Raw genomic sequence first — 57,137 nt, forward strand, 5'->3', positions numbered from 1 at the left:
GGGAAGTTGTACCGAACCAACCGGCGTCGAACAAGCGCTGCGGGAGCCGATCACCGGCAGGCTCATCGGGGAGCCGTTCGGGCAACGCATGCGCCCTCATGCGCTCTTCAGCGGTGGCGGTCAGACGGCGACGGAATGCGCTTTCTTCGTCGTGCGCCGGTAGGCGTCGAAGCGGGCGGCGACCGAGCGGGCGAACATCCTGCTGTCCGGCGGAATGACGAAGCGGTCGCCGTTGCGGACGAGCATGTCCGGCGCGGCGCGGGCCAGGCTGTCGGCTTCGCGACAGACATCTTCGGCATCCTTGCCGAAACCCTGCGTGATCGATTGCGTCGAAAAGGCGAAGTCGCACATCAGGCGCTCGATCACCCAACTGCGCACGCGATCCTCCGGCGTGAACGCGATGCCCTTGGCGATCGGCAACTGGCCGGCAACCACATCGCGCTGGTAGGCGGGCATCGGCACATGGTTCTGCGCGTAGCCTTCGCGGAAACGGCTGACGGAGGAGGGGCCCAGTCCGATCAGCGTCTCCAGGCTGTCGTCGGTGTAGCCCTGGAAATTGCGGTGCAGGCGGCCGGTCCGCGCCGCCTGCGCGAGAGAGTCGCCGGGCTTGGCGAAGTGGTCGATGCCCACCGCCTCATAGCCGCCCTCGACGAGTATGCGGGCGGCGAGCTGCGACTGTGCGAGGCGTTGCCTGCCGTCCGGAAGCCAGGCGTCGTCGATCATGGTCTGGTGCTTCTTGAACCACGGCACATGCGCGTAGCCGAACAGCGCGATCCGATCGGGCGCCAGCGTCAGCGCCTGGCGGACGGTCGCGCCCACGCTGTCCTCTGTCTGGTGGGGCAGGCCGTAGAGAAGATCGAAGTTGATGGCGTCGATGCCGCGCCCGCGGAGACCTTGCACGACGTCCCGCGTCAGCTCGAAGCTCTGCTCGCGGTTGATCGCCTTCTGCACTTTCGGATTGAAGTCCTGGATGCCGAGGCTGGCGCGCGTGACGCCGATGGCTGCCCAGGCGTCCAGCTTTTCCGCGGTCATGTCGTTGGGGTCGATCTCGACGCTGATCGCCGCGTCGCCCGCCATGTCGAGATGCGCCCGCAGCGTATCGGCCAGCATGTGCAGATCGTCCGGGCGCAACATCGTCGGCGAGCCGCCGCCGAAATGCAGCGCCTTGATCCTCCCTCGGCCGGCCAGCTTTGCGCCAAGCGCGACGATCTCGGTGCGGAGCAGCGTTAGGAACGCGGTGACGGGTTCGTAGCGATGCGTCTGCTTGGTGTGGCAGGCGCAGAACCAGCACAACTTGTCGCAGAAGGGGACGTGCATGTAGAGCGACAGGGCGTCGTCGGCGGGTATCGCGTCGAGCCAACCGTCGACCGTCCGGGAGGTCACGGCGGCGTGAAAATGAGGCGCAGTGGGGTAGCTGGTATAGCGGGGAACGGTTTCGCCGAGCCGGGCATCCAGGTCATCGGGGTCGCGCTGCATCTGAGGGCTCCTTGTCCGCCCTCACGTGCGCCACGGGTCCGCGCTTCGCCTTGATGTGGATCAAGGAATGCATGGCAGGGACAAACTGGCGCGGGGCAATCGCTGCACTTAACTGCTAGAGGGAAAGTTGAAATCCGGTGCGGCAGTCGAGAATCTTGCGTAAAGACATCCATTCGGACGGTATCCCCGTGCTCTGCGAGTCGTGTGAGGTCCGCCATCGCGGCCTTTGCGGTGTTCTGGAGCCGGATCAACTCGTCGCACTCGCCAAAACGTCCACCAAGCACAAGATCAGCGAAGGCGCCGAATTGATCGGCGACGCCGAGCGGATCGAGAATTACTCGAACGTGCTCTCGGGCGTGGTCAAGCTGAGCAAGGTCATGGCGGACGGCCGCCAGCAGATCGTTGGCCTCCAGTTCGCTCCCGACTTCCTGGGTCGCCCGTTCAGGGCGGAAAGCGACATCAACGTCGAGGCGGCGACGGAGGTGTCGCTGTGTTCCTTCCCCCGTTCGGCCGTCGAGCGGCTGATGAAGGAACAGCCGGAGCTGGAGCATCGACTGCTCCAGCAGACGCTGAAGGAACTCGACGAGGCGCGAGACTGGATGCTGACGCTCGGCCGCAAGACCGCGGTGGAGAAAGTCGCAAGCTTCCTCCTGATGATTGCGCGCAATTCCCATCCGAACGGCCAAGCCGGTCGGCAGAGCCTGAGCTTCGACCTGCCGCTCAAGCGCGCCGATATCGCCGATTTCCTGGGGTTGACGATCGAGACGGTCAGCCGGCAGCTCACCAAGCTGCGCGCGGAGGGAGTCATCTCCATCGAGAACAACCGCCACGTGACGATCGGCAACCTGGCCCGGCTGGAGGCTTGCGCCGGCGCTTGATGCGCGCGCCGGCTCACACGGCCGCGGACGGCGGGCGATACAGGCTCGGCAACACATGCTCCCGCTCGAAGGCGATGTGGCGACGCAGCGTCTCGAAGAATGCCCTCAGCATGAAGCCCAATGCTTCAGGATTGTCGACCGGACCCCCGCGGCCGATCGTCATCAGCACCTCGGTGATGTCCTGGGCGGCGCACTCGTCCTCGACATGCTCGGTTGTCAGCCGACGGATCGAAGACGCGCTTGCCGCAGCATCAGTGAAGCTCTTGCGGAAGGCGGGGAAGACGACGTCTTCTTCGTATCGATGACTGACGCGCAGCAGCGGTACGAGGATGCCTGCGAGCTGCAGGCACCTCAGCCGATCGACGGCCGGTAGAGAATCGGCAAGTTCCTCAAGCGCCTCGCAGAGCCTGAGCTTCTCGTCATGAGCGCTCCATACGTCCTCGCAAGGCGCAGGGCCGTGATTGCCGCAGGCCGCGGCGATCGGGCACCCCTCCCGGATGCTGCACCGGCCTGCGGTCGTCTGCTCAAGCTGAATATTCACACGCATCTCCACCGACCTCTCACGCAGAAGGCTGACGCAATGTCGCACCGTGGGCTTTGATTTGGATCAAGGCGCGAGCTTGAAGCGTGCGGAATGGCTGGCGGCGCGGGCCGTCTCTGAGTCCCGTGCATCGGAATTCCGCGTCGGGGACCTTTTTCATGAGATTCGGACCAGAGATTATCGGCGTCGGCCTGTTCGCGTTCGCCGCCCTCATGGGCGTCGCCTTCGCGGCCGACGACCTCTTCCGCCAGCACATGTGGGTGCTGTTTTTCGTGCTCGGCACGACCACCGTGGTCCTCCTGCGCAGGGCGAGCTTCGCGCCTGAGCAGCGGGTCGATCCCGACGCCTTCATGGATGACCCGATCCGCTACGGCGCGATCGCCACCATGTTCTGGGGCGTCGTCGGCATGCTGGTCGGCGTCATCGTCGCGCTGCAGCTCGCCTATCCGGACCTCAATCTCGAGCCCTGGTTCAATTTCGGCCGCATGCGGCCGCTGCATACGTCCGGCGTGATCTTCGCCTTCGGCGGCAACGCGCTCATCGCCACTTCGTTCTACGTCGTGCAGCGCACGTGCCGCGCACGGCTGTTCGGCGGCAATCTCCCCTGGTTCGTGTTCTGGGGCTATCAGCTTTTCATCGTGATGGCGGCGACGGGCTATCTGCTCGGCTCCACCCAGAGCCGCGAGTATGCCGAACCCGAATGGTACGTCGACCTCTGGCTGACGATCGTCTGGGTCGCCTACCTCGTCGTGTTCCTGGGCACGATCCTGAAGCGCAAGGAACCGCATATCTACGTCGCCAACTGGTTCTACCTGTCGTTCATCGTCACGATCGCGATGCTGCACGTGGTCAACAACCTGGCGATCCCGGTCTCGCTGACCGGTTCGAAGAGCTACTCGGCTTTCGCCGGCGTGCAGGACGCGCTGACGCAGTGGTGGTACGGCCATAACGCGGTGGGCTTCTTCCTCACCGCCGGCTTCCTGGGCATGATGTACTACTTCGTGCCGAAGCAGGTGAACCGCCCGGTCTATTCCTACCGGCTCTCGATCATCCACTTCTGGTCGCTGATCTTCCTCTACATCTGGGCCGGCCCGCACCACCTGCACTACACGGCGCTGCCCGACTGGGCGCAGACGCTGGGCATGGTGTTCTCGATCATGCTGTGGATGCCGTCGTGGGGCGGCATGATCAACGGCCTGATGACGCTCTCGGGCGCCTGGGACAAGATCCGCACGGATCCGGTCGTGCGCATGATGGTCGCCGCGATCGCCTTCTACGGCATGGCCACCTTCGAGGGGCCGATGATGTCCATCAAGGCGGTCAACTCGCTGTCGCACTACACCGACTGGACCATCGGCCACGTGCACTCGGGTGCGCTCGGCTGGAACGGCCTGATCACCTTCAGCGCGCTCTACTACATGGTGCCGAAGCTGTGGAACCGCGAGCGGCTGTACTCGATCCGCATGGTCACCTGGCATTTCTGGCTCGCCACGCTCGGCATCGTCGTCTACGCGGCCGTCATGTGGGTGTCGGGCATCATGCAGGGCCTGATGTGGCGCGAGTACGACGAGCAGGGCTTCCTGGTCTACTCGTTCGCCGAGACGGTCCAGGCCATGCATCCCTACTACGTCATGCGGGCGCTGGGCGGACTGCTCTACCTCTCGGGCATCGTCCTGATGGCCTACAACATCGCCATGACCATCCTTGGCCATCAGCGCGAAGAGGCGCCGATCGGCGGCCGTACGCCTGCGCTGCAGCCCGCGGAATAAGGAGCCTCACAATGGGCATTTTGAACAAGCACGGCACCATTGAACGCAACGCGACGCTGCTGCTGGTCGGTTCGTTCCTCGTCGTGACGGTGGGCGGCATCGTCGAGATCACGCCGCTCTTCTACCTCGAGAACACCATCGAGAAGGTGGAGGGCATGCGGCCCTATTCGCCGCTGGAGCTGGCGGGCCGCAACGTCTACGTCCGCGAAGGCTGCTACACCTGCCACAGCCAGATGATCCGCCCGTTCCGCGACGAGGTGGAGCGCTACGGCCACTACAGCCTGGCGGCGGAATCCATGTACGACCACGGGTTCCAGTGGGGGTCGAAGCGCACCGGGCCGGATCTCGCGCGCGTCGGCGACCGCTATTCGAACGAGTGGCACGTCCAGCACCTCATCGAGCCGCGCTCGGTGGTGCCGGAGTCGATCATGCCGCGCTACGGCTTCCTGAAGGACAAGCCGCTCGACACCAAGAACTTCTCCACGAACCTGGTGGCCAACGTCAGGGTCGGCGTGCCCTACACCGACGAGATGATCGCCAACGCCGAAGCCGACCTGAAGGCGCAGGCAGACCCCAACGCCGACACTTCCGGCGTCGAGGCGCGCTACCCCAAGGCAAAGCTGGGCGACTTCGACGGCAATCCGCAGGCCCTGACCGAGATGGATGCACTCGTCGCCTACCTGCAGATGCTGGGCACGCTGGTCGACTTCACGACCTACGACGAAGCAACCGGATATCGCTGAGGCCAGCCATGGAAACCTATACCGCGCTGCGCCAGTTCGCCGACAGTTGGGCGCTGCTCGCCATGACGCTCTTCTTCATCGGCGTCGTCGTCTTCGCCTTTCGGCCAGGCAGCCGCGCAAATGCAGAAGAAGCGGCGCGCATTCCCCTCAAGGACGACTGACATGAGCGACAAGCATATCGACGAAGTCTCCGGCGTTTCGACGACCGGCCACGAGTGGGACGGCATCAAGGAACTCGACAATCCCATGCCGCGCTGGTGGCTGTGGACGTTCTACGCCACCATCGTCTGGGCCCTGGCCTATACCGTCGCCTATCCGGCCTGGCCGCTGATCAATGGCGCGACGAGCGGTCTGCTCGGCCAGTCGAGCCGTGGCGACGTCAAGAACGAACTGGCTGCGGCGGAGGCTGCGAAGTCCGACTATGTCGCCGCCGTTGCCGACAAGAGCGTCGACGAGATCCTCGGCGACGAGAACCTGCGCACCTTCGCCACCGCGGCGGGCTCCGCGGCGTTCAAGGTCAACTGCGTGCAGTGCCACGGCTCGGGCGCCGAGGGTTCGGCCGGCTATCCGAACCTCAACGACGACGAGTGGCTGTGGGGCGGCTCGCCCGAGCAAATCCGGCAGACGATCGCCCATGGCGTCCGCTTTGCCGGCGACGACGAGACGCGCGTCTCCGAAATGCCTGCGTTCGGCGACATGCTGGAGCCCAAGCAGATCTCGCAGGTGGCGACCTTCGTGACGTCGCTCTCGGGAGCCGAAGGCGATGCCGTCGACATCGATGCCGGCCGCCAGCTCTTCGCCGACAACTGCGCCGCCTGCCACGGCGACGACGGCAAGGGCAATCGCGAGCTTGGCGCACCCGACCTGACCGACGCGATCTGGTTCTACGGGTCATCCCACGCCGCGATCGCAGCGCAGATCAGGGCGCCGAAGCATGGCGTCATGCCAGCATGGTCGGCGCGCCTCGGCGACACCACCGTCAAGGAGCTGACGGTCTACGTCCATTCGCTGGGCGGCGGAGAATAGGGTCCTGCGGCAAAGCGTCGGCGGGGGCCGCCGCGCTGCTGGACAAGGGCGGAAATCCGGCCTTTGCCGTGGTTTCCGCCCACTATGTCGCAGGCGTCACTTGACCTGAATCAAAGTCTCGGCGCGGTCCCTCGGCGACGTTCGCGGGCATCAAGTACCGTCGCCCGACAGCCGAGACGAGGCTGCCGGGCGTCGCAGCCGGATGTGACCATGCTGGATACCAAAGAAGTCGAGAGGCTCGACGCCGAGGCCGTGAACTCGGCGCACACGCGTCAGCCGCTCTACACCGCACGCAAAAAGATCTTTCCGAAGCGCGCGACCGGCCGCTTCCGCAACTTCAAGTGGCTGGTCATGCTGGTCACGCTCGGCATCTACTACCTGACGCCGTGGCTTCGCTGGGACCGAGGCCCCTACGCGCCCGACCAGGCGGTTCTGGTCGATCTCGCCAACCGGCGCTTCTATTTCTTCTTCATCGAGATCTGGCCGCAGGAGTTCTACTTCGTGGCCGGCCTGCTGGTGATGGCCGGGTTCGGCCTTTTCCTCGTCACATCCGCCGCCGGCCGCGCGTGGTGCGGCTATACCTGTCCGCAGACCGTGTGGGTCGACCTGTTCCTCGTCGTCGAACGTGCGCTGGAGGGCGACCGCAACGCACGCATCAAGCTCGACAGCGGACCCTGGACGGCGCGCAAACTCGGCATACGGGTGGCCAAGCACGCGATCTGGATCGCCATCGCGGTGGCGACGGGCGGCGCCTGGGTATTCTACTTCGCCGACGCGCCGACGCTGCTCGTGGATGTGGTGACCGGCAACGCCGCCGTGGTGGCCTACGGGACCATCGCGGTGCTCACCGCCACGACCTACGTCTTCGGCGGGCTGATGCGGGAGCAGGTCTGCACCTACATGTGCCCCTGGCCGCGCATCCAGGCGGCGATGCTCGACGAGAACTCGCTGACCGTTACCTATAACGACTGGCGCGGCGAACCGCGTTCGCGCCATACCAAGAAAGTGGCGGCCGCGGCGCCGGCGGGGGACTGCGTCGACTGCAACGCGTGCGTGGCCGTCTGCCCGATGGGCATCGACATCCGCGACGGCCAGCAGCTCGAATGCATCACATGCGCGCTCTGCATCGACGCGTGCGACAGCGTCATGGACAAGATCGGCAAGGAACGCGGCCTGATCTCCTATGCGACGCTGTCCGACTACAACGCGAACATGGCGCTGGCGACCGCAGGCGGGACAGAGGCGATCGACCCGACGCGCGTGCGCGGATCGGACGGCCGGCTTTCGGACAAGATTGCAAGCCTCGGCCTTGCCAAGGTCCTGAGGCCGCGGACGTATGTCTATTTCGCGGCCTGGTCGCTGGTAGGACTGCTCCTGGTCTACGGCCTGCTCGTGCGCGACAGGCTGCAGGTCAACGTGCTGCACGACCGCAACCCGCAGTTCGTCGTTCTGTCGGATGGTTCGATCCGCAACGGCTATACGGTGAAGCTGCTCAACATGATCCCCGAGCCGCGCACCATCATCGTGACCCTGCAGGGGCTGCCCGACGCCCGGATGAACGTCGTCGGCAGCAGCCAGCCGGACGACCGTTCCTTCGCCGTGCAGGTGGAGCCCGACAGGCTTAAGACACTGAAGGTCTACGTGACGCAGCCGGCCAACCTGGTGCAGCGTGGCGCGCAGGCCTTCAACTTCGTCATCGAGGACAAGTCGAGCTTCGAGACGGACAGCTACACCGCGAGCTTCGAGGCGCCGGAGGCAACCAGATGAGCACAAGGCAATCCAAGCAGGGCGGGTTCACCGGAACCCACATGCTTTTCATCATGCTCACCTTCTTCGGGGTCATCATCGGCGTGAACCTGACGATGGCGGTCTTCGCAAATACGAGCTGGACGGGCCTCGTGGTGAAGAATTCCTATGTGGCGAGCCAGTTCTTCAACGAGAAGCTGGCGGAGGGACGCGAGCAGGCGGCCCTCGGCTTGACGCCCACGCTGACGATCAGCGACGGCGGGATCGGCTTCCGGATCGCCGATGCGGAGGGCCGGACGGTGCCGGCTTCGGGCGGCCAGATCGTGCTGCGTCGTCCGGCCTACGAGGCAGAGGACGCAACGGTGCCTCTGGCGGCGCTGCCGGACGGAACGCTTCACGCAGCTCACCGCGTCCGCGACGGGCTGTGGATCGTCGACGTCAGCGCCGAGATCGGGCGTGAGCGTCCCTATCGCGAGGGCCGCCGTATCGTCGTCAAGGACGGGAGGCTGCAATGAGCTGCTGCGCGCCCGGCGCGGAACTTGCCCTGGACGTCCAGTCGCTGCCCTCCGATGACGAGGTCGGGCTCGCCAGCCGCGCGCTCGGCGACGGTCGGCGTCAGGTGGAACTTGCCGTGCCGGCCGTGCATTGCGGCGCCTGCATCTCCGCCGTCGAGCAGACGCTTGCGCGCCTCGAGGGCGTCGAGGCGGCGCGCGTCAACCTTTCCACCAAGCGGGTCACGGTGCGCTGGCTGGGCGATGCCGTGCCGCCGCTGGTGTCGACGCTCGCGGGCATCGGCTATCCGCCCAACCTCTTCGATTCCGAAGCCGACACAAAGGATGGCACGCTGGGCGAGCTGATTCGCGCCGTTGCGGTCTCAGGCTTCGCCGCCGCCAACATCATGCTCTTGTCCGTCTCGGTGTGGTCGGGAGCGGAGGGAGCGACGCGCGACCTCTTCCACTGGGTATCGGCGATGATCGCGCTGCCGGCGCTCGCCTTCGCCGGCCGGATCTACTACCGGTCGGCCTGGTCCGCGCTCCGGCATGGCCGCATGAACATGGACGTGCCGATCGCCATCGGCGTGACGCTCGCCTATGCGCTGAGCCTCTACGAGACCGTCAACCACGGCGCGCATGCCTATTTCGACGCGTCTGTCACGCTGCTCTTCTTCCTGCTAATCGGCCGCACGCTCGACCATGTGATGCGCGACAGGGCGCGCGCGGCGGTGATCGGGCTGGTCCGGATGGCGCCGCGCGGCGCCATGGTGATCGAAGCCGACGGCGGCCGCAGCTACCGACCGGTGGACGAGATCGTTCCGGGGACACGGCTGCTGGTCGCCGCCGGCGACCGCGTGCCGGTCGATGCGCGCGTCGAGGAGGGCGTCTCGGACGTCGATTGCTCGATCATCACAGGCGAAAGCCGCCCCGTCGCCGTCGCCGCCGGCAGCGTGGTGCGCGCCGGCACGATGAACATGACGGGCGCACTGACGGTCGAGGCCGTCGCCAGCGCTTCGGACTCCTTCCTTGCCGACATGGTGCGCATGATGGAGGCGGCCGAAGGCGGCCGCGCTCGCTATCGCCGCATCGCGGAGCGCGTCTCCGCGGCCTATGCGCCGGTGGTTCACCTGACGGCGCTTGCCGCCTTCGTGGGCTGGATGTTCGTCAACGGCGACTGGCACAACGCCATGACCATCGCGATCGCCGTGCTGATCATCACCTGTCCGTGCGCGCTTGGGCTTGCGGTTCCGATCGTCCAGGTCATGGCGGCGCGCCGGCTGTTCGAGAACGGGGTAATGGTCAAGGACGGCGCCGCGATGGAGCGGCTGGCCGAGGCCGACGCCGTGGTCGTCGACAAGACCGGAACGCTGACCCTCGGCCGCCCACGGCTTGCCAACGCGCCTGAGATCGACCCCGACATGCTGCAGGTCGCAGCCGAGCTGGGGGCACATTCGCGCCATCCCTATTCGCGCGCCGTCGCGATCCACCGCGCGCCAGCCGAGGCCGCGGTCAGGTTCGAAGGCATTCGCGAGCATCCCGGTCTGGGCATCGAAGGTCATTTCGACGGAAGCCTCTGGCGTCTGGGCCGGGCGGAGTGGGCCGCGGGCGAGGGGGGGGGCAACGCAACGACCCTGGCGCGCGACGGCAAGGCCGTCGCCGCTTTCACCTTCGAGGACATTCTGCGGCCCGGTTCGCGCCAGGCGCTCGAAGAACTGGCCGCGAAGGTCGGCCCGGTCGAGATGCTGTCCGGCGACAATGAGGCCGCTTGCCGCGCGACGGCCATGGCGCTCGGTATCGACACCTATTCGCCGGGCCTGCTGCCCGCCGACAAGGTTGCGCGCATCGAGGCGCTTTCGGCGGAAGGCCGCAAGGTCGCGATGATCGGCGACGGACTGAACGATGCGCCTGCGCTCGGCGCGGCGCATATCTCGTTCGCGCCGTCGAGTGCGGCCGATGTCGGCCGCAATGCGTCGGACTTCGTGTTCCTGCGCGACAGCCTGATGGCCGTTCCGCTGGCCGTCGACGTGGCGCGCCGTGCCGGCCGGCTGATCAGGCAGAATCTCGTCATGGCCATCGGCTACAACGTCATCGCCGTACCGCTGGCGATCTTCGGCTATGTCACGCCGCTGGTCGCGGCAATCGCCATGTCGGGCTCCTCGCTGCTGGTCATCGCCAATGCGCTCCGCCTAGCGGCGCCCAGCCTTGGCGCCGGCGAAGCGAAGCAGCCGGACGCACACGAAGGGAGAGCCCAATGGCAACATTGATCTACCTCATGCCGGTCGCGCTGTTTCTTGGCGGCGCAAGCCTGGCCGCGTTCCTCTGGTCGCTGCGCAGCGGCCAGTACGAGGATCTCGATGGCGCAGCCGTCAGGGTGCTGGCTGACGATCCCCCGGCCACACCCAAGGACCGCGACTGACCGCGCAGACGAGCGAGGTCAGGCTCCGTCGCGCCGGCTGGCGCGACGCGGCCGATCACGCAAGTTTAAGATACAAACCGTCCCTGGAGGCGCATTGGCGATTGTCACCGCGATATTCGGTGGCTAGTGAAGGTTCATCGCCCAATTTCTGAGACGGAGACCCGCCCGGGATGACAGATCACGCCCTGCTGACGGTCATGGTTCTGCTGCCATTTGCAGGAAGCCTGGTGACCGCCACGCTGGCGTCTTCCAGCCGTGACGTCGCCGGGGCGTTGGCTGGCGTCGTCGCCCTCCTGTGCCATGTCATCACCTGGGTGCTCTATCCGACCGTTGCAGCGGAAGGCGCGGTGCGGGCGACATTCGCGTGGGTGCCCAGTCTCGGGCTGGAAATTGCGCTGCGGCTCGACGGTTTCGCCTGGCTGTTCGCCTTCCTGATCTCCGGCATCGGACTGCTCGTCGTCATCTACGCGCGCTACTACATGTCCGCGGAAGATCCGGTGCCGCGGTTCTTCTCGTATTTCCAGGCCTTCATGGGCGCCATGCTCGGCGTCGTCGTGTCGGGAAACCTCATCCTGCTGGTCGTCTTCTGGGAGTTGACCAGCATCGTCTCCTTCCTGCTCATCGGCTATTGGCATCACAACCAGGCCGCGCGCGACGGCGCCCGCATGTCGCTGACCGTGACGGGAATCGGCGGGCTCGGTCTGCTGGCGGGCGTGCTGATCCTCGGCCATATCGTCGGCAGCTATGATCTCGACCGCGTACTGCAGTCCGGCGACCTGATCCGGGCGCACGACCTCTACGTGCCGGCGCTCCTGCTCATCCTGCTTGGCGCGCTGACGAAAAGCGCGCAGTTCCCGTTCCACTTCTGGCTGCCCAACGCCATGGCCGCGCCCACGCCGGTTTCAGCCTATCTGCACTCCGCGACCATGGTGAAGGCCGGCGTCTTCCTCATGGCGCGGCTCTGGCCGGTGCTTTCAGGTACGCCCGAATGGTTCACCATCGTGGGGCTTGCCGGCATGGCGTCGCTGGTGCTCGGGGCCTACCTGGCGATGTTCCAGCAGGACCTGAAGGGCCTGCTTGCCTATTCGACGATCAGTCATCTCGGGCTGATCACGCTGCTGCTGAGCTTCGGCAGCCCGCTCGGCGCCGTGGCCGCCATCTTCCACATGATGAATCACGCGACCTTCAAGGCGTCGCTGTTCATGGCCGCGGGCATCATCGACCACGAGACCGGCACACGCGACCTGAGACGTCTCAGCGGTCTGTTCCGGTACATGCCGATCACCGGCACGTTGGCCATGGTGGCGAGCGCCGCCATGGCGGGCGTACCGTTGCTCAATGGCTTCCTCTCCAAGGAGATGTTCTTCGCCCAGGCGGTCGAAACGCATGCGTATTCCTGGCTGGATACCGTCGCTCCCTACGCGGCGGTGCTCGCAAGCATGCTGGCCGTCACCTATTCGATGCGCCTGATCCATTCCATCTTCCTGGGCGCTCCTCCTGAAAGCTTTCCGCGCGAGCCGCACGAGCCGCCGTTCTGGATGCGGTTTCCTGTCACATTCCTGGTGTTCGCCTGCCTCGTGGTCGGTATCGTCCCCGGCCTGACCATTGGGCCTTACCTGCACGTCGCCGTTGAATCTGTGCTCGGCGCGGAGACGCCGGAATACAGCCTCGCGGTCTGGCACGGCGTGACACTGCCGCTCGCCATGAGCGGCCTGGCGCTCGCCGGCGGCGGGCTGCTCTATCTCGCGATCGGCAACTATCTCGAGGCCTCGGAGCGGCCGCTGCTCCTGGGCCGCATCGAAGGACAGCGAATCTTCGAGCGGGTGATGGTCACCATTTCCTGGCGATGGGCGCGTTTCATCGAAAGCCATCTCGGCACCCGCCGCCTGCAGCCGCAGTTGCGGCTGCTGGTGCTGGTCGCCTTCGCGGCCGCCTTCGTTCCGCTGTATCGCGGCGGCTTCGTCCTCGCCGCCCCGGACGCGGCCGGGACCGATCTGGTCTTCGTCGGGCTGTGGACGATCGGCGTGGCCTGCGCCGTGGCCGCCGCCTACCAGGCAAAATTCCACCGGCTCGCGGCGCTGGTGCTGCTGGGCGGCACCGGACTCGTCACCTGCGTGACCTTCATCTGGCTGTCCGCGCCCGACCTTGCCGCGACCCAGCTCGTCGTGGAGATCGTGACGACGGTGTTGATCCTGCTCGGTCTACGCTGGTTGCCGAAACGATCAAGGGATCTGATCGAGCCGAGCGGCGCGATGGTGCGGCTTCGCCGCTTCCGCGACCTTGCCCTGGCGGTGGCGGCAGGCGTCGGCATGTCGGCGATAGCCTACACCGTGATGATGCGCCCCTCACCGGACACGATCGCCGACTTCTTCCTGGAGAAGGCGTACAGCGAGGGCGGCGGGCGCAACGTCGTCAACGTCATCCTCGTCGACTTCCGTGGCTTCGACACGCTGGGCGAGATCACGGTGCTCGGCATCGTGGCGTTGACGGTCTTCGCGCTGTTGCGCCGCTTCCGTCCTGCTCCCGACAGCATCGAGCGCCCCGAGCAGCAGCGCATCCAGCATGCCTATGACGAAGCGCATCCCAACCGCGCCCCGGACGCAACCGCGGTCGACTATCTGTTCGTGCCTGCGGTGATCATGCAGTGGATGTTCCCGGTGATCATCGTGCTGGCGGCCTATCTGCTGCTGCGCGGCCACGATGCCCCGGGAGGCGGCTTCGTCGCAGGGGTCGCCATGGCCGCTGGCTTCATCCTGCAGTACATGGCGGCGGGAACCACATGGGTGGAAGACAGGCTGCGTATCCTGCCGGTGATGTGGATCGGCGGCGGCCTGCTGATCGCGCTGCTGACCGGCGCGGCTGCCTGGCTGTTCGGAGAGCCCTTCCTGACGTCGTATTTCCGGTACGCCGACCTGCCGTTCATCGGCAAGATTCCGCTGGCGTCGGCAGCTCTCTTCGACTTCGGCGTGTTCTCGCTCGTGGTCGGCGCCACGGTGCTGATGCTTATCGCACTTGCCCACCAGTCGATCCGCCGGCTCCGCGCGGCGCGAATCGAGGAGTCGACCTGATGGAACTGACGCTTGCCATCGCCATCGGTGCACTCACCGGATCGGGCGTCTGGCTGATCCAGCGACCGCGCACCTATCAGGTCATCATCGGCCTTTCCTTGCTGTCCTACGCCGTCAACCTGTTCATCTTTAGCATGGGCAGGCTGCGCATCGGCGCGGCACCGGTGCTCGGGCAGGGCGGGACGGTCAATCCGGCTGACTATGCGGATCCGGTTCCGCAGGCACTGGTGCTCACGGCGATCGTCATCGGTTTCGCGACCACGGCGCTGTTCCTCGTCGTGCTTCTCGCGTCACGCGGGCTGACGGGCAGCGACCACGTTGACGGGCGGGAGCCTCGCTGATGGGCTGGTCGCAGCACCTGCTGATCGCTCCGATCCTCCTTCCGCTGGCAACCGGGGCGACCCTGCTTCTGTTCGACGAGCGGCGGCACGTCCTGAAGGCAGGCCTCAACTTCGTGTCGACGCTGATGTTTCTGGCGCTGTCGATCGCGCTGCTGCGGCTCGCCGACGCGCCGCCGGCGGAAGCCGAGGCGCTGACGCGTTCCTATGCGCTGGGGAACTGGCCGGCTCCGTTCGGCATCGTGCTGGTGCTCGATCGACTGTCGGCTCTGATGCTTCTGCTCTCGGCCGTGCTTGCGATCGCATCGCTGGTGTTCTCGCTGGCGCGCTGGCACAAGGCCGGACCACACTTCCACACGCTGTTCCAGTTCCTGCTGATGGGGCTGGGCGGAGCCTTCCTCACGGGCGACCTGTTCAACCTGTTCGTCTTCTTCGAAGTGCTGCTGGCCGCCTCCTACGGGCTCATGCTGCATGGCTCGGGGGTGTTCCGTGTGCGCGCCGGGCTGCACTACATTGCCGTCAACCTTGCCGCTTCGCTGCTGTTCCTGATCGGGGTCAGTCTTGTCTACGGAGTCACCGGCACGCTGAACATGGCCGACCTTGCGGTGCGGCTGCCCGGCGTCGCGGACGAGGACCGGATGCTGCTGGAGGCGGGTGTCGCCATCCTGGGCGTCGCTTTCCTGGTGAAGGCCGGCATGTGGCCCCTCTGCTTCTGGCTGCCGGCGGCCTACATGGCGGCAGCCGCGCCGGTGGCGGCGCTGTTTGCGGTGCTGAGCAAGGTCGGCGTCTATGTGCTCCTGCGCCTCACACTGCTCCTCTTCGGCAGCGAAGCCGGCGCGCTGACCGGTTTCGGCGGTCCCGTTCTGCTGTTCGGAGGCATGGCGACGGTCGCCTTCGGCGCCTTCGGCGTGCTGGCCTCCCAGGCGATGGGGCGGCTCGCCGGGTACAGCCTGCTGGTCTCGTCGGGCACGTTGCTTGCAGCCGTCGGCATGGGAGACACGGCGGTCGTTTCGGGCGCACTCTTCTATATGGTGAGCTCCACGCTGACGATCAGCGCGCTGTTCCTGCTGATCGAACTGGTCGAGCGTGCGCAGGAGCCGGGGGCGGACCTGCTGACCGTCACCATGGAAGCATATGGCGACGAGGTCGAAGCCGAGGAGGACGAGGAAGAGGAGGTCGGCGTCGTGATGCCGGGCGCGCTTGCCATCCTCGGCGTCTGCTTCGGTTGCATCGCCCTCCTGCTTGCCGGTCTGCCGCCTTTGTCGGGCTTCATCGCCAAGTTCGCGTTGCTCACCGCCATGTTGAACCTGGACGGACTCGGCGCGCCCGCGGATATCCCTGCTCGGACCTGGGTGCTGGCGGCACTGCTCATCCTGTCGGGCCTGGCCGCGCTGCTCTCGATGATGCGTACCGGCATCCGCACCTTCTGGGCGCCGCTGGAGGTCATCGTCCCCCGCGTCCTGGTCGTCGAAGTGGCGCCCATCATCATGCTGATCGGGCTCTGTTTCGCGCTGACCGTGCAGGGCGGGGCCCTGATGGGCTATACCGATGCGACGGCGCGGTCCCTGCATTCACCGGGCGGCTATATCAGCAGCGTACTGCCGAAGGCCGGCGTGGATGACGGGGCAGGGGAGGCCGCACAATGAGCCGCGTGCTGCCCTATCCGCTGCTGACGGCATCCCTGATCCTGATGTGGATGCTGCTCAACGCCTTCTCGCTGGGCCACTTCCTGCTCGGAACGGTCGTCGCGCTGATCGCGTCCCGCGCGATGGCGGCGCTGCATCCCTCCAAGCCCAGGCTGCGACGGTGGCGGCGGATTCCGCAGCTTCTGGGGATCGTGCTGCTCGACATCCTGCGCTCCAACATCGCCGTCGCCAGCGTGATCCTCCACGGCCTGCGGCGCCAGCGGGTTGCAGGCTTCGTCGCCATCCCGCTCGCATTGCGCGACCCGACGGGATTGGCGGTACTCGCCTGCATCGTGACCAGCACCCCCGGCACGGCGTGGGTGGAGTACGATTCCGATACCGGCATCCTGCTGATCCATGTGCTCGACCTGCTCGACGAGGAGGAATGGATCGCCCTGATCAGAAATCGCTACGAGGCCCTGCTGCTGGAGATATTCGAATGAGCGCCGTCGTTCTCGTGTGGGCGGTGACGATTGCACAGTGCATGCTCGTCGTCGCCATGGGCTGCAATGTCTATCGGCTCGTGCGCGGCCCCCGCGCGCAGGACCGCGTGCTCTGCCTCGACGCGATGTACGCGAACGCCATGCTGCTGATACTAACGTTCGGTATCCGCACCGGCAGCACGTTCTATTTCGAAGCGGCGCTGGTGATCGGCGTCATCGGCTTCGTGTCGACGGTGGCGCTCGCCAAGTTCCTGATGCGGGGCGAGGTGATCGAATGACCCATGCGGAAGCCTTGCCGGCCTGGGCGGCGCTGCTGACGGCCTTCTTCGTGCTCCTGGGCGCGAGCCTTACGCTGATCGGCGCGATCGGCACGTTGCAGCTGCGTACCTTCTTCGAGCGGATCCATGCGCCGACGCTTGGCACGAGCTGGGGAACCGGCGCGATCGTCATCGGCTCGATGATCTGCTTTTCCGTGCTCCAGACCCGCTTCGTCTTGCACGAAATCCTCATCGGCATCTTCGTCACGGTGACGACGCCGGTGACGCTGATGTTGCTCGCCCGCGCCGCGCTCTATCGCGACCGCACCGAGGGAAACGTCGAGGTTCCGCCCCACGAAGTGGTGGCGCAGAAGGATGGATCGGGCGAGCCGACCGGATCCTGAACCGGAAAGGGCGCGCCCCTGCATGGACGCGCCCTCGACCGAAAAAAATGCGGCGGCAAATGGCGACTATCGCCGCTTTGCAGGCGATCCCGCGCTTGCGCTGAGCTGCGAGATGGAGCCGGCCTCCACCTTCTTCTCCTTGTTCTGCTTGGGCTTGCGCGCTTCGCGATTGCCGCTTCTCTTTGCCATCTCGGGCACCTTTCCAAAGTTCCATGACCGCCGGGCCGCGCGCAAAACTGCGTGCGGGTGCGGCAGATCCAAAAAATGTACGTTGTTCAGGAAGGTTTTCCCTGGTCCGGCATCGCGTCGGCGAAGTGCCAAACCAGGGCTAGCGGCCGATTTGGGGACGCTTCCGGAAAGGAAGCCCGATGGAAGAAATCTTGCTCACGGCGCGTGATCATGGCCAGATCCCCGGGAAAGTCAAACCACTGAAGAAAAAAGAAAATCTTTAACCGGTGACATCGCGTCGCCCTTGAAAGCGCCGTGCCGACAGCCTAGGTTGAAGCTATGTGCATGGAGACTTTCATCAGGATTACGAGGCTTGCCGGAAAAGCACGGGGCTTTTCCCGGAGCGGGCTTCCTAATCCTGAATTCCGCACGTAATTCTGCTCCGGGACAATTCAGACATGCGGTTCATTTCTTGCGGTGCTTTGCAGCGCCGCATTGATGGAGCGTATCATGAGAATACTTCATCCGAAGCGCCTTTGTACTTCCTGTAACCGTTATCTCCCCCGGGCGGCCGCCCGATGCCCCTGGTGCATTGCGTCGATCGTCGTTTCGCCGACGCGGCCAACTTTCGCCGCGACCGTCTCGACGGCCGATCTGGGCATGCGCGGAATCCAGCCTTGAGCGTGATGGAGATGCCCGTGCCGCAAGCCGCCAAGGCGAACGACAAGGCCGATCTCGCCCAGCAGTATGCCGCGCTGCCCTGGCGGGTCAGTCGCAAGGGCGTGCTTCAGGTGCTGCTCGTCACGTCGCGGCGTCGTGGGCGCTGGATCGTGCCGAAGGGGTGGCTGGCGAGGGAGCGATCGCCGGCGCAGTCGGCGGCGCGCGAGGCATTCGAGGAGGCGGGCGTGATCGGCCGGACGGGTGACGAGCCGATCGGCAGCTACCTGTACTCGAAAGTCCATGACGACGGCAGCATCGAGCCGCGGAACGTGACGCTGTTCGATCTGCACGTGAAGGGAACGCTGCTCAACTGGCCGGAAAAGGGCGAGCGCAAGCGTGGCTGGTGGCCGATCGACGAAGCGGCCGCGATGGTGGGCGAACCGGAACTGGGCGAGTTGCTCCGTTCGCTGGAGCTCACCTCGAAAAGGACCGCATGACGCCTTGCAGCCGGACGCCGGGAACACGGGACGTCCGGCCGCAGAGCGCGATTTCGGCGGGCGCTTGACTTCGCTTCGGCCATACCTACGTTCGGCGCATGTTGGCTGTCCCTGTCATTCATTCCCGAGGAGCCCGGCTCCTCAAAGCGGGATTTTAGCCCGGACGCGATCTGAAGCCCTGGCTTCGCGTCCGGGACCGCCAGGTTTCCACCCTTTCCAATGTTGGCGTCGCCGCTGAGCGATGCCGCCGGCGCGCGCCCGCAGAGGCGGACCACGCTTGCCGATGACGCGGAGGCGATCATGGACATCGGTAAGGTCCTGCGGGAGCAGGACATCATGCTCGGGATGCCGGCCAGGGGAAAGAGGTCGGCGTTAGCCAAAATCGCCGCCTCGCTCGCAAAACGGGCTGGTGCGAGCGACGGCGAAGTCCTGGCAGCGTTGCTTCGCCGTGAACGCCTCGGATCGACGGGCATCGGTCATGGCGTGGCCGTACCCCACGCGCGGCTGGACGGGATCGAAGCGCCTGCAGCGATGCTGGTGAGGCTGGAGAAGCCTGTCTGCTTCGACGCGCCCGACAGCGACCCGGTGGACCTGGTGCTGGCCCTGCTGTGGCCGAAGGCGGACATCGCACGCTTTCTGCCTGCGCTGTCGCGCATGTCCAGGCTGCTGCGGTCGGCGGATCTTCGAGAGCGCCTGCGTTCGGCGCAGACGGCAGCGGAAGCCTTCGCGTGGCTGAGACTGCATGAGCCGCCCTCGGCCGCGCGGCCGGCTGTCGGTCCGCGGCGGGCGGGTGGGCTCCGGCCCCTCGGTGTCGGCCTGGAGGCCAGGGCATGAGCGAAATTATGAATCATACGCGCGTTGCGGCTTGGCATACAGGCTGGCTGGACGATGCGGCGCTTGCAGCGGCCTTGCAATGCGAAGTGGACATCGTCCGCGCATTGCTCGGCGCTCCCGGATTCCGTGACGAATGCGGTTCCGGTCGAGATGCAGGCGTCCGCAGGCTGTCGCCACGCCTGAGGGTCGGCCTGGCGGTTGCACATGCGTTGCATCGCCAGGCCGGCCTGACTTCAGAGATCGCGGCAGAGATCGTCGCGCGCTCCTGGCGGGTCTGTGCCTCGGTCGTCGCCACGCTCGATTTCGTTCCGCCCCTGGACGAGGCGTCAGAGATCGACCTCGCCGCGCAGCCGGCCGGAAGGACGGAATGTGATCCGTTGATGCTGTTCGCCGCGCATGCCAGCGAGGAGATCCCGATCCCGGCGATCGATGAGTACCTCGACCTGATCGACGGCAGGCGCCTGATCTGGAGGAAACCCAAACACGACGCCTACCGTCTGGCCTGCGACCTGCACCGCCTCTCGGACCCGAAGGGGGCCGCCCCCACGCCGAACCGCCAGGAGGAGTTCCTCACCCTCCTGTCGCGGATGCGGGAGCGACCGGGGCATGTGGGGGAATGGATCGGCATCGTCGACCGGCGTGGATTTCGGCCGCGGCCGGACCGGTTTGCCGACAAGACGCCGTTCCTGCGCCACGGGGTCGACTTCAGCCGCGATCCACACGGTCTTGCCGAACCATACGGCAGCAAGGTGTCGGTCAACATCTCGCTTGCGGCGCGCTCGATGAAGCGCAGAGCGCTCGGTCTCGAGGTCGTCGGGGTGCTGGACCGGCCACCGCGGACCGCATATCCGGCGCGCCGGGTCACTTTTGACGGTTCCCTCATCGGGAGTTTGCCGTTAGGACCGGCCCCGGCACGACAGTCAGAGACCTGAAGACTACCGGACGACCATGATCCAGACACCATACTACCTGATCGACAAGAGCAAGCTTCTTCGCAACATGGAGAAGATCGCCCTCGTGCGCGAGCGCTCCGGCGCGAAGGCGCTGCTGGCGCTGAAGTGCTTTGCGACCTGGTCCGTGTTCGACTTCATGCGCGAATACATGGACGGAACCACGTCCTCATCTCTCTACGAGGTCAGACTGGGGCGCGAGAAGTTCGGCGGCGAAACGCACGCGTACAGCGTGGCTTATGCCGATCATGAGATCGAGGAGGTGGTGTCGCACGCCGACAAGATCATTTTCAATTCGATCGGGCAGCTGGAGCGTTTCGCCGATAAGGCGGAAGGAATCCAGCGCGGCCTTCGTCTCAATCCGCAGGTGTCATCGTCCACCTTCGACCTTGCCGATCCCGCACGCCCCTTCAGCCGTCTCGGCGAATGGGACGCGGCAAAGATCGAGAATGTCATGGACCGCATCAGCGGGTTCATGATCCACAACAACTGCGAGAACGCCGATTTCGACCTGTTTGACCGTATGCTCGGCCAGATCGAGGAGCGGTTCGGATCGCTCTTGTCGCGCGTCGAGTGGGTGAGCCTCGGCGGCGGCATCCATTTCACGGGCGAGGGCTATCCGATCGAGGCGTTCTGTGCGCGGCTGAAGGCATTCTCGGAGCGGTTCGGCGTGCAGGTCTATCTCGAGCCCGGCGAGGCCGCGATCACCAAAAGCACGACGCTCGAGGTCACCGTGCTCGATACGCTGTTCAACGGCAAGAACCTCGCGATCGTTGACAGCTCGATCGAGGCGCACATGCTCGACCTGCTGATCTATCGCGAGAAGGCCAAGATCGAGCCCAACGCCGGTCCGCACAGCTACATGGTCTGCGGAAAGTCGTGCCTGGCCGGCGACATTTTCGGCGAGTTCGACTTCCCGGCCGAGCTGAAGGTCGGCGACCGCATCTCGGTCGAGGACGCGGCCGGTTATACAATGGTCAAAAAGAACTGGTTTAACGGCGTGAAGATGCCCGCGATCGCGATCCGCGAGCTCGACGGATCGGTCAGGACCGTCCGCGATTTCACCTTTACCGACTACGAACAAAGCCTCTCCTGAGGCCGATACATTTCACAAGCAGAAGGAAATCCTCCCCCGAAATGAAGAAGAACGTCCTCATCATCGGCGCTGGCGGCGTGGCCCAGGTCGTGGCGCACAAGTGCGCCCAGAACAATGACGTGCTCGGCGATATCCATATCGCTTCACGCACTGTGGAGAAGTGCCGCCAGATCGTGGCTTCCGTCCGGGAGAAGAAGTCTCTCAAGACGGACGGCGTGATCGAGGCTCATGCGCTCGACGCGATGGATGTGGAAGCGACCAAGGCGCTGATCGAACGCACCGGAAGCCGCATCGTCATCAATGTCGGCTCGGCTTTCCTCAACATGTCGGTGATGTCTGCCTGCATCGCCACCGGCGCGGCCTACATCGACACGGCGATCCACGAAGACCCCAAGAAGGTCTGCGAGACGCCGCCGTGGTACGCCAACTACGAGTGGAAGCGCCGCGAGGAGTGCGAGAAGGCGGGCGTGACCGCCATTCTCGGCGCCGGCTTCGATCCGGGTATGGTCAACGCCTACGCGAAGCTCGCCCATGACGAGTTGTTCGACCGCATCGATTCGATCGACATAATCGACATCAATGCCGGCAGCCACGGCCGCTACTTCGCCACCAACTTCGATCCGGAGATCAACTTCCGCGAGTTCACCGGTCAGGTGTGGTCGTGGCAGGACAGCAAGTGGACGTCGAACAAGATGTTCGAGGTCGGCAAGGACTGGGACCTTCCTGTCGTCGGCACCCAGCGTGCCTATCTGACCGGTCATGACGAGGTGCATTCGCTCTCGCACATCCTCGGCGTGCCGAACGTGCGGTTCTGGATGGGTTTTGGCGACCACTACATCAACGTCTTCACGGTCCTGAACAATCTCGGCCTCCTGTCGGAAAAGCCGGTCAAGACCGCGGAAGGGCTGGAGGTCGTGCCGCTCAAGGTGGTGAAGGCGGTGCTGCCCGATCCGGGCTCGCTGGCGCCTGACTACACCGGCAAGACCTGCATCGGCGACCTGGTGAAGGGCGTGAAGGACGGCAAGCCGCGCGAGGTCTTCATCTACAACGTGGCCGACCACAAGGAAGCCTTCGAGGAAGTCGGCTCGCAGGGCATTTCCTACACGGCCGGCGTGCCCGCCGTCGCCGCAGCGATGCTGATTGCCTCGGGCGACTGGGACGTGAAGAAGATGGCCAACGTCGAGGAACTGCCGGCGCGGCCCTTCCTCGCGCTGCTCGACCGGATCGGCCTGCCGACGCGCATCCGCGAAGGCGCGGACGACCGCCCGGTCGCCGACGTCTGACGGGACAAGAGAAGAGGGCTGTCCCGGGAAAGTGAAGCCCGGAACGGCTCCCAAGAAAAAGGCCCTGCCGCAGCGATGCGGCAGGGCCTTTTTCACATCAGCCGGATGGCCGTTTCGATCAGCTCGTGAAGAAGCTCTGCGTGCCGTGCGCCTCAATGGCTTCGGCAAGCCGGCTCAGCGCGTGGACATAAGCCGCCGTGCGGACGGTCGTGCCCTTCTCGCGGGAGACGTCCCAGATGGCGCGTCCCTCGCGCTCCATGATGGTGCGCAGGCGGCTGTGGATGTCCTCGACGGTCCAGTAATAGCCCTGCTTGTTCTGCACCCACTCGAAGTAGGAGACGGTGACGCCGCCAGCATTGGCCAGGATGTCGGGCAGGATGACGGTTCCGTTGGCGGCGAGGATCTTGTCGGCTTCCGGGGTCACCGGGCCGTTGGCAAGCTCCAGCACCAGCTTGGCCTTGACCGAGGCTGCGTTGCGCTCATGGATCATGTTCTCCAGCGCAGCCGGCACCAGCAGGTCGCAGTCGACGCCGACGAGACGTTCGGACGAGATCACGTCATGGCCGCCCTGACCTGCGGTCGCAGTGACCGACTGGCCCTTGGCCTTGGCGTCAAGCAGCAGATCGACATGCAGGCCGGCCGGCGAATAGACGGCGCCTTCCGAGTCGGAGACGGCGACAATCTTGTGGCCGTCGGCTGCCAGCAGGCTGGCGATGTGCTGGCCAGCGTTGCCGAACCCCTGGATGGCGACGCGCATGGTCTTGCTCAGGCCAAGGTCTTCCGCGAGGTGGCAGACGAGATAGTAGCCGCCACGTGCGGTGGCGTCGCCGCGTCCGAGCGAGCCGCCCAGCGCGATCGGCTTGCCGGTGATGACCGCAGGCTCGGCCCGGCCGACGATTTGCGCATACTCGTCGGACATCCAGCCCATGATCATGGAGTTGGTGTAGACGTCGGGGGCCGGGATGTCGCGATCCGGGCCGATGATGCGTGCGAAAGCCTGGATGTAGGCGCGCGAGAGGCGCTCCAGCTCAGCCTTCGAGAGCTTGCGCGGATCGACCTGCACGGCGCCCTTGCCGCCGCCGTAGGGCAGGTTCATCACGGCGCACTTGAAGGTCATCCAGAAAGCCAGCGTCTCGACCTCGTCGGCGGTCGATTCCGGATGGAAGCGGATGCCGCCCTTGGTCGGGCCGCGCGTGTCGTCATAGCGGCAGCGCCAGGCGAGGAACGACTTTCGCGAGCCGTCGTCCATGCGGATCATGAGACGGGCTTTGGTAGTCTCGCGCGCGAATTTCAGTTTCTCGATCACGTCCGGGTCAATGCTCAGATGGGCGGCTGCTTCGTCCAGGCGGACAAGCGCGTGATCAAGAAGGCTGTCTTCGGACATCGTGACTCCTGAAGGGGTGGGTGGAAAAACTGCACTTGCATAAAAGGCGGGCACGCACTCCGCAATAAAGAAGTCAGCATTGCTGACCTATTTTTTCATTTGTTGCGCTCTAATGTGGCAAATTGCCGCGAAATTAGGCGGCGTTTCCGCCGCCGACAAAAAAGGTTTGGGTCGAAGGCCGTCCTGCAGCATTCGAAAGCGGTGACTGATCCGCCCCTTGACCGATAAGCGCGCACTCCCTGACGCCCACAGGCAGTCACCAGGGCTTTCAGTGGGCAAGGAACGGCCGCGTCGAAGCGCTTCCAAAGCGCCGCCCGCCTTGTCTATCGCAGGCCGGCTTTCCTCAGGCCCTCGACAAAGATCTCGAGATCCTCGGGGTACTTGTTCGGTGGCACCTTGCGCCATTGCTCGATCGTGAAGTTCGGGTGCACCTCCATGACGCCGCGGGCGTGCCTCTCCGCCTCGCGCTGGTTTCCGATGAGCGCATGGCTGGCGGCGAGCAGCCTGTGGCCTTCCGAGAGGTCGCGCATGCGCTGGAGAGTGTGGATGGTCTTTTCGTACTCGCCGAGCTGGAAATAGGCATCGCCAAGATACCAAAGATATGAATCGGGATGATACGGGTTCAGCCGTATCGCCTGCTCCAGGAGTGTTACCGAGCGCTCGGCCTGTCGCACATAGACGAGGCAGTCGCCCATCTCCGCCAGAAGATCGGCGTCATTCGGGTTGAGCTGTAGCGCGCGTTCATAGGCCGCGATCGCCTCCTCATGCTCCTTCCTGTAGAGGTGCGCCAGCCCCATTTCGCCGAAGCCACGGGCGTCGAGATCGTCATACTGGACGGCGAGCTGGGCCAGGTTCAGGGCCTCGTTCAGCGCCGCTTCCGGATCACTCGTCCAATTGTAGCGCCACTCGACGTTGAAGGTCCGCGACATGGCCGAATAGCTGCGGCCATAATGCGGTTCGAGGGTTCGCGCCTGCGCATAGAGGCGCCGCGCATGCGCGTTGCTGTCCGGGCGGAAGCGGAAGCTGAGGTCCTGTCCTCGCAGAATGAGGCCGTAGGCATGAAGGTTTGGCCGGATATGCGTGGAAAGCCGGCGTCGCTCCGCCATGTCGATGTGAACGGCCAGGCGCGCCGCCGTCGTGGCCGTGACGTCGTCCTGGAAGGCGAAGATGTCGCTGAGGGAGCCGTCATAGCGTTCCGACCAAAGGGTGTTCTCGGTCTGCGCTTCGATCAGGTCGACGGCGATGCGCAGCCGGTTGCCGGCGCGGCGAAAGCTCCCGGACAACAGGTATCGCACGCCGAGATGATTGCTGATCTCGCGCAGCGACTTCGAATGCGCCGAAACCAGGAAGCTGGAATGCCGCGCAATGACGAGCAGGTTGCGGAAACGGCACAGGTTCGAGATGAGATCGGCGACGATGCCTTGGCACAGGTGGATGTCGGCCGGGTCGCCCGACACGTTCTCGAGCGGCAGGACGGCGAGGGAGCCCTCGGGCGCCGTCGAACGCGCCACCGGGGTGGGAAGCGGAGCGGCGGGAACTCCATCGGTTTCCCTTTCCGCGAAGTCGACGGCGAACACCTCGACCGCCTCGTCGAAATTCTTCAGCGTCTGGCGGCCCATCGAACGGAAGTGGAATTCGGGATCGCCGTTGACCAGCTTGTAGACGGTTTCGGCGACACAGACGCCGCCTGGAACGGCTAGTGTCTGGATCCGCGCCGCCATGTTGATGGTCTGACCATAGATTCCGGTCTCGCCGGCGATGGTGTCGCCCACCGTGATGCCGATGCGGTAGAGGATCGGTTCCTGGTCGCCGCACCACACTGCTTCGTTGGACAACTCGCGCTGCATCTCGCCGGCGAAGTGCAACGCCTGGCGGGCGCTGGGGAAAAGCGCCACCAGGCCATCGCCCGCCACGCTCACGACGGCGCCGCCGTAGTCTTCCACCAGGTTGCGGATCAGCGTCAGGGAGCGCGTCAGCCGAACGACAGTTCCCTCCTCGTCCCGGCCCATCAAACGGCTGTAGCCGTGGATGTCGGCAAAGAGGATGGCCGAAAGCTTACGAATGAGCACGTCCGGTCGCGTGACCGCCATTCTGCGCCAAGCCTCGGTTGGGACTCGCGAACTGACCGCGAGGCAAGAAAGTGTAACACGCGCGCAAACGTTTCGGCATCCCGAGAAATCGTGCTAAAACAAATGCGTTCGGAAGTTGCCTATCCGCAAAGTCGTCAATCTTGAATTGTGGCGCGCGACGCCGTGCCGAGGGCGCCAGCGCCGTACGACGCTCAATCTCCGTTGCCGCCGCGGGCATTCATGCCTCTCGCGTTCATGCCGCGAGCGTTCATGCCGCGAGCGTTCATGCCGCGGGCATTCATGCCGCGCGCGTTCATGCCACGCGCATTCATGCCGCTCGAATCCCCCGGTCCGCCCAGCATGGCGGCAAGGAGGACGTCCTCGAACATGCCGGTCTCGACATCCATGCGGATAGTGTAGTCGGCCTTGTCGTAGGACCAGACCATGATGTCGTCGGCGAACTGGAAGTCGGCCTGACCCAGCCCGGTCTGCGACGGATCGCCGGGGGCGCGGGCGGCCCTCACCGTACCGAACATGCCGGTCCTTGCCTCGCTCACCGGATATCCTTCGCCATGAACAAGGAAGACGACCGGCCACGGCAGATCGTAGTAGAACCCCTCGAAACTGAACCCGTATATTCGCGCGAAGGTTGGATCTTCATCGAGCAGCAGTTGCTGCTCGAGTTCGCTCGCCAACCCGGTTCGTGGTCTGGCGAATGGCCCGTGCCGATCGTCGGGAATCTTGCCCGACTTCGTGATCACACCGGCTGCGTCGATATGAAAGACCTCACCCTTGTTTCCACCACCTTTCGATCCACGCCTGACATACACGTCGAGAGGGAGACCGCCCGGTGGAGTATAAGGAACAGGCTTCTTGTTTACGATCTCGTATATTCCATTCTGTGCTGCAGTGGCCTGATCCTTCAGCAGTACATACTTGCCCGATTTCAGGTTTACAGTGTCCAGACTAGGCAGGGGGTTCGCCACGTTGACGTTGGCGGTGGACGCGGCAATGACCTTGAACGCCCCCGGCGGAATGACAAGAGGTTCGGTGATCGTGAGGTCATCCATGACGCGCCCGAACAACAGCACGTTAGACGGACTTAAGAGTGTTTCGGCCATCGACTTTCTCCATCTTGAAAACCTGTTTTCGCGTCAGGACGCCGGAAGTCTGCACCTGGCCTCCAAACCCGGAGCGTGAGCTTCTCCTTCAGGGGAGCGCCAACACGCTCTGATACTTCTCTCGAAATGACGGCCGCCGCCGTCCGCAGCACTGCGCATGGTTCCCCGGCACGAACACCCGGGCCAGATCGAAATGGCTGTCGCCGGCAGGCGGTGCGATGCGCGGACCGGGCCTTGCGAAGCCGATGGCGCGGCGGCGCAGGTTCACGTCGATGATCCTGCGCCAGCGTCCGCCCGACATCATGCGGTCGACGGCGCGCAACGTGTCGCCCACTTGCGAATAGCGAAGGTCGCGAGGCGATAGACGACGCCAGGTTTCGGCGAGCATCATCCCCATCTCGTCCCGCGTCGCGACGAGCGCCTCGCGAAAGGCGTGCGGAGCGGCCGCGTAGGCTTCATCAAAAATCGGCTGGATCACACGAAAATACTCGGGATCGTCCTCGAGCTGGTCGGACAGATCCTCCTGGCTCGCGCTGATGAGTTCGCGCGCCACGAGCTCCTCGTGGAACAGGTCGACGAACATGTCGAAGACCGCGCCGGTCAGCGGCTGCGCCAGATCGTGCTCGTCGGTCCAGCCGCGGACGAAATCGAGCAGCGTGAGCGGATTAGCGGCGAGCCGGATCTGCTCGTTGTCGGTGAGCTCGGCGAAGCGGTTGGCGAGGTTGCGCGTGTAGAGGTTGCCCCGGCTGCTGGCGAGCAGCTCGTCGATGACCCTGTCGAAATGCAACGCGGCGATCAGGGCGGTCAGATCCGCCGCCGATTCATGGAAGCCGTAGTATTCGGGCGAGTCGGTTCCGGGATCGGGAGTTCCGATCATGGCGTAGACGATGCAATGGCCGATCTCGTGGGCGATCACGTCGAAGTTGAGGCTGAAGGGCTCGATGCGCCGATCCGCGGTCTGGTGTACGCCCACCTCCAAAAAGCCGTATCCCATGAAGGCGTTCTCGAGCAAATTGCGCTCGATCACCAGTTCCAGGCGGTCGAGATCGGGGGCGAAATGCCACTCGATCGGATGACCGAAGTACTTTTCCCAGACGTCCAGCGTGAAGCGCGCGACTCCGAACAGGTGCGCCGCTTCGAATTCTGGACTGCCGGGAGCGATATGGTCGAAATGGCCGTCGGCATCGGGCAGGGCGGGCGGGAAGACGGCGCCGGTCCACGGAGGCATCAGATACGCAAAGCTGCCGCGCAGGTCTTCGGCCGCGCCGTAGGCGAAGGGTTTGCCGATCGGGTCGACCACATACATGCGATCGTCAGCCGGGCCCGGACCGACCGAACCGGCGGGTGACGAGACGATCACCGTCTCAGGCTCGTGAAACGGCTCCAGGAAGGGCGCCTGGGCATACAGCCTGAAGCGCGTCCCCGCTGTCGATGTCGGAACGTTCCCTCCAACTGCCACGCTCGTTCCCCGAGATACGGAGCGGAAGCATGCAATTCACATCGGCGGCCGCTGCGAAAACTGCCGCTGCGTCAGACTATCGGCGTTTTTGCCTTTGCACCAGTGACATTCCACACAGTTTCTGCCGCGACGAAAGCATATTCGGCCGCCAGCAAGTCATAAAAGTGGTCCACGTCGTCAATGCCCAGGGCAGAGACGTAGTCAGCCAAGTTATCCGGAACCGGAATGCCCATCCGCTTGTCGAAATACCACGACAGGAGGACAGGATGAGGAACTCTAGTGAGGGATGTGCTGGCCGTTTCCTGTTTGGCCCAGGCGCGATTGCGCAGTTTTGCGAAGGCATCGATTTCCCGCGCACGGTCGAGGATCTCCCTGCGCAGTTCGATGTCGCGCATACTGGCAAGCCGTTCGACAGCAGCCCTGTCGGCCATCATGCGCTCGAACCCAGCCGCACTCATGCCATTTCCCTCGCACCAGCCGATGAGATCGTTCTGGCGGAACAGACCGCGCTGCATACGGAACGAATTGGTCTCCCGAGCGATCGCGCGCCGTTCCGGTTCGGTGTCTTGCGCGGCAAGCGCTTCGCGGGCCAGCAGCCGCAGCAGCGCGTCGCGCCGCAGCCGCCCGTAGCTGCCCTCCAGGCGGATCTCGTCGAGAATGGCCTCGTCGGCCTTGGACGATTCCTCGCCACCGCTCTGCGCCGCAGTCCGCCAGGGCGCGTTGTTCCAGCTTTCCGTCCATTCGAACGCAAAGCCCGGCGGTTCGTAAAGCGACGGGTGTCGGCAGAATGCCTGAATGGCTTCGAGCATCGACAGGGCGTCGGCGCGCTTCTGGTCAACCTTGCCGGTCGTCAGCCAGGTTTCGAAGGGTTCGCGCGCCGGGTCGCCCGGATCGAACTGTTCGAGCACGTCGGCCCAGCTGCGATCCTGATAGAAGCGCGCTTTGGCACCCGCCATGAGGCGATCGGCGGTCGGTTGGTCGACCGAACCTTCGCGAACCGCGCGCTGCAGGGTTGCGCGGATGTTGACCATCGGCTCGCTGAGCTTCAGGTAGCTCGTCTCCGCCGGGCCATGAATCAGCGCCACCTCGTCGTCATCCGTCAGGACACCGTCGCGATACGCCTCGAAGATCCAGCCGACGCCGCGCATTCCGAACGTGTGCAGCTCCGCCGCACGCAGCGCGCCCATGCTGGATGCGCCGAAAACCGCAATGCCCTTGCTGAGCGCCCACAGGATTTCCTTGTGCCAAACGGCGGGATGCCCGTCGAAATAGCCGTCGACGATGCCGATGACGCTCGGGTTCTCGCGGGTCGCTGCAAACACGTCGCCCTGCTGCACGGGCGGGCGGAATTCGAATTCGGGGAACCGCTGGCAGTCGGCCGGCGCCAGGGTGGGGCCGTTGAAGACGATGACGCTCATCCCTGCGCCCCCAGCAGGTTTCGCGCCCTTGCGCCGGGCACGTAGGCGTCATGGTCGTCCGGCGCCTCGAGCCCAGGAATGACGACGCGCATCACCGGGATACGGAAGTTCTCCTTGCTCAGATCGACGGCGACGACCTCATCGATGCCGACGGCGCGCAGACGTTCGATCAGCCGCGCGAGATCCGAGGAAAAGTCGGCCAGGGACCGGTCGGCGACAGCGGCAAAATCCCTGATTGGCGAATGCTCGGACATCAGCCGGGCGGCGCCCTGCCGCCGCGCGGCGCGCTGCCGTTCGCCGAATTCCACTGGCAGAAGGTCGTCGCGCGTGCCGGAGATGTAGGTCGTGCGCACCTGGACCGCTTCGGTGAGAGCCCGCAGCAAAGCGATGTTCGGGGCCAGATGCGAGCCGGCGCCGATGCCATGATGACTGGCCGGATCGCGGCGATCCGTGATCATGCAAAAGAAGGCGGGCACCCCGACGTCGGACGTCGTCTCCCAGGCGGCGATCTCGAACTCCGCGCAACGCAGGCGAGCCAGCACCTCGCGGCAATTCCCGTCGCCGACGCTCCCGAGGTCGAGCCCGGTGGCGGCGCGCGTCCTCGCCGGCATGCGGTTCCAGAGCGTCGTGGCGTCGCGCTCGATCACCTCGCAGATTGCGTGGCAAAGCGCTTCCTCGTGCGTGTTGCCGGAGGCCAGGCCGTTGCTGCTGAAGTCGAAGCAGCCGCTGCCCGTCGGAAAGGGCAGGGTGAAGTTCGTATGGACGCACTCGTAGGGCAGCCAGCGCGGCTCGTCTGAAACCAGATCGCGCCCCTCGATCCACAGCATCTCGAGATTGGGGGCAAAACGGTTGCCGGCGACGCGGGCCAGTCGGGAGACATCCGCAAGATCCAGCGATCGTTCCAGCTGCGCCAAGCTTCCCAGTCGCAGCGGCAGTTCGATGTGCTCGGCATGATGGAGCTCGATCGCCTCCATGAGGCCGGAGGCGCGCGCCGCGTCGAGATCGACGCCTTTGCCCTGCGAAACCGCGAGCGAGCGGGCATTGGGCCGGCACACCATCACCACCGGCACGCCGATGCGGTCCAGCCCGGTCACGTCGGCCACGCGGGTGATGCCCATCTCCGCGCAGAGCGGCAGAAGGCGCATCACAGTTTCGGAGGGATGCGCTGCCCGGTGGGTGCCGGACAGATGCCGCTTCAGATCCGGCCGGTCGACCAGCCGGTCAGGCGGAGACTGCTCAGGGCGATGCCGCCAATCCAAGGATGTCCCTCATATCTCAACGACAGCGCCAGCCTAGCCGGTTTCGAGAGCCTCCGAAACTGGGCCCTGCGCGCATCTGGCCCGCGCTCGTGCGTCGCCGCCGCGCCACCAACGCTATCGCCAATGGCTGTCGTCGTCCTCCGGCCAGCCTTGCTCGCCCAGCAGCGGAACGAAGAGCACGCCCCCTAGGTCCACCATGTCGAAGGTGGCATCGCCGGTGCGCGTTATCTTGACCAGGCGCTGAACGCGCGGTGCGTCGCCGACAGGGATCACCAGCCTGCCGCCGATGGCAAGCTGGTCCTTCAGGGCCTGCGGGGCGAAGGGCGCGCCTGCGGCCACGAGGATGGCGTCGAAGGGGGCGGCCTCCCGCCAGCCTTTGGTGCCGTCGCCGATCCTCAGCTCGATGTTGGCGTAGCCGAGTTCATCGAGGCGCTTGCTGGCAGTCTCGCCCAGCTCAGCGATCCTCTCAATCGTGTAGACCTGCTCAGCGATGCGGCTCGCCACCGCTGCGGCATAGCCGGAGCCGGCCCCGATCTCGAGCACGCGGTCGCCCGGCTCGATCACGGCGGCCTCGATCATCAGGGCGACGATGTAGGGCTGCGAGATGGTCTGGCCGGCGCCGATGGGCAGCGGCCCGTCCTCATAGGCGAACTCTTCGAACGCAGGCTCTACGAACTTTTCGCGCGGCACGTCGCGCATTGCATCGAGCACCCGCGGATCGCGTATTCCGCGCCCGGCGAGCTGGGTTTCGACCATCCGGTTCCTTGCCTGCGGCAAGTCGAGCATGACTGCCCTCGGCCGGCGTTGCCGGCAAGTCTGAGCGCGCCTTTCACACCGGCGAATGGGCAGGCGGGGCCGCGCTACGCTCCCGACCCGCCCCATATGGGCGCGCCGCATCATACACGCCTGCCGACATTCGTCCGCAAATTTCGAGGCCTGAGAGCGGGGCGTCAGGCTCGCTCGATCTTATCCATGAAGGCAGCAAGCTCGGTCGGTTCCATGCGGACGATGTGCTTTTCTTCGGGATAGGCCTTGCTGTTGACGTCGGCCACGAACTCCGAGAACGCCGCCACGCGCTCCTGTTGAAGCCGATCGTATTCGGCGGCGAAGTTGCGGTAGACCTTGGAATGGCGCGGCATGTGGCCCCGGTTGGTTCCCAGCACATCCTCCGCGAACAGGTATTGCGCGTCGCAGCCCGTGCCTGCGCCCATCGACAGCAGGATCAGCGAGGTTCGCTGCGAGATCGCCTCGGCGACCTCGACGGGCACCACCTCGATCTCCGCCCCGAAGGCGCCCAGCTTCTCATAGGTCTTCACGGCTTCGAAGATCTGCATGGCAGTGTCGGCCGTCTTGCCGACGGCCTTGAAGCCGCCGGTCCAGGTGGCCCGAGACGGGATCAGGCCGACATGGCCGATGATCGGGATGTTGTCCTCGCAGAGGCGTTTCACGGTCGGGAAGCCCGCTGCGCAGTAGATCGCATCGGCGCCTGCCTTGTAGAGCTTGAAGGCGAAGCGCACGAAGTCGTCGGTCGAGCCGAACTCGAAGAAGTTGTCGCCGGGCATGGAGAAGAGGCTGGGCGCGGCGTCGCGGTACTGCGGGTTGAGCAGCAGTTCCGGCGGGATCGAGACGATGTCGACCCCCGCCTTTTCCGCGGCCTCCGCTTCCTCCAGCGTCATCACGCGCAGCATGGTGAGCTGCCGCTTTCCCTTCATGGCGCGAATGTCTGCAACTGTCGGACGCTTGCGGCTCATGAGACTTCTCCCTGCGTTCCAAATGTCCGGTTCGGCGAAACGGCCATGCGCTTCAAGGCGCTGCCGGCGCGTTCAGCCGATGTCGATGAGGACGGTGCCTCCCTCGACCTTGACCGGATAGGTCTTGAGGTTGACGCAGACGGGCGCGCGCAGCGCCTGGCCAGTCTTGTAGTTGAAGCGGCCGTTGTGCTTCGGGCACTCGATCACGTCATCCATCACCAGCCCACCGGACAAATGCACTTTCTCATGCGTGCACAGGCCCTCGGTGGCGAAGAATTCGTCGTCCGGCGAGCGATAGATCGCAAACGTTCGCCCGCCATGGTCGAAGCGGATCACGTCCTCCTCGTCCACGTCGTCCACGGCACAGGCTTCAACCCATTCTGACATTTCCGTATTCCATAGTTGTTGGTTCAGGTGTTCGGGGCCGGGGCAGGCGGCCCAGACCTGCGGGACGTGCCCGCATCGTTCCTACTCGGCCGCTGACGGCATCGCGAGGTTGTGGAACTCCTCGCGGTAGGGCCGCGCGGTCGGGGGCAGCTCCCGCCGCAGATAGTAGTCCTCGTAGCGGAGCTGCCTCAACACGACGGGCCAGACCTCCTTGTAGGCGTGCCACATCGATGGGTTGGCGTCAGGCAGGTCGTGCTTGATCAACTCATGCAGCCTGGGCAGCGCGTGATACGGAATCATCGGGAACATGTGGTGTTCGACATGGTAGTTCATGTTCCAGTAGATCCAGCGACTGATCGGGTTCATGTGCACCGTGCGCGAGTTGAGCCGGTGGTCGATGACGTTGTCAGCCAGGCCGATGTGCTGAAGCAGCCCCGTGAGCACCATGTGCCACATGCCGTAGACGCGCGGTCCGCCGATCAGCATGAGCGGGAGGAACGACCAGGTGTAGATCGCGACCGCCACCGTCGCGACATAGATCGCCACATGCCAGCGCGCCGCCACGATGGCCTTGGGCCGTTCGCTCTCCGGGATGTAGCTCTTCTCATCCTCGCTCAGCCGGCCAAACGCTTGTCGGAACAGGGCGGGCAGCGCGTAGCGGAAATCCATGACGCCGACGAAGGTCAGCGCCGCCTTGAGGAGATCCGGCGGGCGCATCACTGCGATCTCGGCATCGCGGCCGACGATGATGGTGTCGGTGTGGTGGCGGGCATGGCTCCAGCGCCAGACGACCGGGTTGCGCATCAGCATGAAGCTCGCGATCTGGTACACGACGTCGTTCATCCAGTCGGTCTTGAACGCCGTGCCGTGGCCGCATTCGTGCCAGCGTGAATCGCTGGAGGAACCGTAAAGGACGCCGTAGACGAGGAAGAAGGGCACGCACCACCAGGTGCCCCAGAAATAGATCCCGCCGGCCGCGGAGCCGAGGATCAAGGCGATCCAGATGACGGTGTCGCGGATGGCGGGGCCATCGGAGCGCTTCATCAGCTCCTTCATCGTCTTGCGGGGCACATCGGTATGATACCATTCGGCCGAGGCGAGGCCGGTCTCGATCGCACGTCTCGTGCTTTCCCCGACGAGGCTGTAATCCCGCTTCTTCGCTATGGTCGTCTCAGCCATTGCTGTTCTCCACTTCCATTGCCCGGGCGGAGGAGGCGTTGCAGCACCCTGGTCCGCCCGAAGCATGCTTCGCCGCGCGTTTCCTGCGGCCTCAATGCGCCACTGCCTGGCGCAACTCGCTTTCCGACATGCCGGTGATCACTTCCTCGACCTGCTGCACGGTCGTCGTCTTCGGGTCGATGTCGTCGGCCACGATCTTGCCCTGCCGCATCACCACGATCCGGTCGACGACCTGGAACACGTGATGGATGTTGTGCGCGATGAAGATGCAGGAGTGGCCGGAGTCGCGCGCGTTGCGCACGAAGCGCAGCACCCCTTGCGTCTCGGCGACGCCGAGATTGTTGGTCGGCTCGTCGAGGATGATCAGGTCGCTGTCGAAATGCATGGCGCGGGCGATGGCCACCGCCTGGCGCTCGCCGCCGGACAGCGAGCCGATCGGCGTCGTCGGCGGGATATTCTTGCTGATGCCGACCCGCTTCAGGAGGTCGCGCGCCACCTGTTCCATGGCCTCCTGGTCCATCCGGTTGAGGAAACGCGGGCCCTTGATGGGTTCCCGGCCGAGGAACAGGTTGCGGGTGATGGAGAGCTGCGTCACCAGCGCCGAGTCCTGGTAGATGGTCTCGATGCCGTTGGCGATCGCGTCGGTGGTGTTCCTGATCTCGACCTTCCTGCCCTTGATGGTGATGTCGCCGCCGGTCGGGCGCACGGCTCCCGACAGCACCTTGATCAGCGTCGACTTGCCGGCGCCGTTGTCGCCGAGCAGCCCGACGATCTCGTTCCTGAAGACGCGGAACGTCACGCCGTCGAGCGCGCGCACGCGGCCGTAGTACTTGCTGATGTTCTCCATGCGGACGAGTTCTTCGGCCATCGGCTCAGTTCCCCGAATGGTTTCGACGTTCGAGGCCCGAATGCAGGGCCATCATGCCCAGGATGATCGCGCCGATGAAGATGTTGTAGGCGAGGCCGGGCACGCCGATCATGACGATGCCGTTGCGCATGACGCGCAGGATGAAGATGCCGATCACCGTGCCGATGATGGTGCCGCGGCCGCCGGTCAGCGCCGTGCCGCCGATGACCACCATGGCGATCACCTCCAGCTCGTAGCCGGTGCCGCTGTTGGGGTTGGCGGCCGAGGTGCGGATCGAGCTGATGATGCCGGCGAAGGCCGCGAGCGTGGACGAAAGGATGAAGAGCGCGACCTTGGTGCGGTCGACATTGACGCCGCGGGCGCGCGCCGCATTCGGATTGCCGCCCGACGCCTGGATCCAGTTGCCGTACTTGGTCTGCGTCAGCGTGTAGCCGAGCACGCAGGCCACGAGGATGAACCAGAACAGCGACATGTAGATGCGGAAGGGGCCGACATAGAAGTCTCCGACGAGAAGCTGCGCCAGCCAGTGCTCGCCCGAGTTCCAGGTGCGCTGCGGGAAGCCGTCGGTGATGAAGAGGGCCGTGCCGCGGGCGACCAGCAGCATGCCGAGCGTCACCAGGAAGGACGGGATCTTCAGGCGCGTGACGAACAGGCCGTTCACCCAGCCGATGAAGGCGGCGACCAGCAGGGCCACCACGAACGACACTTCGAGCGGCAGCGAGCCGGCGTTGAACAGCGTCCACATGATGACCGGCGACAGGCCGAAGAGGGAGCCGACCGACAGGTCGAACTCGCCCGACGTCATCAGCAAGGTCATGGCCAGCGCCACAAGGCCGAGCTCGACGGAGAAGGCGAGCGTGTTGCTGATGTTCAGCGCCGAGAGGAACTGCGGATTGATGGCCGTGAAGACGAGAAGCTCGGCGAGCAGCAGAACGAGCGGGCCGAATTCCGGCTTGGCGAACAGGCGCTGGATCAGGGTTGGCTCTCCGGCGCGTGCGGGAGAAGACTGAGCCACGTCGGCGGGTTGCATGCGGCGGTTTCCTTGTTCGGAACGTCCGCGGCGACCGGAGCCGCCGCGGACATCGACTGACTCGCGTTACTTGCCCGACATCACGTCGGCGTAGACCTGCGCGGTGTCCTTCTCGTAGAGCGCGCCGGTGATGATGTTGAAGGCCGGCGGAACGCCGTCGGTCGCCATCAGCGCCAGGGTCAGGGCGAGGTAGCTGGTCGCCTGCGGGTCCTGCCACTGCGCGGCGTTGACGTAGCCTTCCATGACCTCCGCCGTGGTGTCGAGCGAGTTGCCCCAGCCGACGACCGGGATCTCGCCGGGCTTCACGCCGACCTGGTCGAAGACGCGCTTGATCGAGCCGGTCGCCAGATCGCCGAGCCCGATGATCGCCTTGATCTTGGCGCGGTTGGCGTTGAGGTAGTCGCTCATGCGGGTGATGACTTCGGCCTGGTCAAGCGTCGTCTCGGTGACTTCCCAGGTGATGCCGAGCGGTTCGAACACCGACTTGATGCCCTTTTCCTCCTCGACGCCGTAGCTGGCGCCGGGAACCTCGACCGGCATCCAGACGAAATCGCCCTGCTTCACGAAACCCTTGTCGACGAGATACTGCGCCCAGCCTCGCCCCACGACGATGAGGTCGGTGCCGACATAGGCCTGGAAGTTCGCCGACGGGTCAGGCGTGTTGAAGTTGATCAGCGGGATGTTGGCCGCCTTTGCCTCCTTCACGATCTCGACAAGGCTGCCCGGATCGGGGCTCGTCGTCACGATCGCATCCGCCTTGGCGGCGATCGCGGCGCGGATCGCTTCCTGCTGGGACGGAACGTCGCCATTGTGGAACGAGGTGTTGACGGTCTGTCCCGTCGACTTCGCCCACATCTCCGCGCCCTGCAGGAAGTAGGTCCAGACCGGATCGGCCGGGCCGCCATGCGAGATCCAGTAGAGCGTCTTGGCCTGCGCGGCGACCGGCAGGGCCAGCGCCATCATCAGGCCGCAGATAAGTAATCCCAGTTTCTTCAGCATTGCCTTCCTCCCATTTGAACGAACTCCAGCTGCAGCCGGCGCGCGACCCGCCTCCGTTCGGATCGCGACGGCATCTGAAACATCGACCGCGAGCAAACGCCCGGTGCGGACGTTGGTCGAAATTGGTCGGACCAGCATTGAGAGGCCATTGGCAGCCCCATGTCAAACGCCGCCCTTGCCGGTATCGCCGCCACCACGCCCGGCAAGCGGGACGTGGTTGTTGGACGGTTCCGGAAAGCCTTCCGACGGCTGCCTGGCGATGCCGGTGATGCGCGTCTCGGCGGCGGCGATCTCGTCTGCGCCGGCCAGGATGCGGAAGGTGACGTCGTAGCGGCGCTCCTCGCCGTGCTCCAGCCAGATGATCTCGCCGCGCTCGCGCGCCGCCTCATGCCCGAGCACATGGTTGGTGGAGGGCTCGAGGCCCAGCACGTACAGGCCGGCCTGCATGTTCTGCCATTGCAGCATGCACGGGAACTGGTCCTTGCGGCTGACCACCTCGAAGCCGATGCCGAGCCGGTCGTTGACGATGGCCACGGGCTGCTCGCCTGCGGCGTTCGTCCCGAGCTCGTGCTGCCAGACCTGCTCGCGGAAATTCTGCTGGGGGGCGGGCATGGTGTGGTAGGGCACGTTCTGCTTGCGGTAGTTTTCTCCCGCATGCGCGGCCCACACCACGTCGGTGATCGGCGCGAGGTAGCGCGAGCCCTCGGCCACGACCGGGTGGCCGACATTGACGTGGTACATGTACATATGCGGCGTGCGGTAGAAGCCCCGGTTGACCACGCTGTCGTGCAGGCGGATCTCGTTCGTCCCCACCTTCACCTCGATGCGCCGCGTCAGATGCAGGTCCTCGCCGAACACGGTCGCCTGGCTGACCACGCCTTCGCACCACAGCGTGCATTCGTCGCCGTCCCAGCGCTCGCCATAGCCCGACAGGCGGGCAGGGGTGTTGGCGACGCGCCCATGGATGCCGTGCGGGACGCTGTCGCGCCCGCGATACTGGTAATGGTCCGCCGGCTCCTCATACTTGAACAGGATGTGGTCCAGCCCACAGGTGGCGAGCAGGCCGGAGAAGCTGCGCAGCCAGCCGAGGCCGTTCTCTCCCTCGTAGTCCAGATAGGCGGGGTGCTTGAAGCCGGCCGGCGAGTGCCAGCCGATCGCCATGCCGCGGTACTCGCACTCCGCGACGTCGAAGCCGCGGTCGACCATCACCGTGAAGCGCAAACCCGTGCCGGTGCGGAACTCCAGCATCCTGACGCCGCGCTCCGTACCGTCGCCCAGTGTCATCAGCCGGACGCCGGCGAACTGCGAGAGCGAACCCGCGCTGGCGTCGATGTCACGCCGCGTGCGCTGTTCTCCGTAGAGTTCCACCATGGCCGCCTCCGTCAGAGACCGTTCGCCCGGAGCTTGCCATCGAGGAATTTTTTGGCCCGCGGCACGTCGTCCTCGGCCAAGTGCTCGATGATGATCGGAATGTTCGAGTGTTTCTCGGCCAGCCGCCTGAGGTACAGATCGTAGTTCAGCGAGCCGAGGCCGGGCGCCGGCAGCTCGATCTCGCCGACGCCGCGGAAGGTGTGGCTTTCCATCGCGTCGGCATCGCCGATGTCGTCGTGCTTCTCGCCCTTGTCATCGCCCGAGCGTTTTACATCTTTCGCGTGGGCGATCTTGATCTTGTCGGAAAGCGTGTCGAACACCTGGTTCAGGATCTGGTCCATCCTGTCGATGTTGTGCGCCTCGAAATAGTTGGTCGGGTCCATCAGCAGGCCAAGGCCCGGATGGTCGACCTGCGCGAACATCCTCACGGTCTCCTCGACGGAGCCGACGACGTTGTTGACGTAGGTTTCCAGGCAGAAGATCGCGCCGTGGTCGTAGGCGGTCTGGGCGAGGTCGGCGATGACCTTGCGGCATTCCTCAAAACCTTCCTCGGTCTTGTTCTTCGGGTGATGCACCCAGTCGGATTCGGTGTTGTAGGTGCCCGTCTCGGAGATGACGTAAGGGCTGCCGAGATCGCGCGCATTGCGGATGATCTCCTTCAGGTAGCCGACGCGCTTGTCGCGCTCGGCCCTGTCCGGATGCACGATGTTCGTGTAGCCCGACACGCAACAGATCGGCAGGTTGTGGTCGCGAAAGGTGTCGCGGACCTTCCGCGCCTTGTCCTTCGTGATCTGGCCGGCCGAGAGGTCGATGTCCTTGAAGTGGAGGTCGAGCTGGACGGTGTTGAAGTCGAGCGCGCGGATCTTTTTCGCCGTCTCTTCCAGGCCGTACGGGAAGTAACCCGTGAAAATGCCGGTCTGCATCATGATCGAAAACTCCTCCCTGTGCGCATTCAACCAATCGAGATTTCGGACAGCTTCACGGTTCGACCCTTGTCGATGGATCGATAGCCTGCCTCGACGAGCTGCATTGTCCTCACATTGTCCGCGATGCTGAGCGCCGGAGGCTCGCCGGACTTCACGGCGTGCTGAAGCTGCTCCATGACGCCGATGAAGGCATGCGGAAACCACATGGTGTCCCACTGGGGCGTCACCCACTTGCCCTTGGTCGACTTCGTCGATGCATAGGTGAGGGTGGAGGCCACGCCCGTCGGCCAGCCGATCGTGCCCTTGGCGACGCCTCCCGTGCCGTCGACCCGCCAGCTGATGTGCTGGTCGTCCTCGTAGCCCTTCTCGCGCGGCCCCGACCATACGTCTTCCAGCGACACCGCCATGACCCCGGACGGGAACCTCAGCGTCGACACCGTGATGCCGTCGGAGTGATCGAATGTCGTGCGGGGATCCTTGCGGGTCAGCGTGGTGATCTCGTCGGGATCGCCGAACAGAAAGCGCAGCACGTCCAGGTGGTGGACCGCCATGTTGGAGAGCGTCAGGCGATCGTAGTCCACCAGAAAGGTCTGCCAGTGGGGGATGGCGTGCATGTCGATCTGGGCGAAGACGATGTCGCCAAGCGCGCCAGAATCCATGATCTGCTTGAGCACGCGCATGGACTGGTCGTAGCGCATGTTCTGGTTGACGGAGATGATCTTGCCGGCCTTCTCGGCCTCGTTGCGCAGCTTGATCGCCTCCTTCAGCGAGAGGGCCAGCGGCTTCTGCGCCAGGATCGCCTTGACGTGCTTCTGCTTCAGCGCGTGCCGGATGAGCGCGGGCTGCTGGTCCGGCGGAAAGGCGAGGTCGATGATCTCGACATTCGGGTCCTCGATCAGCGCTTCCGGCGTCTCATGGACCTTCGGAATGCCCCAGCGTTTCGCGACCTTGGCGGCATTGGCCTTTGTGCGCGAGGCGATGGCGACGACCGGAAAGCCGGCCTCCTTGTAGGCGGCGAGATGGCACTCCGCCATGATCATGCCGGCGCCGATGCAGCCGATCCTGTACTTCCGTGTCCGGACCTTTACGTCCGGCGCGAACTTTTGGCCTGCCATGTTCCTCCCTCAGACCTCACGGTCTATGAGGAATATTGACGGTCGCTCGGAAGGCTGTCAACGTCATAACACATCAAAATACAGCATGATCACTCATCACCTGCTTCCAAAGAGACCGAATGCCTCACCAAGAACGCACATGTCAGGTCAGGGCGGATACATCATTTCACATCAGAAACGGCTATGCGCCGTGCTGAGATCGAGATGAAGGGTACGTAGACTTGCGGTCCACACTGAACGACGTCGCGCGCGAGGCCGGAGTTTCACCCGCCACGGTGGATCGCGTGCTGAACAACCGGACCGGGGTGAGGACACGGACGCGCGAGATCGTCGTCGAGACAGCCCGGCGGCTGGGCTATATCTCCCCGGCCCCTGATGATGCGGGCCGCCAGCCGAGCGTCCCCGACGAGGTCGTGAAGCTCAACTTCGCGCTCCCGGCCGGCACCAACACTTTCATCAAAATGCTGCACCGTGAAATCGAGGCGCAGGCCCTCTTGCGGCCAAACCTCGACGTCCATGTCGAAGCCATCGAGGGATTCGATCCCGACGGGCTGGCGCGCGCGCTGCTTGACCTGCGCGGCAAGACGCAGGGCGTGGGCGTCATCGCGCTCGACCACCCCACCGTGCGCGAGGCGATCCGTTCGCTCGCCGCCGATGGCGTGAAGGTGGTCACCATCGCCTCGGACATCCTGCACGTTCCGCGCGTCGCCTATGTGGGCATCGACAACCGCGCTGCAGGGCGGCTCGCCGGATATCTGGTCGGCCGCTTCATGCGGGGGGATGCATCGGGCAAGGCGGCGGTCTTCGCCGGCTCACGGTCCTATCGGGGGCACGAGGAGCGGGAGATGGGTTTTCGCCACATCCTGTCCGAGGCGTTTCCCCGGATCGAGGTGGTCGAACTGCGCGAGATGCTCGACGACCGTGAGAAGGCGTATTCCGAGGCGTCCGCGCTTCTCGACCGGCATCCCGACCTGGCCGCGATCTACAATATAGGGGCGGGGAACCCCGGCATTGCGCGCGCGCTCAAGGAACGGGGCAGGGAGCATTCGGTGGTTTTCGTCGGCCATGAGGCGACGGAAGGCACGCGGCAACTGCTGCTGGACGGCACGCTGGACGCGGTGATCGACCAGAACCCGCGGGTTGAGGCGCGCGAGGCGCTCAACATCCTGAGCCAGTCGGTGCGCGGGCTCCCCTTCGATCCTCACCCGCCCCGGCTGGCGGCAATTTTTCGCGAGAACATCCCGGAAGCCTGACAGGAGGAGCGGCGCGTCGGAAGCGCCGCGTCCTCGTTTTCGTCAGTGTTCCAGCGCGGGCTCGGCGGCCGCGACCGGCTCTTCATGCGCCGCGTGGTCGCGACGCGCGATGTAGGTGTAGAACATCGGAACCACGAAGAGCGTGAACGTCGTGCCGATCAGGATGCCGGCGAAGATCACGAGGCCCATCGAATAGCGCGCGGCGGCGCCGGCGCCCTGGGTGGTGATCAGGGGCACGACGCCGAGCGCCATGGCGGCCGTCGTCATCAGGATCGGACGCAGGCGCGTCTTGGCCGATGCGATGATGGCCTCTTGGATCGACAGGCCGTGCTCTTCCCGCTGCTGGTTTGCGAACTCCACCAGCAGGATGCCGTGCTTCGTGATCAGCCCTATCAGCGTGATCAGGCCGACCTGCGTATAGATGTTCAGCGTGCCGAGCCCCAGGTTGAGCGGCAGGATCGCGCCGAAGATCGACAGCGGCACCGACATCATGATGATGAGCGGATCCCGGAAACTTTCGAACTGCGCGGCGAGCACCAGGTAGATGACGACCACGGCGAGCGCGAAGGCGATGGCGATGGTCGAACCCTGCTCCTTCTCCAGGCGCGACTGGCCCGAATAATCGAGGAAGAAGCCCGACGGCAGCAGCGGCCGGGCGATGTCCTCGATCGTCTTGAGGCCGTCGCCAGTGGTGACGCCCGGCAACGGAAGAGCCGAGATCGTCGCCGAGTTCAGCTGGTTGAATTGCTCGATCGAGGCGGGCGACGCGTTGGTCTCGATCGAGACCACTGCGGAGAGCGGCACCATCTCGCCGCTGGCGCTGCGGATGAAGAAGTCGCCGAGGCGCTCGGGATTCTGCCGATACCTGTCCGGGACTTGCAGGATGATATCGTAGCTGTTGGAGTCGCGGTCGAACTGCGCAACTGAGCCGCCGCCCACCAGCAAGCCGAGCGTCGTGCCTATGTCGCTGATCGGCAGGCCCAGGGCGGCAGCGCGGTCCCGGTCGATCGAGACGGTCACCTGCGGAGCGTCGAAGGAGAGCGAGTTCTGGACGACGATGAAGCGCCCGGAGGCCTGAGCCTTCTGCTTGATCTGTTCGGCAACCTCGAACACCTGGCTGGGATCGCCGGTCGACTGCACGACCATGGAGATCGGCAAGCCGCCGCCGGTGCCGGGCAGCGTCGGTGGCGCGAAGACCAGCGCCTCGACGCCAGCGACACTCTTGAGGCGCGCCTGAATGTCGGCCTGGAGTTCCTTCTGGGAACGCTTGCGCTCCGACCAGTCCTTGAACGACCAGATCGAGAAGCCGGTATTCGTCTCGCCGCCCATGCCGACGATCGAGAAGCTCACCTTGAGTTCTTCGAGATCCTTCGTCAGTTCGCGGATTTCGGTCGTGTAGAGCGCCGTGTATTCGCTGGTCGCATAGCGCGGCGCCTGCACCAGAGCGAACAGGGCGCCCTGATCCTCTTCCGGCGCCAGCTCGCCGGAGGTCTTGGTGAACATGTAGCCGGTCACCGACACCAGGGTGAGGACGACCAGAAGCGTGACCGGCCGGTACTTCAGCGAGCCAGAGACGAGCCGCTCATAGCGGTTGGCGATGCGGTCGAAGGTGCGGTCGACGAACGACTGGAACCGGCTGTGGCCGCCTGCCTTCAGCATGCGCGCCGACATCGTCGGCGTGATGGTCAGCGCGACGATGCCTGAAATGACCACCGCGCCCGCCAGCGTCAACGCGAACTCGCGGAACAGCGACCCGGTCAGCCCGCCGGTGAAGGCGAGCGGCGCAAACACGGCGGCCAGTGTGATCGTCATGGCGACCACCGGGCCGGTGATCTCCGACATTCCCTTGAAGGCCGCCTGCATCGGCGTCATGCCTTCCTCTATGTGGCGGTGGATGTTCTCGACCACCACGATCGCGTCGTCGACCACCAGACCGATGGCAAGCACCATGGCCAGCAGCGACAAGAGATTGATCGAGTAGCCCAGCACGAAGAGGAGGAAGCAGGCGCCGATCAGCGACAGCGGGATGGTGATGATCGGCATCAGGACCGAACGGAAGGACCCGAGGAACAGGATGATCACCATGACGACGATGGCCACCGCCTCGGCAATGGTCTTGAAAACCTCGCTGATCGAGGCGCTGATGGTCTCGGTGGAATCGTAGACCAGCGTGATCTTCATCCCGTCGGGCAGGCTTTCCTGGATGGCCGGAAGCTCGTCGATGACGGCGGCGGCCGTGTCGAGCGGGTTGGCCGCCGGGGTCGGGAACACGCCGATGAAGGTGCCCTGTTCGCCGCCGAAGTCGACGATGGTGTCCGTGCTCTCTGCGGCCAGTTCCACATGCGCGATGTCGCGCAGGCGCACCACGCCCGTCTCGTCGGACTTGAGCGGGATCGCGGCAAAGGCCTCGGGCGTCTTGAGCGTCGACTGCAGCGTGATCGAATAGGCGACGTACTCGTCCTTGGTCTTGCCGGGCGCCGAAAGGAAGTTGGCGCGGTTGATGGCGGCAAGCACTTCCGTGGCCGTCATGTTGCGGGAGGCGAGCTTGATGGGGTCGACCCAGACCCGCATCGAGTATTCCGCCGCGCCGAGCACCTGGACTTCGGCGACGCCCTCGATGGTCGACATGCGGGGCCGGATGACGCGCTCGATATACTCGGTCAGCTGCTCGGCCGTCATGTTCGGGTTCTGCATCGCCAGATACATCAACGCGAACTGCTGGCCGGTGCCCTTGACGATGACCGGATCCTCGGCGGCGATCGGCAGCTCGCCGCGCACGCCCTGCACCTTCGACATCACCTCGGTCAACGCCACGTCCGGGTCGGAACCGAGCTGCATCTGGACCGTCACGACGCTCGCCGAAGGCCGGCTCTGCGAGGTGACGTAGTCGATGTTCTCCGTCGTGGCGACGGCGCGGGCGATCGGCGAGGTGATGAAGCCCTGGATCAGCTCGGGACTGGCGCCGGCATAGGTCGTGGTGATCGTGATGACAGTTTCCTCGACCTCGGGATACTGGCGCACGGACAGATTGAACATGCCCTGGAAGCCCAGGAGCAGGATCATGGCAGCGACGACGGTCGTGAGGACCGGCCGCCGGATGAAGATGTCGGAGAAGCTCATCGAGCGGCAGCCTCTGCGCCGGAGTTCGTCGGCGTCACCGAATTGTTGATCACGACCGGCGAGTTGTTGGACAGGCGATTTTGGCCGGCAGTGACGACCTCATCGCCGGGGGAAACGCCCTCGGTGATCTCGATCTTGCCATTGCTGCGCCTGCCGATCTTGACGAAGACCTGCGATACGGTGAGGGCCGGTTCCTCTGTCTTGGCGGCGGCGCTCTCGGACGGGTTCTGCTGGGCCGTAGCCGCGTCTGCTGCCGGCTGCTGCTTGGCTGCCGCGGACTTCACGACGAAGATGAAATCGCCATAGAGGCTGGTGACCACGGCCGTCTCGGGAACCGCGAGTACGTCGTTCTCCTCGGGCAGCTCGACGCGCACCTGGACGAACTGGCCGGGGCTCAGCTTGCCTTCGGGATTGGAGATCTCTGCGCGGATGGCAACCAGCCGGCTGGACGGATCGACCTTGGGTTCGATGCCCTTGATCGAACCCTTGAAGGGCATGTTGTCCGCGTTGACGCCGAAGATGACCGGCTGACCGATCTGCAGCAGCGACAGTTGCTGCTCCGGAACGGAAAAGTCGGCGCGCATGGTGTCGAGATCCTGCAGCGTCGCGACCACGGTGCCCGGCTGGACGAACTGGCCGAGCTCGATGCGCGGAATGCCCATCGTCCCCTTGTAGGGCGCGCGCAGCTGCTTCTGGTCGAGGACGGCCTGCAGCTTCTGGACCTGGGAGGCCGACGTCTCTGCGGCGGCGCGGGCGGCGTCCAGCGTCGCCGTCGAACCGACGCCGCGCTGCTGCAGTTCGATGGCGCGGGTCAGCGCCAGCTGGTCGAGGCTGGACTGGGTGCGCGCCACCTCGAGATCGGCGCGCTGCACGCTGTCGTCGAGCTGCACGAGTATCTCGTCCTCGGCAACGCGCTGATTGGAATCGAAGAAGATCTCCTTGACCACGCCAAGGGTCTCGACGGTCAGGTCGACGCCGCGCGAGGCGGCGACCGTGCCGATCGCCTCGATGCCCGGGTTCCATGTCGACGGCTCGACTTTCACGGTGGACACCGTGACGGAGGGAACCGGCATGGATGCGAAATACTGCTGGATGGCGCGATCGCGGAAGGTGTTGAAGCCGACGATGCCGCCGACGACGACGGCGAGGAGGATCGCGGCGATGATGAGGCGCTTGATCAAAGGAATTTTCCCAAAGGGTGTTGCAGGACCACTTGGGGAAGGGACCACGCAACGTCAACGATTTTGGGAGAGCTACTGTACCGTCTGGACGGTAATGTCAATTGGACATATGCTGCCAGCAAGCTTGGAGGGACACGTGTCGCAACCGAAGGGAAGCTCAAGAGACAGGATCCTGGCCGCCGCCGCCGAGGTAGCGCGCGAGGCCGGCGCCGGGAAACTGTCCCTTGACGCCATCGCCGCGCGCGCAGGCGTGTCCAAGGGCGGACTGCTCTACAATTTTCCGACGAAAGCGGCGCTCATGCGGGCGCTCGTCGATACATTTCTCGCGGAGTTCGAGGCCGAACTGAACGCGGCGACTGAGGATCCCCAAGCCAATGTCGATGTGCTGACGGCCTATGTCAGGCTATCCGCCATCGAGTGCGAGGAGACAAAGCCGGGCGGGGCCGGCGTGCTTGCCGCGATCGCCGAGGATCCGGATTTCCTGAAGCCGATAGCGGCGTTCAAGCGGCGGCTTCTCGATCGCCTGAAGGCAAACGCCGCGGACGTCGAATCCGTGCTGGTGATCTATCTGGCGCTCGAAGGCATGCGCAGCATGAAGCTGTTCGAGATCGACGTGCTGACCGCTGACGAGCGCGAGCTCGCCGTGGCGGCCATGCTCAATCGCTTCGCGCGCGGCTAGCTGCCTCGGTTTCCACACATTTCTCGCCTCCCGCTTTGACGCGCTCGACAACGCTGAATAGGTTGGCCGGCCATCGAGGGGAAAGACAGCTTTGACGTTTCGGAACATAACACAGCACATCGCCCTCACATTCGGCCTGGCGATGGCGCTGGCCGGACTACCGCTGCCGGCGCTGGCCGCGGAGTTGCAGGGCGAAACCATGTCCCTCGCTTGGGCCCTGCCTTTTGCGGGCATTCTGCTGTGCATCGCCACGGGACCGTTGCTCTACCATCACTTCTGGGAGCATCACTACGGCAAGATCGCCCTGTTCTGGGCGCTGACGGTTGTGATCCCGATGGCCGTGGCGTTCGGTTTTTCCGCCATGCTGACGGCGGTGCTGCACACCATCCTGCTTGAATATCTGTCCTTCATCATCCTGCTCTTCGGGCTCTTCACTATTGCCGGCGGAATTCTGGTCGCAGGCAACATTCACGGCACGCCCGGGACGAATGCGCTGATCCTGGTGATCGGCGCGGTGCTCGCCTCGGTTGTCGGGACGACCGGCGCGTCGATGATCCTCATCCGGCCGATCATCCGCGCCAACGACAACCGGCCGTTCAACGCGCATGTGATCGTGTTCTTCATCTTCCTGGTGTCGAACATCGGCGGCTCGCTGACGCCGCTCGGCGATCCGCCGCTCTTCGTCGGTTTCCTGCGCGGCGTCGATTTCTTCTGGACGACATCGCATCTGTGGCCCGACACGCTCTTCGTAGGGGCGATCGTGCTCGCGGCGTTCCTGGTCATCGACTACATCCTGCACCGCCGCGAGGAAGGCATGCCGAAGATGAAGGATCCGACGCCGGATTCGAAGGTGCGGATCCGCGGGGTCGGGAACATCCCGCTGCTTTTCGGCGTCATCGCCGCTATCCTGATGTCGGCCGCCTGGGATCCCGGCGTCAGTTTCATGGTCCACGGTGTCGAGGTTGAGCTGCAGAACATTCTGCGCGACCTCATCATCCTCGTCCTGGCCGGCGTCTCGCTGGTCATCACCAAGAAGGAATACCGGCGCGCCAACGGCTTCAACTGGGGCCCGATCCTCGAAGTCGCAAAACTGTTCGCAGCGATCTTCATCTGCATCATCCCCGTGATCGCGATCCTCAAGGCCGGCATGAGCGGGGCTCTTGCGCCGCTCGTCGCGATGGTCACCGGGCCGGACGGTGCGCCGAACGATCTCGCCTATTTCTGGATGACCGGCATCCTGTCGTCGTTCCTCGACAACGCGCCGACTTATCTCGTCTTCTTCGAGCTGGCGGGCGGCGATCCGCAGCAACTGATGACGACGTACGCCACGACGCTCGCCGCCATCTCGGCCGGTGCGGTCTTCATGGGCGCCAACACCTATATCGGCAACGCGCCGAACTTCATGGTCTATGCGATCGCACGCGAGCGCGGCGTCAGGATGCCAAGTTTCTTCGGCTACATGCTGTGGTCGGGTGCGATCCTCATTCCGACCTTCGTCATCTCGGGGTTCCTGTTCTTCTGACCCTGTCCGCCGGCGAATGCAGAGTCGTTTCCGCCGCTTATCGCTCGTCCCTGAGAAATGCCTCGAGCTTCTCCGGGGCGAGAGCCGCTTCCTTGGCGATGCGACGGGCGAGCTCTGCCGCCGCCGGGCGCGGGCGTCCGACAGGACGGTCGATCCAGTAGGCGACCGGATTGAGCACGGTGCGGGCGTCGACCGGCACCAGCCGCCCGGACGCGAGCTGCGCTGTGGTCAGCGGCGGGCGCGCAAGCGCCACCCCGAGGCCGTGGGCGGCCGCATCGAGCACCAGGTTGTAGTCCTCGAACCGTCGATCATGGGCGCGCGGGTGGTAGTCCATGCCGAAGTCGCCGAGCCACGCGCGCCATCCAGAGGCGTCGGAATCGTGGATCAGCGGATAGTTCAGGATCGCGTCGGGGCCGCCCGACCCGATCGCTTCCGCGATCGCCGGCGAGGCGATCGGAAAGCAATGCTCCTCGAAGAGTTTTGCCGATACCCGGCCCGCGATGGGGCCGCGCCCGCAGCGCATCGACAGGTCGACGCCTTCCTCGTCGAGGTCGACCTGCCGGATGTCCACCTCCAGCACGATGCGCAGCGGCGTTTCGCCCAATTCCAGCTTCTTGAGGCGCGGGATGAGCCACAGCCCGCAGAGCGAGGGGATGGTCGCCAGCCGAACGACGGCGCCGCCGCGCGGCTCCGTCCAGCGATCCGTGTTGTCGGCGATCAGCGCAAAGGCTTCCGCCGTGCGTATGTACAGGCGATTGCCTTCAATGGTCAGCGCCACGCCGCGCGCGCCGCGGTCGAACACCTTGAAGCCCAGCCAATCCTCCAGCTTGGCGATCTGGCGGCTGATAGCGCCGTGGGTGAGGTTGAGCCCTTCCGCGGCGGCCGAGAAACTGCCGGTGCGGGCTGCCGCCTCGAACGCCCGCAGCGTCTCGAGAGGCGGTATGGGGCGCGAGCTGTGATCCATGCTCACAGCAGATGCTTGAATTCGTCGTTTGTCAATCAGCTCAGCCCGGGATGAGATGGGTGCAATCAAGCCGGAGAAGAGGTCATGAGCGCCGTGCAGTCAGTTTCGCCTGTTTCTGAGCGGTCGGTCGATCTGGTCGCGATGGCCGCGGTCGGCGTCACCATTTTCGGCTGGGCGTCAGCCTTTCCGGCCATTCGCGTGGGGCTTGGCCAGTTCGGACCAGCCGAGCTTGGAGCGCTGCGCTTCCTCGTCGCGGCGCTTCCGGCGGCGCTGTTCCTGGCCATTCTGAGGCCGGGCCTGCCGAAGCTCGCGGAAACCTGGCGCTTCATGTTCGGCGGCATCGTCTTCGTCGCGCTCTATACCATTCTGCTCAATTTCGGCGAGCTGACGGTATCGGCCGGCGCGGCGAGCTTCATCATCAATGTCAGCCCGATCCTGACCGCCATCCTTGCCGTGTTCGTGCTTGGCGAGCGCTTCCGGATGATGGCCTGGGCGGGCACGCTGATCTCGTTCGCGGGCATCGGCCTGATCGCGCTGGGCGAGGGGGAAGGACTCGCGCTCAACCAGGGCGCGCTGCTGATCCTCGGCGCGGCCGTCTGCACGGCAACCGCCACCATCGTCCAGAAGCCCCTGTTCAGGACGCACAAGCCGCTGGTGGTGTCGGCCTGGAACATGATCATCGGGACCGTGTTCATGACGCCCTTGCTGCCCGGCGCCCTCGACCAGCTGTCCGCGGCGGACGCGCAAGGCATCTTCGCGATGCTCTTCCTCGGCCTGGTTTCGAGCCTCGTCGCTTATGGCGCATGGGCGATCGCGCTGTCGCGCCTGCCTGCCGCCCGCGCCAGCAACTATCTCTACTGCATCCCGCCTGTCGCCACGCTGATCGGCTTCCTGTGGCTAGGCGAGGTTCCGGGAACCCTCGGCCTGATCGGCGGCGCGCTGGCGCTCGGCGGGGTGATCGTCGTCAGCCGGGCGAAGTGAGGCCGCCGTTCGAGGGCAGATGAAGTCTGTGGGAGATGGCGATCAGCTACGCGGCTGTGCTGCTTCCAGACTGAGGCACCTCACGCCTCGCGGCTGAACCCGACGCTGGCCCGCAGGAGGTTCTGCGTATAGGGCTTCGCCGCCCGGCGCTCCGCAAGCTCTGCCGACGTCAGCCGCTCGACCTCCTCGCCGTTCTGCATGACCATCAGCCGCTCGCACATGTGGGCGATCACGGCGAGGTCGTGGCTGACGAAGACGAACGTCAGCTTGCGGTCGCGGCGTATCTGTTCCAGCAGGTTCAGCACTTCCGCCTGTACGGACGCATCCAGCGCCGAGGTCGGCTCGTCGAGCAGGAGGACCGACGGCTCAAGGATCAGCGCGCGGGCGATGGCGACGCGCTGGCGCTGGCCGCCCGACAGCTGATGCGCGTAACGGAAGCGGAAGCCGGCGCCGAGACCCACCTCTTCCAGCGCCCGCACTATCCTGGATTCCGTGTCCGAGAAGCCGTGGATCGCGAGTGGTTCGAGCAGGAGCCGATCGACAGTGTGGCGAGGGTGGAGGGATCCGTACGGATCCTGGAAAACCATCTGAACCTGACGGTAGAAGTCCTTGTCGCGGTTGCCTTTCAGGGCGCGGCCATTGACGGAGATCTCGCCTGACGCGATGGGCGCGAGGCCGGCTACGGCGCGCAGCAGCGTCGATTTTCCCGATCCGCTCTCACCGACCAGCCCGAAGGATTCGCCCGCCATCACGTCGAGGTTCACGCCTTTGAGCGCGTGGAAGTGGTCGTACACGACCTCGAGGCCGCGGATGGACAGCGCCGGCGTCATGCAGCCCATTCCGGCTTGCGATCGAGGACCGGCAGCGGGTGTCGCTGCGCGCCGATATTCGGCATGCAGTCGAGAAGGCCGCGCGTGTAGGGATGCTCCGCGTTCGGCAGGTCGCTCGCCGCCAGCTGCTCGACGATCCTGCCGGCATACATGACGATGACACGGTCGCAGAAGGAGGAGATCAGCCTGAGATCGTGCGAGATGAAGATCAGACCCATGCCGCGCTCGGACACCAGACGGTCGAGGATTGCGAGGACGTCGAGCTGCACGGTGACGTCGAGCGCCGATGTCGGCTCGTCGGCGATCAGCAGGTCCGGGTCGGCGATCAGCATCATGGCGATCATGGCGCGCTGGCCCATGCCGCCCGACACTTCGTGCGGATATAGGTCATAGACGCGCTTCGGGTCGCGTATCTGCACGGCCTCCAGCATGGCCAGCGCCCGGTCGCGCGCCTCGGCCTTGCCGATCTTCTCATGGGTACGGAGGGTCTCGACGATCTGGCGGCCGATCGTCATCACCGGGTCGAGCGAGTATTTCGGGTCCTGGAGGATCATCGAGATGCGGTTGCCGCGCAGGTCGCGGCGCACGGCCGGTGACGCCGACAAAAGGTCGATGCCGTCGAACTCGAGCCTGTCTGCTGCGACCGTCGCATGCGGCGGCGTGAGGCCCATGATGGCGCGGCCGGTCTGCGATTTTCCGGAACCGGACTCCCCCACAATGCCCAGCCGCTCCTTGCCAAGCTGGAAGGAGATGCCGCGCACGGCGTCGATCACGCCGGTGCGGGTGGGGAAGGAGACGCGCAGATTTTCGACGTCGAGCAGGGTCATGCGAGTCCCCGCCGATGGAGGCGGGCGAGGTTTTCCATCGCAGTCGAGGCCGTCATTGCGTCGAATCCCGCGGGTCGAGGGCGTCGCGCAGGCCGTCGCCGAGGAGATTGAAGCCGAGGCTGACGATCAGGATGGCGATGCCGGGCATGCCGGCCACCCACCACTGGTCGAGGATGAAGCGGCGGCCAGACGCGATCATGGCGCCCCATTCGGGCAGCGGCGGCTGGGCGCCGAGACCGAGGAAGCCGAGGCCCGCGGCCGTGAGGATGATGCCGGCCATGTCGAGCGTCACCCGCACGATCAGCGACGATACGCAGAGCGGCATGATGTGGCGCATCACAATGCGCGTCGGCGAGGCGCCCATCAGGCGCACGGCGGCGATGAAATCGGAGTTGCGCACCGTCAGCGTCTCGGCCCGCGCGATGCGGGCGTAGGGGGGCCAGGAGGTGATCGCGATGGCGATCACGGCGTTCTCGATGCCCGGCCCCAGTGCGGCGACAAAGGCGAGCGCAAGGATCAGCTTGGGGAAGGCGAGGAAGATGTCGGTGATCCGCATCAGCACCGCATCGACCCAGCCGCCGGCGTATCCGGCGACGGTGCCGACCAGCAGGCCGATCGGCGCTGCGATGACGGCGACAAGGATGACGATGAACAGCGTGAGGCGCGAACCGTAGACGATGCGCGAGAAGATATCCCGGCCGAGGTCGTCGGTGCCGAACCAGTGCGTGGAACTGGGGGGCAGCAGGCGCGCGTTCTTCAGGTCGCCTATCGTCGGCGAATAGGGGGCGATCACATCTGCGAAGATGGCGACGAGGATCAGCGCGACGATAATGCCGAGACCCACCAGCGCCAGCCGGTTGCCCGAAAAGCGCCGCCATGTGACGTAGGCGCGGCCAAGCCTCGCCTGCGTGCGAGACTGCGGCCGCTCGCTGAGCAGCCATTCGCGACGGGATAGTTCTGCTGCGCTCATCGCTCGCGCGTCCTCGGATCGAGCAGCCGGTAGAGCAGGTCGGACAACAGGTTGATGCCGATGAAGACCGAGCCGATGATGATGGTGCCGCCAAGCACCGCGTTCATGTCGGCGTTCTGCAGCGAGTTGGTGATGTAGAGGCCGAGCCCGGGCCAGGCGAAGACGGTCTCGGTCAGCACCGAGCCTTCGAGCAATCCCGCGTAGGAGAGGGCGATGACGGTGACCAGCGGCACCGCGGCGTTGCGCAGCGCGTGGCCCCAGATGACGCGGCTTTCGGACAGGCCCTTGGCGCGGGCCGCGACGACATACTCCTGCGCCAGCTCGTTCAGCATGAAGGAGCGTGTCATGCGGCTGATATAGGCGAGCGAGAAGTAGCCCAGCAGCGAGGCCGGCAGGATGATATGCGCAAAGATATCGCGGAACGCCCCCCAATCCCGCTGGATCACCGCGTCCAAGAGGTAGAAGCCCGTGATCGGGGTGAACGTGAACTCGTAGGCAACGCCGATGCGGCCCGGCCCTTCCGTCCAACCGAGGCGCGCATAGAACACCAGCAGGGCGATGAGGCCCAGCCAGAAGATCGGGACGGAATAGCCGACAAGGCCGATCACCCTGACGACCTGGTCGGCGATGCTGCCCCGCTTGACGGCGGCCAGCACGCCGAGGGGCACGCCGAGCACTGCGCCGATGATCGTGCCGAGCGTGGCCAGTTCGATCGTCGCCGGAAACACGCGGGCAATGTCGGTCATGACCGGGTTGGTCGAGAGCACCGAACGGCCGAAGTTGCCTGTGAGCGCATTCTGCACGTAGAGGATGAACTGCTGGTAGATCGGCAGGTCGAGCCCGTATTCCTTGCGCGCCTGCGCGACCACGCTGGCGGGAGCGCGGTCGCCGACGATGGCCAGCACCGGGTCGATCGGGATTACCCGTCCGATGAAGAACGTGACCGCCAGCAGGCCGAAATAGGTGACGACGACAATTCCGGCGAAGCGCAGCAGCGACCACGCAAGCCTGGAAGCACGGCGCGGACGCCGCGCTTCCAGTCGCGTTTCAGTGATGGTCAACGGTTCCTGCCTCCGAACCCGTGGTCAGCCAAGCGTCAGTTCTTGCTGACGGTGCCGACGAAGTTCGTGTCGAAGCTCAGTCCCAGCTTGTAGTTCTGCACGTTCTTCCGGTAGCCGGCGACTTCCGTCTGCTGCCAGATGATGACGAACGGGCTTTCGGCCAGAACCGTTTTCTGCAGCTCCTGGTACATCGCCGCACGCTTGTCGTTGTCGCGTTCGAGCAGGGCGGCCTTGGTCTTTTCGGTCAGCTCCGGCACGTCCCAGGCGTTGCGCCAGGCAAGCGTCTTGTTCGGCGAGTCGTCGGCGTTGTTCGGATTGGACGTGAACGTCTCCGCATTGGAATTCGGATCGAAATAATCCTGGCCCCACTGGCCGATATAGATGTCGTGATTGCGGGCGCGGTACTTGGTGAGAGTCTGCTTGCCGTCGCCCGGGATGATCTCGACCTTGATGCCTGCCTGGCCCGCGGTCTGCTGGATGGATTCGGCCACGCCGGTGACCGGCTGCGTCGAGCGCACGTCCATGGTGACGTTGAAGCCGTCCTTCAGGCCGGCCTTTTCCAGCAGTTCCTTCGCCTTCGCGACGTCGAGCTTGTAGGGGTTCTCGTCCAGCGCGCCGAGCACGCCATCGGGCAGGAAGGTCTGGTGGATCTCGCCGACGCCCTTGATCAGGGTCGCGCCGATGGCGTCATAGTCGACGAGCCACTTGAAGGCCTCACGCACCTCGGGCTTGGCCAGCGTCTCGTTCTTCTGGTTAAGGCTGATGTAATAGACCGTGCCCTTGGCGGCGCTGGTGGTCGCCAGATCGGCATTCTGCGAGACGGCTTCCAGATCGCCGGGCTCGAGGTTGCGGGCGACGTCGACGTCTCCCTTCTCCAACATCAGGCGCTGCGTGGCGCTTTCCTTGACGTGGCGGTAGATGACGCGGGCAAGCGGCGCCTTCTCGCCATGGTAATTGTCGTTGCGCTCCATGACCACGACCTCGTTGGCGCGCCATTCGCGCAGCTTGAAGGCGCCGGAGCCGGCAAAGTTGGTCTTCAGCCAATCGTTGCCGAAGTCGTTGTCGAACTTGTAGTCATCGCTCGGCGTCACCGCAGCGACGTGTTCCTTGACCAGCTTGCTGTCGACCACCGAAGCGACCGTCGCGGTCAGGCAGTTGAGCACGAAGCTCGGCGCATAGGCCCTGTCGACGGTGAACACGAAGGTCGTGTCGTCGGCCGCCTTGGCCTTCTCGGCCACGTTGTCGCCGGTCAGGCCGAACTGCTGGATGATGAAGGCCGGACTCTTGTTGAGTTTTACGGCGCGCTCGAACGACCAGGCGACGTCAGCCGCGGTGAGAGGGTTGCCCGAGGCGAATTTCAGGCCGGGCTTCAGCTTGAAGGTATAGGTGAGGCCGTCGTCGGAGACGGTCCAGCTCTCGGCCAGGTCGCCTTTGACCTTCGACGTGTCGTTGAGGTCCAGCCTCACGAGCAGATCATAGGTGTTGCTGGTGACCTCGGCCGTCGACAGCTCGAAAGCCTCGCCGGGGTCCATGGTGATGATGTCGTCGATCGCAAAGGCTTCGATCAGCGTGTCGGCCGGCGTTTCAGCCAGGGCAGGCGCGGCGACAAGCAGTGCAGAGAATGCGGCGCCGGCAAGCCAGACGCGCGAACGGGACGTGATCTTCTCCATCAGCATTTCACTCGTTCCCTATTGTAAATGTTGTGGTTTTTTTCTTGGCGGATCTATTTTTCGCCCCACGCTTCCCCCAGGACGCGGAGCCAATTCTCCCGGCAGATCTTCGCCAGTTCTTGGTCACCATATCCGGCGTTTTTCAGGGCGGCAACGAGGTTTTGGAGGCCCGAGGCGTTGCCGATTTCCTTCGGCACCATGGCGCCGTCGAAGTCCGAGCCGATCGCGACGCAATCAATCCCGGCGCGCTTCACCAGGTGGTCGATATGGCGCACCATGTCGTCGAGTGGCGTCTCGCCGACTTCGCGGCCGTCGGAGCGGAGCATGGTGACAGCGAAGTTCAGCCCGACGAGGCCCTTGCGTTCGCCGATGGCGTCGAGCTGCTTGTCGGTCAGGTTCCGTGCGACGGGCGTCAGGGCGTGCGCGTTGGAATGGCTGGCGATCGGCGGGTGCTCGCTCAGCTTCACGACGTCCCAAAAACCCTTCTCGGTGATATGAGACAGGTCGATGAGGATGCCGAGGCGGTTGCATTCCTTCACCAGCGCCTTGCCCGCCTCCGTCAGGCCCGGTCCCGTGTCCGGTCCCGACGGATAGGCGAAAGGCACGCCGTGCCCAAAAATGTTGTTGCGGCTCCACACGGGCCCGAGGCTGCGCAGGCCGGCTCCGTAGAACAGTTCCAGCGCCGCCAGATCCGCGCCGATCGGCTCGCAGCCTTCCATGTGGAGCACTGCCGCGAACACGCCCTTGTCCATCGCCTCGCGGATGTCGGCCGTGGTGCGGCAGAGTTTCCAGACTCCCGCACGATCCAGCTTCAGCGCGATCGCTGCCTTGGCGACCGCGATGTCGAGGGACGGTTGACGTTCGAGCGGGGGTGACAGCGGGTTGGCGTACTGGCCCCGGGTGTTGGGCGGATTGAGCGTGAGAGGCTTCGAATTGGGAATGTAGATGGCGCAGAGACCGCCGGCCAGGCC

General features: G+C 64.9%; 51 protein-coding genes and 1 pseudogene (1 of these 52 only partly in view). 24 read left to right on the top strand and 28 right to left on the bottom strand.

The annotated features are described in order from the left end of the window. Positions 1-120: 120 nt before the first annotated feature. Positions 121-1,476, bottom strand: a complete 1,356-nt coding sequence (gene hemN, locus PD284_RS10880; protein WP_274628218.1) for an oxygen-independent coproporphyrinogen III oxidase — start codon at positions 1,474-1,476, stop codon at positions 121-123. 155 nt (positions 1,477-1,631) lie between these two features. Between hemN and PD284_RS10885 the strand changes: the two genes are divergently transcribed. Continuing rightward, entirely contained in the window at positions 1,632-2,354 is a 723-nt protein-coding gene (locus PD284_RS10885) for a Crp/Fnr family transcriptional regulator (RefSeq protein WP_274628219.1), read from the top strand. A 13-nt stretch (positions 2,355-2,367) separates the two neighbouring features. Here PD284_RS10885 and PD284_RS10890 read toward each other — a convergent pair whose 3' ends face one another. After that, a complete protein-coding gene (locus tag PD284_RS10890; protein WP_274628220.1) occupies positions 2,368-2,895 on the bottom strand; it encodes a hemerythrin domain-containing protein in 528 nt (175 codons plus the stop codon). Between the two features lie 158 nt (positions 2,896-3,053). On the opposite strand from PD284_RS10890, the gene ccoN reads away from it, so the two are divergent. From ccoN to mnhG, 14 genes are all read left to right on the top strand, one after another. Further along, entirely contained in the window at positions 3,054-4,664 is a 1,611-nt protein-coding gene (gene ccoN, locus PD284_RS10895; RefSeq protein WP_274628221.1) for a cytochrome-c oxidase, cbb3-type subunit I, read from the top strand. 11 nt (positions 4,665-4,675) lie between these two features. Beyond that, positions 4,676-5,407, top strand: a complete 732-nt coding sequence (ccoO, locus tag PD284_RS10900; protein WP_274628222.1) for a cytochrome-c oxidase, cbb3-type subunit II — start codon at positions 4,676-4,678, stop codon at positions 5,405-5,407. Between the two features lie 8 nt (positions 5,408-5,415). Beyond that, positions 5,416-5,568, top strand: coding sequence for a cbb3-type cytochrome c oxidase subunit 3 (locus PD284_RS10905; protein WP_274628223.1), 153 nt, complete (start codon positions 5,416-5,418; stop codon positions 5,566-5,568). A gap of 1 nt (position 5,569) precedes the next feature. Next, positions 5,570-6,433 carry a cytochrome-c oxidase, cbb3-type subunit III gene (ccoP, locus tag PD284_RS10910; protein WP_274628224.1) on the top strand — a complete coding sequence of 288 codons (864 nt, stop codon included), beginning with the start codon at positions 5,570-5,572 and terminating at the stop codon, positions 6,431-6,433. Between the two features lie 210 nt (positions 6,434-6,643). Next, on the top strand, positions 6,644-8,200 hold the full coding sequence (ccoG, locus tag PD284_RS10915; protein ID WP_274628225.1) for a cytochrome c oxidase accessory protein CcoG: 1,557 nt from the start codon (positions 6,644-6,646) through the stop codon (positions 8,198-8,200). Continuing rightward, on the top strand, positions 8,197-8,694 hold the full coding sequence (locus PD284_RS10920) for a FixH family protein (protein ID WP_274628226.1): 498 nt from the start codon (positions 8,197-8,199) through the stop codon (positions 8,692-8,694). The genes ccoG and PD284_RS10920 overlap by 4 nt, the downstream gene beginning before the upstream one ends. Continuing rightward, on the top strand, positions 8,691-10,937 hold the full coding sequence (locus tag PD284_RS10925; RefSeq protein ID WP_274628227.1) for a heavy metal translocating P-type ATPase: 2,247 nt from the start codon (positions 8,691-8,693) through the stop codon (positions 10,935-10,937). The genes PD284_RS10920 and PD284_RS10925 overlap by 4 nt, the downstream gene beginning before the upstream one ends. Beyond that, entirely contained in the window at positions 10,925-11,089 is a 165-nt protein-coding gene (ccoS, locus tag PD284_RS10930; protein ID WP_274628228.1) for a cbb3-type cytochrome oxidase assembly protein CcoS, read from the top strand. Before PD284_RS10925 ends, ccoS begins: the two co-directional genes overlap by 13 nt. A 170-nt stretch (positions 11,090-11,259) precedes the next feature. After that, a complete protein-coding gene (locus PD284_RS10935) occupies positions 11,260-14,157 on the top strand; it encodes a monovalent cation/H+ antiporter subunit A (RefSeq protein ID WP_274628229.1) in 2,898 nt (965 codons plus the stop codon). Further along, positions 14,157-14,498, top strand: coding sequence for a Na+/H+ antiporter subunit C (locus PD284_RS10940; RefSeq protein ID WP_274628230.1), 342 nt, complete (start codon positions 14,157-14,159; stop codon positions 14,496-14,498). The genes PD284_RS10935 and PD284_RS10940 overlap by 1 nt, the downstream gene beginning before the upstream one ends. Beyond that, on the top strand, positions 14,498-16,141 hold the full coding sequence (locus tag PD284_RS10945; RefSeq protein ID WP_274628231.1) for a monovalent cation/H+ antiporter subunit D: 1,644 nt from the start codon (positions 14,498-14,500) through the stop codon (positions 16,139-16,141). Before PD284_RS10940 ends, PD284_RS10945 begins: the two co-directional genes overlap by 1 nt. Beyond that, positions 16,138-16,623: a Na+/H+ antiporter subunit E gene (locus PD284_RS10950; protein WP_274628232.1), complete on the top strand. Its 486-nt coding sequence runs from the start codon at positions 16,138-16,140 to the stop codon at positions 16,621-16,623. Before PD284_RS10945 ends, PD284_RS10950 begins: the two co-directional genes overlap by 4 nt. Further along, positions 16,620-16,901 carry a K+/H+ antiporter subunit F gene (locus tag PD284_RS10955; RefSeq protein ID WP_274628233.1) on the top strand — a complete coding sequence of 94 codons (282 nt, stop codon included), beginning with the start codon at positions 16,620-16,622 and terminating at the stop codon, positions 16,899-16,901. Before PD284_RS10950 ends, PD284_RS10955 begins: the two co-directional genes overlap by 4 nt. Continuing rightward, entirely contained in the window at positions 16,898-17,284 is a 387-nt protein-coding gene (mnhG, locus tag PD284_RS10960; protein WP_274628234.1) for a monovalent cation/H(+) antiporter subunit G, read from the top strand. Before PD284_RS10955 ends, mnhG begins: the two co-directional genes overlap by 4 nt. A 66-nt stretch (positions 17,285-17,350) precedes the next feature. Here the strand turns inward: mnhG and PD284_RS10965 are convergent, their stop codons facing one another. Continuing rightward, positions 17,351-17,473, bottom strand: coding sequence for a hypothetical protein (locus PD284_RS10965; protein ID WP_274628235.1), 123 nt, complete (start codon positions 17,471-17,473; stop codon positions 17,351-17,353). A 665-nt stretch (positions 17,474-18,138) separates the two neighbouring features. On the opposite strand from PD284_RS10965, the gene PD284_RS10970 reads away from it, so the two are divergent. The 5 genes from PD284_RS10970 (at position 18,139) to PD284_RS10990 (ending at position 22,772) form a co-directional block, all read left to right on the top strand. After that, positions 18,139-18,609 (top strand): NUDIX hydrolase, encoded by a 471-nt coding sequence (locus PD284_RS10970; RefSeq protein WP_274630603.1) that lies wholly within the window; start codon positions 18,139-18,141, stop codon positions 18,607-18,609. 300 nt (positions 18,610-18,909) lie between these two features. Next, positions 18,910-19,443: a PTS sugar transporter subunit IIA gene (locus PD284_RS10975; protein ID WP_274628236.1), complete on the top strand. Its 534-nt coding sequence runs from the start codon at positions 18,910-18,912 to the stop codon at positions 19,441-19,443. Then, positions 19,440-20,375 carry a hypothetical protein gene (locus tag PD284_RS10980; RefSeq protein WP_274628237.1) on the top strand — a complete coding sequence of 312 codons (936 nt, stop codon included), beginning with the start codon at positions 19,440-19,442 and terminating at the stop codon, positions 20,373-20,375. The genes PD284_RS10975 and PD284_RS10980 overlap by 4 nt, the downstream gene beginning before the upstream one ends. A 16-nt stretch (positions 20,376-20,391) precedes the next feature. Then, positions 20,392-21,489 carry a carboxynorspermidine decarboxylase gene (nspC, locus tag PD284_RS10985; protein WP_274628238.1) on the top strand — a complete coding sequence of 366 codons (1,098 nt, stop codon included), beginning with the start codon at positions 20,392-20,394 and terminating at the stop codon, positions 21,487-21,489. A 41-nt stretch (positions 21,490-21,530) separates the two neighbouring features. After that, positions 21,531-22,772 carry a saccharopine dehydrogenase family protein gene (locus PD284_RS10990; protein ID WP_274628239.1) on the top strand — a complete coding sequence of 414 codons (1,242 nt, stop codon included), beginning with the start codon at positions 21,531-21,533 and terminating at the stop codon, positions 22,770-22,772. Between the two features lie 118 nt (positions 22,773-22,890). Here the strand turns inward: PD284_RS10990 and PD284_RS10995 are convergent, their stop codons facing one another. From PD284_RS10995 to PD284_RS11070, 16 genes and pseudogenes are all read right to left on the bottom strand, one after another. Next, positions 22,891-24,156, bottom strand: coding sequence for a Glu/Leu/Phe/Val family dehydrogenase (locus tag PD284_RS10995; protein WP_274628240.1), 1,266 nt, complete (start codon positions 24,154-24,156; stop codon positions 22,891-22,893). Positions 24,157-24,479: 323 nt separating this feature from the next. Then, complete coding sequence (locus tag PD284_RS11000; RefSeq protein WP_274628241.1) at positions 24,480-26,246, bottom strand: tetratricopeptide repeat protein; 1,767 nt, start codon at positions 26,244-26,246, stop codon at positions 24,480-24,482. Positions 26,247-26,437: 191 nt separating this feature from the next. After that, on the bottom strand, positions 26,438-27,346 hold the full coding sequence (locus PD284_RS11005) for a hypothetical protein (RefSeq protein ID WP_274628242.1): 909 nt from the start codon (positions 27,344-27,346) through the stop codon (positions 26,438-26,440). A gap of 88 nt (positions 27,347-27,434) precedes the next feature. Continuing rightward, positions 27,435-28,805: a gluzincin family metallopeptidase gene (locus tag PD284_RS11010; RefSeq protein ID WP_274628243.1), complete on the bottom strand. Its 1,371-nt coding sequence runs from the start codon at positions 28,803-28,805 to the stop codon at positions 27,435-27,437. Between the two features lie 71 nt (positions 28,806-28,876). Next, the gene (locus PD284_RS11015) at positions 28,877-30,223 is read right to left on the bottom strand and encodes a TfuA-like protein (protein ID WP_274628244.1); all 1,347 of its coding nucleotides are present in this window, start codon (positions 30,221-30,223) and stop codon (positions 28,877-28,879) included. Then, on the bottom strand, positions 30,220-31,482 hold the full coding sequence (locus PD284_RS11020; protein ID WP_274628245.1) for a YcaO-like family protein: 1,263 nt from the start codon (positions 31,480-31,482) through the stop codon (positions 30,220-30,222). Before PD284_RS11020 ends, PD284_RS11015 begins: the two co-directional genes overlap by 4 nt. Before the next feature lie 135 nt (positions 31,483-31,617). Next, positions 31,618-32,268: pseudogene (locus PD284_RS11025) on the bottom strand (protein-L-isoaspartate(D-aspartate) O-methyltransferase); the annotation flags it as partial. A gap of 164 nt (positions 32,269-32,432) precedes the next feature. Beyond that, complete coding sequence (locus tag PD284_RS11030) at positions 32,433-33,233, bottom strand: 3-methyl-2-oxobutanoate hydroxymethyltransferase (protein ID WP_274628246.1); 801 nt, start codon at positions 33,231-33,233, stop codon at positions 32,433-32,435. A 72-nt stretch (positions 33,234-33,305) separates the two neighbouring features. After that, positions 33,306-33,620 carry a MocE family 2Fe-2S type ferredoxin gene (locus PD284_RS11035; RefSeq protein ID WP_274628247.1) on the bottom strand — a complete coding sequence of 105 codons (315 nt, stop codon included), beginning with the start codon at positions 33,618-33,620 and terminating at the stop codon, positions 33,306-33,308. An 81-nt stretch (positions 33,621-33,701) separates the two neighbouring features. Then, positions 33,702-34,799, bottom strand: a complete 1,098-nt coding sequence (locus tag PD284_RS11040; RefSeq protein ID WP_274628248.1) for a fatty acid desaturase family protein — start codon at positions 34,797-34,799, stop codon at positions 33,702-33,704. 91 nt (positions 34,800-34,890) lie between these two features. Next, positions 34,891-35,667, bottom strand: a complete 777-nt coding sequence (locus PD284_RS11045; protein ID WP_274628249.1) for an ATP-binding cassette domain-containing protein — start codon at positions 35,665-35,667, stop codon at positions 34,891-34,893. Between the two features lie 4 nt (positions 35,668-35,671). Beyond that, the gene (locus PD284_RS11050; RefSeq protein ID WP_274628250.1) at positions 35,672-36,697 is read right to left on the bottom strand and encodes an ABC transporter permease; all 1,026 of its coding nucleotides are present in this window, start codon (positions 36,695-36,697) and stop codon (positions 35,672-35,674) included. Between the two features lie 66 nt (positions 36,698-36,763). Further along, positions 36,764-37,696, bottom strand: a complete 933-nt coding sequence (locus tag PD284_RS11055) for a substrate-binding domain-containing protein (protein WP_274628251.1) — start codon at positions 37,694-37,696, stop codon at positions 36,764-36,766. 162 nt (positions 37,697-37,858) lie between these two features. Beyond that, positions 37,859-39,067 (bottom strand): aldose 1-epimerase family protein, encoded by a 1,209-nt coding sequence (locus PD284_RS11060; RefSeq protein ID WP_274628252.1) that lies wholly within the window; start codon positions 39,065-39,067, stop codon positions 37,859-37,861. 11 nt (positions 39,068-39,078) lie between these two features. Then, positions 39,079-39,993 (bottom strand): sugar phosphate isomerase/epimerase family protein, encoded by a 915-nt coding sequence (locus tag PD284_RS11065; RefSeq protein ID WP_274628253.1) that lies wholly within the window; start codon positions 39,991-39,993, stop codon positions 39,079-39,081. Between the two features lie 26 nt (positions 39,994-40,019). Next, on the bottom strand, positions 40,020-41,108 hold the full coding sequence (locus PD284_RS11070) for a Gfo/Idh/MocA family protein (protein WP_274628254.1): 1,089 nt from the start codon (positions 41,106-41,108) through the stop codon (positions 40,020-40,022). Positions 41,109-41,329: 221 nt separating this feature from the next. Between PD284_RS11070 and PD284_RS11075 the strand changes: the two genes are divergently transcribed. Further along, on the top strand, positions 41,330-42,361 hold the full coding sequence (locus PD284_RS11075) for a LacI family DNA-binding transcriptional regulator (RefSeq protein WP_274628255.1): 1,032 nt from the start codon (positions 41,330-41,332) through the stop codon (positions 42,359-42,361). A gap of 42 nt (positions 42,362-42,403) precedes the next feature. Here PD284_RS11075 and PD284_RS11080 read toward each other — a convergent pair whose 3' ends face one another. Together PD284_RS11080 and PD284_RS11085 are read right to left on the bottom strand one after the other, a co-directional pair. After that, complete coding sequence (locus PD284_RS11080; protein WP_274628256.1) at positions 42,404-45,481, bottom strand: efflux RND transporter permease subunit; 3,078 nt, start codon at positions 45,479-45,481, stop codon at positions 42,404-42,406. Next, entirely contained in the window at positions 45,478-46,662 is a 1,185-nt protein-coding gene (locus PD284_RS11085) for an efflux RND transporter periplasmic adaptor subunit (RefSeq protein ID WP_274628257.1), read from the bottom strand. The genes PD284_RS11080 and PD284_RS11085 overlap by 4 nt, the downstream gene beginning before the upstream one ends. A 136-nt stretch (positions 46,663-46,798) precedes the next feature. Between PD284_RS11085 and PD284_RS11090 the strand changes: the two genes are divergently transcribed. Both PD284_RS11090 and PD284_RS11095 read left to right on the top strand, forming a co-directional pair. Next, positions 46,799-47,341, top strand: coding sequence for a TetR/AcrR family transcriptional regulator (locus PD284_RS11090; protein ID WP_274628258.1), 543 nt, complete (start codon positions 46,799-46,801; stop codon positions 47,339-47,341). Positions 47,342-47,483: 142 nt separating this feature from the next. Then, positions 47,484-48,863 carry a sodium:proton antiporter gene (locus tag PD284_RS11095; RefSeq protein WP_274630604.1) on the top strand — a complete coding sequence of 460 codons (1,380 nt, stop codon included), beginning with the start codon at positions 47,484-47,486 and terminating at the stop codon, positions 48,861-48,863. 37 nt (positions 48,864-48,900) lie between these two features. Here the strand turns inward: PD284_RS11095 and PD284_RS11100 are convergent, their stop codons facing one another. After that, positions 48,901-49,827: a LysR family transcriptional regulator gene (locus PD284_RS11100; RefSeq protein WP_274628259.1), complete on the bottom strand. Its 927-nt coding sequence runs from the start codon at positions 49,825-49,827 to the stop codon at positions 48,901-48,903. Positions 49,828-49,911: 84 nt separating this feature from the next. On the opposite strand from PD284_RS11100, the gene PD284_RS11105 reads away from it, so the two are divergent. Beyond that, positions 49,912-50,808, top strand: a complete 897-nt coding sequence (locus tag PD284_RS11105; RefSeq protein WP_274628260.1) for a DMT family transporter — start codon at positions 49,912-49,914, stop codon at positions 50,806-50,808. A gap of 80 nt (positions 50,809-50,888) precedes the next feature. Here the strand turns inward: PD284_RS11105 and PD284_RS11110 are convergent, their stop codons facing one another. The 6 genes in view from PD284_RS11110 to PD284_RS11135 are tightly spaced (at most 52 nt apart) and all read right to left on the bottom strand, a layout consistent with a single transcriptional unit that may run on beyond the window. After that, the gene (locus PD284_RS11110) at positions 50,889-51,638 is read right to left on the bottom strand and encodes an ABC transporter ATP-binding protein (protein ID WP_274628261.1); all 750 of its coding nucleotides are present in this window, start codon (positions 51,636-51,638) and stop codon (positions 50,889-50,891) included. Continuing rightward, on the bottom strand, positions 51,635-52,465 hold the full coding sequence (locus PD284_RS11115) for an ABC transporter ATP-binding protein (protein WP_274628262.1): 831 nt from the start codon (positions 52,463-52,465) through the stop codon (positions 51,635-51,637). The genes PD284_RS11110 and PD284_RS11115 overlap by 4 nt, the downstream gene beginning before the upstream one ends. A 52-nt stretch (positions 52,466-52,517) precedes the next feature. Then, positions 52,518-53,435, bottom strand: a complete 918-nt coding sequence (gene nikC, locus PD284_RS11120) for a nickel transporter permease (protein ID WP_274628263.1) — start codon at positions 53,433-53,435, stop codon at positions 52,518-52,520. Next, the gene (locus PD284_RS11125) at positions 53,432-54,496 is read right to left on the bottom strand and encodes an ABC transporter permease (RefSeq protein ID WP_411956194.1); all 1,065 of its coding nucleotides are present in this window, start codon (positions 54,494-54,496) and stop codon (positions 53,432-53,434) included. Before PD284_RS11125 ends, nikC begins: the two co-directional genes overlap by 4 nt. A 35-nt stretch (positions 54,497-54,531) precedes the next feature. Beyond that, positions 54,532-56,172, bottom strand: a complete 1,641-nt coding sequence (locus PD284_RS11130) for an ABC transporter substrate-binding protein (protein ID WP_274628264.1) — start codon at positions 56,170-56,172, stop codon at positions 54,532-54,534. 47 nt (positions 56,173-56,219) lie between these two features. Then, positions 56,220-57,137, bottom strand: the 3' portion of a protein-coding gene (locus PD284_RS11135; RefSeq protein WP_274628265.1) for a dipeptidase. Its footprint extends 138 nt past the window's final position; only the last 918 of its 1,056 coding nucleotides appear in the window; the start codon falls outside the window, past its right edge; its stop codon occupies positions 56,220-56,222.

Source organism: Mesorhizobium shangrilense (assembly GCF_028826155.1).
GTDB classification, from domain to species: domain Bacteria; phylum Pseudomonadota; class Alphaproteobacteria; order Rhizobiales; family Rhizobiaceae; genus Arvimicrobium; species Arvimicrobium flavum.

Bases quoted from the DNA above. Each gene is read 5' to 3' on its own strand.
- hemN (WP_274628218.1), bottom strand. From the start codon at position 1,476: ATGCAGCGCGACCCCGATGACCTGGATGCCCGGCTCGGCGAAACCGTT.
- ccoN (WP_274628221.1), top strand. From the start codon at position 3,054: ATGAGATTCGGACCAGAGATTATCGGCGTCGGCCTGTTCGCGTTCGCC.
- ccoO (WP_274628222.1), top strand. From the start codon at position 4,676: ATGGGCATTTTGAACAAGCACGGCACCATTGAACGCAACGCGACGCTG.
- PD284_RS10905 (WP_274628223.1), top strand. From the start codon at position 5,416: ATGGAAACCTATACCGCGCTGCGCCAGTTCGCCGACAGTTGGGCGCTG.
- ccoP (WP_274628224.1), top strand. From the start codon at position 5,570: ATGAGCGACAAGCATATCGACGAAGTCTCCGGCGTTTCGACGACCGGC.
- ccoG (WP_274628225.1), top strand. From the start codon at position 6,644: ATGCTGGATACCAAAGAAGTCGAGAGGCTCGACGCCGAGGCCGTGAAC.
- PD284_RS10920 (WP_274628226.1), top strand. From the start codon at position 8,197: ATGAGCACAAGGCAATCCAAGCAGGGCGGGTTCACCGGAACCCACATG.
- PD284_RS10925 (WP_274628227.1), top strand. From the start codon at position 8,691: ATGAGCTGCTGCGCGCCCGGCGCGGAACTTGCCCTGGACGTCCAGTCG.
- ccoS (WP_274628228.1), top strand. From the start codon at position 10,925: ATGGCAACATTGATCTACCTCATGCCGGTCGCGCTGTTTCTTGGCGGC.
- PD284_RS10935 (WP_274628229.1), top strand. From the start codon at position 11,260: ATGACAGATCACGCCCTGCTGACGGTCATGGTTCTGCTGCCATTTGCA.
- PD284_RS10940 (WP_274628230.1), top strand. From the start codon at position 14,157: ATGGAACTGACGCTTGCCATCGCCATCGGTGCACTCACCGGATCGGGC.
- PD284_RS10945 (WP_274628231.1), top strand. From the start codon at position 14,498: ATGGGCTGGTCGCAGCACCTGCTGATCGCTCCGATCCTCCTTCCGCTG.
- PD284_RS10950 (WP_274628232.1), top strand. From the start codon at position 16,138: ATGAGCCGCGTGCTGCCCTATCCGCTGCTGACGGCATCCCTGATCCTG.
- PD284_RS10955 (WP_274628233.1), top strand. From the start codon at position 16,620: ATGAGCGCCGTCGTTCTCGTGTGGGCGGTGACGATTGCACAGTGCATG.
- mnhG (WP_274628234.1), top strand. From the start codon at position 16,898: ATGACCCATGCGGAAGCCTTGCCGGCCTGGGCGGCGCTGCTGACGGCC.
- PD284_RS10965 (WP_274628235.1), bottom strand. From the start codon at position 17,473: ATGGCAAAGAGAAGCGGCAATCGCGAAGCGCGCAAGCCCAAGCAGAAC.
- PD284_RS10970 (WP_274630603.1), top strand. From the start codon at position 18,139: ATGGAGATGCCCGTGCCGCAAGCCGCCAAGGCGAACGACAAGGCCGAT.
- PD284_RS10975 (WP_274628236.1), top strand. From the start codon at position 18,910: ATGGACATCGGTAAGGTCCTGCGGGAGCAGGACATCATGCTCGGGATG.
- PD284_RS10980 (WP_274628237.1), top strand. From the start codon at position 19,440: ATGAGCGAAATTATGAATCATACGCGCGTTGCGGCTTGGCATACAGGC.
- nspC (WP_274628238.1), top strand. From the start codon at position 20,392: ATGATCCAGACACCATACTACCTGATCGACAAGAGCAAGCTTCTTCGC.
- PD284_RS10990 (WP_274628239.1), top strand. From the start codon at position 21,531: ATGAAGAAGAACGTCCTCATCATCGGCGCTGGCGGCGTGGCCCAGGTC.
- PD284_RS10995 (WP_274628240.1), bottom strand. From the start codon at position 24,156: ATGTCCGAAGACAGCCTTCTTGATCACGCGCTTGTCCGCCTGGACGAA.
- PD284_RS11000 (WP_274628241.1), bottom strand. From the start codon at position 26,246: ATGGCGGTCACGCGACCGGACGTGCTCATTCGTAAGCTTTCGGCCATC.
- PD284_RS11005 (WP_274628242.1), bottom strand. From the start codon at position 27,346: ATGGCCGAAACACTCTTAAGTCCGTCTAACGTGCTGTTGTTCGGGCGC.
- PD284_RS11015 (WP_274628244.1), bottom strand. From the start codon at position 30,223: ATGAGCGTCATCGTCTTCAACGGCCCCACCCTGGCGCCGGCCGACTGC.
- PD284_RS11030 (WP_274628246.1), bottom strand. From the start codon at position 33,233: ATGAGCCGCAAGCGTCCGACAGTTGCAGACATTCGCGCCATGAAGGGA.
- PD284_RS11035 (WP_274628247.1), bottom strand. From the start codon at position 33,620: ATGTCAGAATGGGTTGAAGCCTGTGCCGTGGACGACGTGGACGAGGAG.
- PD284_RS11040 (WP_274628248.1), bottom strand. From the start codon at position 34,799: ATGGCTGAGACGACCATAGCGAAGAAGCGGGATTACAGCCTCGTCGGG.
- PD284_RS11045 (WP_274628249.1), bottom strand. From the start codon at position 35,667: ATGGCCGAAGAACTCGTCCGCATGGAGAACATCAGCAAGTACTACGGC.
- PD284_RS11050 (WP_274628250.1), bottom strand. From the start codon at position 36,697: ATGCAACCCGCCGACGTGGCTCAGTCTTCTCCCGCACGCGCCGGAGAG.
- PD284_RS11055 (WP_274628251.1), bottom strand. From the start codon at position 37,696: ATGCTGAAGAAACTGGGATTACTTATCTGCGGCCTGATGATGGCGCTG.
- PD284_RS11060 (WP_274628252.1), bottom strand. From the start codon at position 39,067: ATGGTGGAACTCTACGGAGAACAGCGCACGCGGCGTGACATCGACGCC.
- PD284_RS11065 (WP_274628253.1), bottom strand. From the start codon at position 39,993: ATGATGCAGACCGGCATTTTCACGGGTTACTTCCCGTACGGCCTGGAA.
- PD284_RS11070 (WP_274628254.1), bottom strand. From the start codon at position 41,108: ATGGCAGGCCAAAAGTTCGCGCCGGACGTAAAGGTCCGGACACGGAAG.
- PD284_RS11080 (WP_274628256.1), bottom strand. From the start codon at position 45,481: ATGAGCTTCTCCGACATCTTCATCCGGCGGCCGGTCCTCACGACCGTC.
- PD284_RS11095 (WP_274630604.1), top strand. From the start codon at position 47,484: ATGGCGCTGGCCGGACTACCGCTGCCGGCGCTGGCCGCGGAGTTGCAG.
- PD284_RS11100 (WP_274628259.1), bottom strand. From the start codon at position 49,827: ATGGATCACAGCTCGCGCCCCATACCGCCTCTCGAGACGCTGCGGGCG.
- PD284_RS11105 (WP_274628260.1), top strand. From the start codon at position 49,912: ATGAGCGCCGTGCAGTCAGTTTCGCCTGTTTCTGAGCGGTCGGTCGAT.
- PD284_RS11110 (WP_274628261.1), bottom strand. From the start codon at position 51,638: ATGACGCCGGCGCTGTCCATCCGCGGCCTCGAGGTCGTGTACGACCAC.
- PD284_RS11115 (WP_274628262.1), bottom strand. From the start codon at position 52,465: ATGACCCTGCTCGACGTCGAAAATCTGCGCGTCTCCTTCCCCACCCGC.
- nikC (WP_274628263.1), bottom strand. From the start codon at position 53,435: ATGAGCGCAGCAGAACTATCCCGTCGCGAATGGCTGCTCAGCGAGCGG.
- PD284_RS11130 (WP_274628264.1), bottom strand. From the start codon at position 56,172: ATGCTGATGGAGAAGATCACGTCCCGTTCGCGCGTCTGGCTTGCCGGC.